The sequence below is a fragment of the Pseudomonas sp. H3_C08 genome (assembly GCF_054669455.1).
Genome location: NZ_CP162803.1, coordinates 3,880,858 through 3,938,528 on the forward strand (window position 1 = coordinate 3,880,858; position 57,671 = coordinate 3,938,528).

At 59.5% G+C, this 57,671-nt stretch carries 42 protein-coding genes and 1 pseudogene (2 of these 43 only partly in view); 26 read left to right on the top strand and 17 right to left on the bottom strand.

Annotation, left to right across the window (positions count from 1 at the left end; translation table 11 throughout):
- On the bottom strand, positions 1–226 hold the start of the coding sequence (locus AB4N74_RS17745; RefSeq protein ID WP_003227723.1) for a peroxiredoxin. 377 nt of this gene lie to the left of the window's left edge; only the first 226 of its 603 coding nucleotides appear in the window; it begins with the start codon at positions 224–226; its stop codon lies off the left edge, out of view.
- Positions 227–540: 314 nt separating this feature from the next.
- Between AB4N74_RS17745 and AB4N74_RS17750 the strand changes: the two genes are divergently transcribed.
- The gene (locus AB4N74_RS17750; protein WP_093430580.1) at positions 541–759 is read left to right on the top strand and encodes a bacterioferritin-associated ferredoxin; all 219 of its coding nucleotides are present in this window, start codon (positions 541–543) and stop codon (positions 757–759) included.
- Between the two features lie 201 nt (positions 760–960).
- Complete coding sequence (gene bfr, locus AB4N74_RS17755) at positions 961–1,434, top strand: bacterioferritin (RefSeq protein ID WP_007916671.1); 474 nt, start codon at positions 961–963, stop codon at positions 1,432–1,434.
- A gap of 187 nt (positions 1,435–1,621) precedes the next feature.
- On the opposite strand, the gene grxD is transcribed toward bfr, so the two are convergent.
- The 3 genes from grxD to AB4N74_RS17770 all read right to left on the bottom strand — a co-directional run bounded on the left by grxD (position 1,622) and on the right by AB4N74_RS17770 (position 4,591).
- Positions 1,622–1,963 carry a Grx4 family monothiol glutaredoxin gene (gene grxD / locus AB4N74_RS17760; protein WP_016773402.1) on the bottom strand — a complete coding sequence of 114 codons (342 nt, stop codon included), beginning with the start codon at positions 1,961–1,963 and terminating at the stop codon, positions 1,622–1,624.
- A gap of 97 nt (positions 1,964–2,060) precedes the next feature.
- The gene (locus AB4N74_RS17765; RefSeq protein ID WP_414927003.1) at positions 2,061–4,166 is read right to left on the bottom strand and encodes a molybdopterin oxidoreductase family protein; all 2,106 of its coding nucleotides are present in this window, start codon (positions 4,164–4,166) and stop codon (positions 2,061–2,063) included.
- A gap of 134 nt (positions 4,167–4,300) precedes the next feature.
- On the bottom strand, positions 4,301–4,591 hold the full coding sequence (locus tag AB4N74_RS17770; protein WP_016986650.1) for a hypothetical protein: 291 nt from the start codon (positions 4,589–4,591) through the stop codon (positions 4,301–4,303).
- Positions 4,592–4,994: 403 nt separating this feature from the next.
- On the opposite strand from AB4N74_RS17770, the gene argF reads away from it, so the two are divergent.
- Positions 4,995–5,915, top strand: a complete 921-nt coding sequence (gene argF / locus AB4N74_RS17775; protein WP_093430582.1) for an ornithine carbamoyltransferase — start codon at positions 4,995–4,997, stop codon at positions 5,913–5,915.
- A complete protein-coding gene (locus AB4N74_RS17780) occupies positions 5,912–7,021 on the top strand; it encodes an ABC transporter ATP-binding protein (RefSeq protein ID WP_460096769.1) in 1,110 nt (369 codons plus the stop codon). The genes argF and AB4N74_RS17780 overlap by 4 nt, the downstream gene beginning before the upstream one ends.
- 117 nt (positions 7,022–7,138) lie before the next feature.
- Here the strand turns inward: AB4N74_RS17780 and AB4N74_RS17785 are convergent, their stop codons facing one another.
- Together AB4N74_RS17785 and ybaK are read right to left on the bottom strand one after the other, a co-directional pair.
- A complete protein-coding gene (locus tag AB4N74_RS17785; protein WP_460096771.1) occupies positions 7,139–7,921 on the bottom strand; it encodes a PhzF family phenazine biosynthesis protein in 783 nt (260 codons plus the stop codon).
- Positions 7,922–8,016: 95 nt separating this feature from the next.
- Positions 8,017–8,487 (bottom strand): Cys-tRNA(Pro) deacylase, encoded by a 471-nt coding sequence (ybaK, locus tag AB4N74_RS17790; RefSeq protein ID WP_090285884.1) that lies wholly within the window; start codon positions 8,485–8,487, stop codon positions 8,017–8,019.
- A 362-nt stretch (positions 8,488–8,849) separates the two neighbouring features.
- On the opposite strand from ybaK, the gene AB4N74_RS17795 reads away from it, so the two are divergent.
- From AB4N74_RS17795 to AB4N74_RS17845, 11 genes are all read left to right on the top strand, one after another.
- On the top strand, positions 8,850–9,701 hold the full coding sequence (locus AB4N74_RS17795; RefSeq protein ID WP_007916695.1) for an MIP/aquaporin family protein: 852 nt from the start codon (positions 8,850–8,852) through the stop codon (positions 9,699–9,701).
- A 77-nt stretch (positions 9,702–9,778) separates the two neighbouring features.
- The gene (glpK, locus tag AB4N74_RS17800) at positions 9,779–11,281 is read left to right on the top strand and encodes a glycerol kinase GlpK (protein ID WP_093430586.1); all 1,503 of its coding nucleotides are present in this window, start codon (positions 9,779–9,781) and stop codon (positions 11,279–11,281) included.
- A 95-nt stretch (positions 11,282–11,376) separates the two neighbouring features.
- Positions 11,377–12,132 (top strand): DeoR/GlpR family transcriptional regulator, encoded by a 756-nt coding sequence (locus AB4N74_RS17805; protein WP_007916700.1) that lies wholly within the window; start codon positions 11,377–11,379, stop codon positions 12,130–12,132.
- A 309-nt stretch (positions 12,133–12,441) separates the two neighbouring features.
- Positions 12,442–13,980 carry a glycerol-3-phosphate dehydrogenase gene (gene glpD, locus AB4N74_RS17810; protein ID WP_093430587.1) on the top strand — a complete coding sequence of 513 codons (1,539 nt, stop codon included), beginning with the start codon at positions 12,442–12,444 and terminating at the stop codon, positions 13,978–13,980.
- Positions 13,981–14,531: 551 nt separating this feature from the next.
- Positions 14,532–15,458 carry a glutamate/aspartate ABC transporter substrate-binding protein gene (locus AB4N74_RS17815; RefSeq protein WP_077574373.1) on the top strand — a complete coding sequence of 309 codons (927 nt, stop codon included), beginning with the start codon at positions 14,532–14,534 and terminating at the stop codon, positions 15,456–15,458.
- Positions 15,459–15,652: 194 nt separating this feature from the next.
- A complete protein-coding gene (locus tag AB4N74_RS17820) occupies positions 15,653–16,399 on the top strand; it encodes an amino acid ABC transporter permease (protein WP_016986630.1) in 747 nt (248 codons plus the stop codon).
- The gene (locus AB4N74_RS17825; protein WP_003227756.1) at positions 16,399–17,070 is read left to right on the top strand and encodes an amino acid ABC transporter permease; all 672 of its coding nucleotides are present in this window, start codon (positions 16,399–16,401) and stop codon (positions 17,068–17,070) included. The genes AB4N74_RS17820 and AB4N74_RS17825 overlap by 1 nt, the downstream gene beginning before the upstream one ends.
- Positions 17,067–17,801, top strand: coding sequence for an amino acid ABC transporter ATP-binding protein (locus AB4N74_RS17830; RefSeq protein ID WP_007963947.1), 735 nt, complete (start codon positions 17,067–17,069; stop codon positions 17,799–17,801). The genes AB4N74_RS17825 and AB4N74_RS17830 overlap by 4 nt, the downstream gene beginning before the upstream one ends.
- 170 nt (positions 17,802–17,971) lie before the next feature.
- Positions 17,972–19,873 carry a two-component sensor histidine kinase AauS gene (aauS, locus tag AB4N74_RS17835; RefSeq protein WP_093430589.1) on the top strand — a complete coding sequence of 634 codons (1,902 nt, stop codon included), beginning with the start codon at positions 17,972–17,974 and terminating at the stop codon, positions 19,871–19,873.
- Positions 19,874–19,917: 44 nt separating this feature from the next.
- Complete coding sequence (gene aauR, locus AB4N74_RS17840; RefSeq protein ID WP_238539501.1) at positions 19,918–21,198, top strand: two-component response regulator AauR; 1,281 nt, start codon at positions 19,918–19,920, stop codon at positions 21,196–21,198.
- Positions 21,199–21,209: 11 nt separating this feature from the next.
- Entirely contained in the window at positions 21,210–21,548 is a 339-nt protein-coding gene (locus AB4N74_RS17845; protein WP_095048299.1) for a GlpM family protein, read from the top strand.
- Between the two features lie 200 nt (positions 21,549–21,748).
- Here AB4N74_RS17845 and AB4N74_RS17850 read toward each other — a convergent pair whose 3' ends face one another.
- Complete coding sequence (locus AB4N74_RS17850; RefSeq protein ID WP_460096775.1) at positions 21,749–22,414, bottom strand: DsbA family oxidoreductase; 666 nt, start codon at positions 22,412–22,414, stop codon at positions 21,749–21,751.
- 169 nt (positions 22,415–22,583) lie between these two features.
- On the bottom strand, positions 22,584–23,618 hold the full coding sequence (locus AB4N74_RS17855; RefSeq protein WP_460101178.1) for an alpha/beta fold hydrolase: 1,035 nt from the start codon (positions 23,616–23,618) through the stop codon (positions 22,584–22,586).
- A gap of 218 nt (positions 23,619–23,836) precedes the next feature.
- Between AB4N74_RS17855 and AB4N74_RS17860 the strand changes: the two genes are divergently transcribed.
- Complete coding sequence (locus tag AB4N74_RS17860; RefSeq protein WP_460096777.1) at positions 23,837–29,383, top strand: dermonecrotic toxin domain-containing protein; 5,547 nt, start codon at positions 23,837–23,839, stop codon at positions 29,381–29,383.
- Between the two features lie 149 nt (positions 29,384–29,532).
- Entirely contained in the window at positions 29,533–30,450 is a 918-nt protein-coding gene (metR, locus tag AB4N74_RS17865; protein WP_007916739.1) for a transcriptional regulator MetR, read from the top strand.
- A 110-nt stretch (positions 30,451–30,560) separates the two neighbouring features.
- Here the strand turns inward: metR and AB4N74_RS17870 are convergent, their stop codons facing one another.
- The 4 genes from AB4N74_RS17870 to AB4N74_RS17885 form a co-directional block, all read right to left on the bottom strand.
- On the bottom strand, positions 30,561–31,058 hold the full coding sequence (locus AB4N74_RS17870) for a GNAT family N-acetyltransferase (RefSeq protein WP_099757062.1): 498 nt from the start codon (positions 31,056–31,058) through the stop codon (positions 30,561–30,563).
- A 2-nt stretch (positions 31,059–31,060) separates the two neighbouring features.
- Positions 31,061–31,699 carry a LysE family translocator gene (locus tag AB4N74_RS17875; protein ID WP_093430595.1) on the bottom strand — a complete coding sequence of 213 codons (639 nt, stop codon included), beginning with the start codon at positions 31,697–31,699 and terminating at the stop codon, positions 31,061–31,063.
- Between the two features lie 23 nt (positions 31,700–31,722).
- Entirely contained in the window at positions 31,723–32,157 is a 435-nt protein-coding gene (locus AB4N74_RS17880; protein WP_460096779.1) for an NUDIX hydrolase, read from the bottom strand.
- Between the two features lie 67 nt (positions 32,158–32,224).
- Entirely contained in the window at positions 32,225–33,586 is a 1,362-nt protein-coding gene (locus tag AB4N74_RS17885) for a response regulator c-di-GMP phosphodiesterase, NosR family (protein WP_095048305.1), read from the bottom strand.
- 252 nt (positions 33,587–33,838) lie between these two features.
- Here AB4N74_RS17885 and AB4N74_RS17890 point away from each other — a divergent pair, with 252 nt between their 5' ends.
- The 5 genes from AB4N74_RS17890 to AB4N74_RS17910 are packed head-to-tail and all read left to right on the top strand — an operon-like array spanning position 33,839 to position 42,173.
- Entirely contained in the window at positions 33,839–36,097 is a 2,259-nt protein-coding gene (locus AB4N74_RS17890; protein ID WP_460096781.1) for a GGDEF/EAL domain-containing response regulator, read from the top strand.
- Complete coding sequence (locus AB4N74_RS17895; protein WP_460096783.1) at positions 36,094–37,968, top strand: putative bifunctional diguanylate cyclase/phosphodiesterase; 1,875 nt, start codon at positions 36,094–36,096, stop codon at positions 37,966–37,968. The genes AB4N74_RS17890 and AB4N74_RS17895 overlap by 4 nt, the downstream gene beginning before the upstream one ends.
- Before the next feature lie 40 nt (positions 37,969–38,008).
- Complete coding sequence (locus AB4N74_RS17900; RefSeq protein WP_257356031.1) at positions 38,009–38,962, top strand: cytochrome-c peroxidase; 954 nt, start codon at positions 38,009–38,011, stop codon at positions 38,960–38,962.
- A complete protein-coding gene (locus tag AB4N74_RS17905) occupies positions 38,959–40,773 on the top strand; it encodes a DAHL domain-containing protein (protein WP_186622921.1) in 1,815 nt (604 codons plus the stop codon). The genes AB4N74_RS17900 and AB4N74_RS17905 overlap by 4 nt, the downstream gene beginning before the upstream one ends.
- Complete coding sequence (locus tag AB4N74_RS17910) at positions 40,770–42,173, top strand: ATP-binding protein (protein WP_116255121.1); 1,404 nt, start codon at positions 40,770–40,772, stop codon at positions 42,171–42,173. Before AB4N74_RS17905 ends, AB4N74_RS17910 begins: the two co-directional genes overlap by 4 nt.
- A gap of 152 nt (positions 42,174–42,325) precedes the next feature.
- Here AB4N74_RS17910 and AB4N74_RS17915 read toward each other — a convergent pair.
- A pseudogene (locus AB4N74_RS17915) lies at positions 42,326–43,030 on the bottom strand (APC family permease); the annotation flags it as partial.
- A gap of 282 nt (positions 43,031–43,312) precedes the next feature.
- Positions 43,313–44,134 (bottom strand): carbon-nitrogen hydrolase family protein, encoded by an 822-nt coding sequence (locus AB4N74_RS17920; protein WP_116255122.1) that lies wholly within the window; start codon positions 44,132–44,134, stop codon positions 43,313–43,315.
- A gap of 125 nt (positions 44,135–44,259) precedes the next feature.
- On the opposite strand from AB4N74_RS17920, the gene AB4N74_RS17925 reads away from it, so the two are divergent.
- Positions 44,260–45,057: a helix-turn-helix transcriptional regulator gene (locus tag AB4N74_RS17925; protein ID WP_460096785.1), complete on the top strand. Its 798-nt coding sequence runs from the start codon at positions 44,260–44,262 to the stop codon at positions 45,055–45,057.
- A 158-nt stretch (positions 45,058–45,215) separates the two neighbouring features.
- Positions 45,216–46,835 (top strand): FMN-binding glutamate synthase family protein, encoded by a 1,620-nt coding sequence (locus AB4N74_RS17930; RefSeq protein WP_460096787.1) that lies wholly within the window; start codon positions 45,216–45,218, stop codon positions 46,833–46,835.
- 36 nt (positions 46,836–46,871) lie between these two features.
- Here the strand turns inward: AB4N74_RS17930 and AB4N74_RS17935 are convergent, their stop codons facing one another.
- The 3 genes from AB4N74_RS17935 to AB4N74_RS17945 form a co-directional block, all read right to left on the bottom strand.
- Positions 46,872–47,234: a GtrA family protein gene (locus tag AB4N74_RS17935; RefSeq protein WP_460101181.1), complete on the bottom strand. Its 363-nt coding sequence runs from the start codon at positions 47,232–47,234 to the stop codon at positions 46,872–46,874.
- A gap of 211 nt (positions 47,235–47,445) precedes the next feature.
- Complete coding sequence (locus tag AB4N74_RS17940) at positions 47,446–48,867, bottom strand: amino acid permease (protein WP_460096789.1); 1,422 nt, start codon at positions 48,865–48,867, stop codon at positions 47,446–47,448.
- A 340-nt stretch (positions 48,868–49,207) separates the two neighbouring features.
- A complete protein-coding gene (locus AB4N74_RS17945; protein WP_460096791.1) occupies positions 49,208–52,333 on the bottom strand; it encodes a dermonecrotic toxin domain-containing protein in 3,126 nt (1,041 codons plus the stop codon).
- Between the two features lie 292 nt (positions 52,334–52,625).
- Between AB4N74_RS17945 and AB4N74_RS17950 the strand changes: the two genes are divergently transcribed.
- Positions 52,626–55,769, top strand: a complete 3,144-nt coding sequence (locus AB4N74_RS17950; protein WP_460096793.1) for a transglycosylase domain-containing protein — start codon at positions 52,626–52,628, stop codon at positions 55,767–55,769.
- Between the two features lie 192 nt (positions 55,770–55,961).
- On the top strand, positions 55,962–57,671 hold the 5' portion of the coding sequence (locus AB4N74_RS17955) for a dermonecrotic toxin domain-containing protein (RefSeq protein WP_460096796.1). 3,417 nt of this gene lie beyond the right edge of the window; only the first 1,710 of its 5,127 coding nucleotides appear in the window; it begins with the start codon at positions 55,962–55,964; its stop codon lies beyond the right edge, outside the window.

The following is a 57,671-nucleotide window of genomic DNA, read 5'->3' on the forward strand; positions in this document are numbered from 1 at the left end:
ACACAGCGATCACTTCAACATTGCGAGCCTTGAAGTCGGCCATGCGGTTGTCCAGAGCGATCAGCTCGGACGGGCAGACGAAGGTGAAGTCCAGTGGGTAGAAGAACACCAGGCCGTATTTGCCTTTGATGGCCGAGGACAGGGTGAAGCTGTCAACGATCTCGCCATTGCCGAGTACGGCCGGGACGGTGAAGTCAGGGGCTTGTTTGCCTACGAGTACGCTCATTGATATCTCCTGGTGTAAAAACTTGAAGTTCAGGGTCCGCGCCAGCCTGCCACCCTCAGGCGACAGCCCTGTGACACGAACCCCCTTCGCAAGGGCCGACCATCATACACTGCGAATTTGGCCTGTCCTTAACGGTTTTTCAAAGCAGGCGCAGAACGGCGCTGCATTTACGGGGCCAGGCAAAACGCCAGCAAATACCGTTCGTCAGTCACGGCTGGGAATCAGCAAAAGCCTTCCGAAAGCACTTTGACAATCATTCTCGTTAACATTAAGATCCATCGCAATTGAGTCACAACCAGCGACGGTTCTCACTTATGTATGTTTGTCTCTGCACTGGCGTCACCGACGGACAGATCCGCGATGCGATCTATGAAGGTTGCTGCAGCTATAAAGAAGTCCGCCAGGCCACCGGCGTCGCCAGCCAATGCGGCAAATGCGCGTGCCTTGCCAAGGAAGTCGTTCGCGAAACCCTGACCAAGCTGCAAACCGCTCAGGCTGCGATCCCCTACCCCGTAGAATTTACCGCCGCTTAATTGCCCCCCATTTCAAAGAACCGGACTTATGTCCGGTTTTTTTATGCCTGTAAATCAACTGCTTAGCACCCAGACGCGGAACACAAACATTCTTATTCCGATTAATTTTCATATATTATTCAATAACTTAGGTTTGACACTTATAAGTACGAAGCTCAAACTCCGCCGTATATACAGCTAATACAGGGCAGGACTCCGATCATGAAAGGCGACATTACAGTCATCCAGCATCTCAACAAGATCCTTGCCAATGAGCTGGTCGCGATCAATCAGTACTTCCTGCATGCACGCATGTATGAAGATTGGGGCCTGAACAAGCTCGGCAAGCACGAATACAAAGAATCCATCGACGAGATGAAACACGCGGACAAGCTGATCAAGCGCATCCTGTTCCTCGAAGGCCTGCCGAACGTGCAGGACCTGGGCAAGCTGCACATCGGCGAGCACACCAAGGAAATGCTGGAGTGCGACCTGCGTATCGAGAAGACCGGCCATGCTGACCTGAAGACCGCAATCGCCCATTGCGAAACCGTTGGCGATTTCGGCAGCCGTGAACTGCTCGAAGACATTCTCGAATCCGAAGAAGAACATATCGACTGGCTGGAAACCCAACTGGGCCTGATCGACAAAGTCGGTCTTGAGAACTATCTGCAATCGCAGATGGGCGAAGAGTAGGAGCTGCCGAAGGCTGCGATCTTTTCAGATTGCACCGGCAACTTGCAGTAACTTTTCGAACGCACTAAAAAGCCCCGCCCTCTTTCGAGTGGCGGGGCTTTTTATTGGCTGAAGATCAAAAGATCGCAGCCTCGTTTCACTCGACAGCTCCTACACAAGCAGCAGCTGTCGCATGAAACCTGGCCGATCAGGCTTCGGACTTGTTCGCCGCTGCCGCTTCAACAGCCGCCTTGATGGTGCTTTGCAGCGAACCGTCTGCAGCCATCTCGGTCATGATGTCGCTACCGCCGACCAGTTCACCGCCGACCCACAGTTGCGGGAAAGTCGGCCAGTTGGCGTACTTCGGCAGGTTGGCGCGGATTTCCGGGTTCTGCAGGATGTCCACGTACGCAAACTTTTCGCCACAAGCCATCACAGCCTGCGCAGCTTTCGCAGAGAAGCCACACTGTGGGGCATTCGGCGAGCCTTTCATGTAAAGCAGAATGGTGTTGTTGGCAATCTGCTCTTTAATCGTTTCGATGATATCCATGGAGCACCTCGGCTGAACTTTCCGACTCATGGGTCGGCACGGTGACGCATTGTAACGGAATCCCGAGCGCCATGCTCGGTCTCCCCGACGGTCACATTCAGGCCGCCGCCACCGTCACCGGCACACCATTAAGTGCGGCGTTACCCGACAGCTCATCTAGCTGGCATTCATCGGTCAGATCGTTTGCGCTCGACCCAGGCTGACTGCTGGCAATCGCCATTTGCACGCCCGGCCGCGCATGCCCCCAACCATGCGGCAGGCTGACCACGCCTTTCATCATGTCCAGACTGCCGAGCACCTCGACCTCGATCTGCCCCACCCGCGAGCTGACGCGAACCAACTGACCATCGTTAAGCCCACGGCTGGCGAGGTCATCCGGATGCATCAGCAGTTGATGGCGCGGCTTGCCCTTCACCAGACGGTGATAGTTGTGCATCCACGAGTTATTGCTGCGCACATGACGACGGCCAATCATCAACAGCTCATCGGCGGCCGGCGCCTGCAATGCGGCAAAGCGTGCGAGGTCAGCAAGGATCTCTGGCGGAGCAGCCTGCACGCGCTGATTCGGCGTTTTCAGGCGCGCAGCCAGGTTCGGCTTCAACGCGCCCAGATCAATCCCGTGGGGATGATCGAACAACGTCGCCAACGAAAGCTTCTGTTCGGACGCGTCACCGTACAGGCCCATGCGCAGGCCCATATCGATCATCTTCGCCGGTGGCATGGTCGGTTTCAGTTCCTTGCCAGTCTTCTCGGCAAAGGCCTTGGCCAGGCCCACGAAGATCTCCCAGTCATGCAAGGCGCCCTCGGGTTTGGCGAGGATCGCGCGGTTGAAGCGGGTGACGTTGCGCACCGCGAACAGGTTGAACGTCGTGTCGTAGTGATCGTTTTCCAGCGCCGAGGTTGACGGCAGAATCAGGTCGGCATAGCGCGTGGTTTCGTTGATGTACAGGTCGACGCTGACCATGAACTCCAGGCCATCCAGCGCCTGCTCCAGTTGCCGCCCGTTCGGCGTCGACAACACCGGGTTGCCAGCGACGGTGATCAGCGCACGAATCTGGCCCTCACCTTCGGTAAGCATCTCTTCGGCCAGGGCCGAGACCGGTAGCTCGCCGCCGTACTCGGGACGCCCGGAAACGCGACTCTGCCATTTGTTGAAATGCCCGCCCGAAGTCGACGCCACCAGATCCACTGCGGGTTCCGTGCACAGTGCACCGCCGACGCGATCAAGATTACCGGTGACCAGGTTGATCAATTGCACCACCCAGTGACACAAGGTGCCGAAGGCCTGCGTCGAAACGCCCATGCGTCCGTAGCACACGGCACTCGGCGCGGCGGCGAAATCCCGGGCCAGTTGGCGGATCTGCTCGGCAGGAACCGCACACAACGGGCTCATGGCTTCAGCGGTAAACGCAGCGACAGCGGCGCGCACGTCATCCAGCCCATCGACCGGCAAATGACTTTCGCTGGTCAAGCCTTCGCTAAACAGGGTGTTCAGCACACCAAACAACAACGCTGCATCGCCCCCCGGACGCACGAACAAATGCTGATCAGCCATGGCCGCCGTCTCGCTGCGCCGTGGATCGACAACCACCACTTTGCCGCCGCGCGCCTGAATCGCTTTCAAACGCTTCTCGACATCCGGCACGGTCATGATGCTGCCGTTGGACGCCAGCGGATTACCGCCGAGAATCAGCATGAAGTCGGTGTGATCGATATCTGGAATCGGCAACAGCAACCCATGGCCGTACATCAGATAACTGCTCAGGTGATGCGGCAACTGATCGACCGAGGTCGCCGAGTAGCGATTGCGCGTCTTCAGCAACCCCAGGAAATAATTGCTGTGGGTCATCAGCCCGTAGTTATGCACGCTCGGGTTGCCTTGATAGACCGCCACGGCGTTCTGGCCATGACGCTCCTGGATGGCCGCCAGCTTCTCGGCCACCAGCGCAAAAGCCTCGTCCCACTCTATTGGTAGCCATTCGCTGCCCACACGGCGCATTGGCTGGCGCAGGCGATCAGGGTCGTTCTGGATATCTTGCAGGGCCACAGCTTTGGGGCAGATGTGTCCACGACTAAACGTGTCGAGCGCGTCACCCTTGATTGATGTGATCGCGACGTTGCCATCGGTTTCGGTGGTTTCGATGGTCAGCCCGCAAATGGCTTCACACAGATGGCAGGCACGGTGATGGAGAGTCTTGGTCATGGCCAGTCTCTGTCTTGTTCTGGGCAGGCATTCACGCCCGCGGGAACAAAACTATGGCCCCGGCGCCGATCCTGCGCCAGCGACGTTCGTCCTGTGAATCGGCGGTTATCAGGCGAGCCGATAAACCGCCATGATCAGTTCGACGGCAGCTGAGGCGGTGCGGCCAGCTGAATCTCCTGAATGGTTTCAATCTGCTCGTGGGCGACATGTACGCCGGTGAGCTCGCCGATCAATCGCCAGTGTTCGTCGAGCCCGGCACTGATGGTCGCCATGCGATCGATCATGTGGCGGCCGGCACTCTTCACCACTTCGTCTTCGCTGCGCAGCAGTTCGAATGACATTGAAGTGACTGAGGCGGTGAGATGGGTCAGTGAGCGAGCCGTGTGGCCCAGCAGTTCCATTAACAGTTTTTCTTTCGATTCCATGCGGAGGCTTCCTGCGTCGCTCGAAACTTATTTATAACCCAGCACTTTGCTTTAGCAAATGTTTCAGCCTGAGCATCCGACCAAGTGATGGCATGGCGCCACGGTCGTAAACCGACCCAAGCGACGCGATCCCCGCCACGCCGCATTGCCAAGCCCTGCAAGGCCAGTGTACAAAGAGGCTCGCTGCTGTCCTGAACCCGGCTTCAAATGCGCGACTGCAACATTCAGTGCGCCCTCCGAATCCCGCAAAAACCGTAGCCTATTGGAAAAACGCGACATTTAGTGTCAATATCGCGCCTTCCCCTATTTCGTCGCCCCGTGCGGCTTACGCCGCAGGTCTCGCCCGTTGTTCCGTTAAACAAGGCTTTGAGCATCTGCGGTTTGTAGCAAAAGGTAGTCAATGATGAGCGCAAGGCACTTTCTCTCCCTGATGGATTGCACGCCCGAAGAGCTGGTCAGCGTGATCCGTCGAGGCGTTGAGCTCAAGGACCTGCGTAACCGCGGCGTACTGTTCGAGCCTCTGAAAAACCGCGTGCTGGGGATGATCTTCGAAAAATCCTCGACCCGCACCCGGATCTCGTTCGAGGCCGGCATGATCCAGCTCGGCGGCCAGGCAATCTTCCTGTCGCCGCGCGATACCCAACTGGGCCGTGGCGAGCCGATCGGCGACTGCGCCATCGTCATGTCGAGCATGCTCGATGCGGTGATGATCCGAACCTTTGCCCACAGCACCCTGACCGAATTCGCCGCCAACTCGCGCGTGCCAGTGATCAACGGCCTGTCCGATGACCTGCACCCGTGCCAGTTGCTGGCCGACATGCAGACGTTCCTTGAACACCGTGGCTCGATCCAGGGCAAAACGGTCGCCTGGATCGGCGACGGCAACAACATGTGCAACAGCTATATAGAAGCGGCGATCCAGTTCGACTTCCAGTTGCGCGTTGCCTGCCCGGAAGGCTACGAGCCAAATCCTGAGTTCGTCGCCAGAGCCGGCGATCGCGTGACCATCGTCCGCGACCCGCAAGACGCCGTGCGCGGCGCGCATCTGGTGAGCACCGACGTCTGGACTTCGATGGGTCAGGAAGAGGAAACTGCCAAGCGCCTCAAGCTGTTCGCGCCGTTTCAGGTCAACCGCGCCCTGCTCGACCTCGCTGCCGAGGACGTGCTGTTCATGCATTGCCTGCCGGCGCACCGTGGCGAAGAAATCAGCCTCGACCTGCTTGATGACCCGCGCTCCGTCGCCTGGGATCAGGCAGAAAACCGTCTCCACGCACAGAAGGCCCTGCTCGAGTTCCTCGTTGAACCGGCATATCACCACGCATGAGTCATGAATTACTGCTGAACCTGCGCAACCTCGCTTGCGGCTATCAAGATCAACGTGTGGTGCAGAACCTCAATCTGCACCTCAACGCCGGTGACATCGGCTGCCTGCTCGGCTCGTCCGGCTGCGGCAAGACCACCACCCTGCGTGCCATTGCCGGATTCGAGCCGGTGCACGAAGGTGAAATCACCCTCGGTGGCGAAACCATTTCCAGCGCCGGCTTCACCCTCGCCCCGGAAAAACGCCGGATCGGCATGGTGTTCCAGGACTACGCACTGTTCCCGCACCTGAGCGTGGCCGACAACATTGCCTTTGGCATTCGCAAGCACCCAAACAAGGAACGCGTCACCGAAGAGCTGCTCGAACTGGTGAACCTGAAAAACCTCGGCAAGCGCTTCCCGCACGAGTTGTCGGGCGGCCAGCAACAGCGCGTCGCACTCGCCCGTGCGTTGGCGCCAGAGCCGCAATTGCTGCTGCTTGATGAGCCGTTTTCCAACCTCGATGGCGAACTGCGGCGCAAGCTCAGCCATGAAGTACGCGACATCCTCAAGGCGCGTGGCACCAGCGCAATTCTGGTGACCCACGACCAGGAAGAGGCTTTTGCCGTCAGCGACCACGTTGGCGTGTTCAAGGAAGGTCGACTGGAGCAGTGGGACACGCCGTACAACCTGTATCACGAACCGGCAACGCCTTATGTGGCCAGCTTCATCGGTCAGGGTTACTTCATTCGTGGTCAGCTCGGCAGCCCGGAATCGGTGCAGACCGAACTGGGTGAACTGCGCGGCAACCGGGCATACACGTGGCCGATTGGCGGCGCGGTGGATGTGCTGCTGCGTCCCGATGACATTGTTTATGCACCGGACAGTGGGTTGAAAGCGCGGATTGTCGGCAAGACGTTCCTTGGCGCTTCGACGCTGTATCGCCTGCAATTGCCAACGGGTGCGCAGCTGGAATCGATTTTCCCGAGCCATGCCGATCATCGGGTGGGGGCGGAGGTGGGGATTCGTGTAGCTGCCGAACACTTGGTACTTTTCCAGGCCTCCGGCAGCACCGCCGCACAAATCCCGGCAGTGGAAAACGGCGTCCGCCGCTACAGCGCCGCACTCTGATCCAACACGATTCTCCTTGTAGGAGTGAGCCTGCTCGCGATAGCGGTGTGTCAATCAACAAATATATTGACTGACACACCGCTATCGCGAGCAGGCTCACTCCTACAGGTTTTTGCATCAACCCAAGATCAGGGTACCGCTCGCAACCAGCGTCGCATTGCCGCCAATCTTCACCCGCTCACCTTCCAACCGGCAGAATAACTCCCCACCCCGCGCCGAGCGCTGGCAGGCGGTCAGGCTCGACTTGCCCAGACGCTTGGACCAATACGGGATCAGGCTGCAATGCGTCGACCCGGTCACCGGATCCTCATTGATGCCAATCGCCGGCGCAAAATAGCGCGAGACGAAGTCGTGCTGATTGCCGCGCGCGGTGACGATCGCGCCCAGCCACGGCAATTTGGCCAGCGCGACCATGTCCGGTTTGCAATCGAGCACCGCCTGCTCCGACTCCAGCACCACAAACAGTTCGTTGGAGCCGAGCACATCCACCGCCTCGACCCCCAGCGCCCGCTCAACGTCGACAGTCACACCAATCTCAGACGGCATGATCGACGGGAAATCCAGCCACAACCGTTCACCTTCCCGCGTGACGCTCAGCGGACCGGATTTACAGGTAAAGTCGATACGCTCGGCGCTTTCCTTGTAGATCTCGAACAGCACATAAGCACTCGCCAACGTGGCGTGCCCGCACAACGGCACTTCAGTGGTCGGGGTAAACCAGCGGATATGCCAGGCCTGACCTTCGCGCACCAGAAATGCGGTTTCCGCCAGATTGTGTTCGGCGGCGATCTTCTGCATCAGCTCATCCGCGAGCCACGTCTCCAGCCGATAAACCATCGCCGGATTACCACTGAGCGGCCGATCACTGAACGCGTCGACCTGATGAAACTCGAGCTGCATAACTTTCTCCCTGAGTCAGTCGGCAGAGGATGCAGCCACGCCGTGATCAGCGCCAGTGACAGAACCCATCATTTTTTTACATACAGCATTAATGACTAAGGACGGCCGATGTCGGCAAATTTGGCCTGGGTGTGTTCGGCGAGCACTGCGGGCGCCAGTTCCACTTCCAGGCCACGCCGGCCGGCGCTGACATAAATAGTCGCAAAACCCTGAGCCGAGTTGTCGATAAAGGTACGCAGGCGCTTCTTCTGTCCCAACGGGCTGATGCCGCCCAACAGATACCCGGTGGAGCGCTGAGCGGCTGCCGGGTCAGCCATCTCGACTTTTTTTACGCCAGCGGCATGGGCTAGACCTTTGAGGTCGAGGCTTCCGACGACCGGCACCACCGCCACCAGCAACTCGCCTTTTTCACTGGCCGCGAGCAGGGTTTTAAACACCTGTGCCGGTTCAAGTGCCAGCTTCTCTGCGGCCTCAAGGCCATAGGACGCGGCCTTCGGGTCATGTTCGTAACTGTGCACGCGATGTTCGGCACGAACTTTTTTCAACAAGTCCAACGCAGGGGTCATGGCAGCTCCAGGCTCGGCAATGGCAAAAAAAACCTCCGCCGGATTCTAGGTGATCAGCCTTCAAAAGGCTCTATCCCAAGCCACGATTCCCGCGGCTCGCAGACATTCAGCGCACGTTGTCGCACCTGGGCCACAAAGGATCATTCACCCAGCGAATAGTTTTATTGTGACCGACGGTTCACTTTCGACCTTTGACAGGTTTGTTTCTTGTCTATATTTTTTCGAATCTGAATAATGTAAGAATTGTCGTCACAGCGACACCCAGCAGTAAACCGGGAACGGAATGGGGATTCCTACTCGGGGAAAATCGCGCCTTGCCCTGTTGGCAAACGCGCCAGACAACAACAAAAACGAGGTTTTCAATGACAACTGCTTTACAGCAACCATCGCTCTCGAGCCAATGCATGGCCGAGTTTCTGGGTACTGCTCTTCTGATCTTTTTCGGCACCGGCTGTGTCGCCGCGCTCAAAGTCGCGGGTGCCAGCTTCGGCCTGTGGGAAATCAGCATCATCTGGGGCGTCGGCGTGAGCATGGCGATCTACCTCACCGCCGGGGTTTCCGGCGCGCACCTGAACCCGGCCGTGAGCATCGCCCTGGCGATCTTCGCCGACTTCGAAAAGCGCAAACTGCCGTTCTATATTCTTGCCCAGATCGCCGGCGCCTTCTGCGGCGCGCTGCTGGTTTACACGCTGTACAGCAATCTCTTCTTCGATTACGAACAAACTCACCAAATGGTCCGTGGCTCAGCCGCCAGCCTTGAGTTGGCCTCGGTGTTCTCGACCTTCCCGAACCCGGTGCTGTCCACCGCCCAGGCATTCCTGGTCGAGATGATCATCACGGCGATCCTGATGGGCGTGATCATGTCCCTGACCGATGACAACAACGGCCTGCCGAAAGGCCCGCTGGCGCCGCTGCTGATCGGCTTGCTGATTGCCGTTATCGGCAGTTCGATGGGGCCGTTGACCGGTTTCGCCATGAACCCGGCGCGTGACTTCGGTCCGAAACTGATGACTTTCTTCGCCGGCTGGGGTGAAATTTCCTTCACTGGCGGCCGTGATATTCCGTATTTCCTGATTCCGATTTTTGCACCGATTGTCGGTGCCTGCCTCGGCGCTGCCGGGTATCGCGGGCTCATCGCCCGTCACCTGACCGGCGCCACACCTGCTACAAAGGATGCAGAACCGGCCATTGACGGCAAACCAAGAACTTCTTGAAACAGTCGGCGCCGGCTCCTGCCCTATAGAGCCTGCGCCACGGCCCACTCTCCCTTATTTCGTCCAAGGCAATCGACATGACCGACATTCAGAATAAGAACTACATCATTGCCCTCGATCAGGGTACGACCAGCTCCCGCGCGATCATTTTCGACCGCGACGCGAACGTGGTCTGCACCGCGCAGCGCGAATTCGCCCAGCATTACCCGCAAGCCGGTTGGGTTGAACACGACCCGATGGAAATCTTCGCCACCCAGAGCGCGGTGATGGTTGAAGCGCTGGCCCAGGCTGGCCTGCATCACGATCAGGTGGCTGCCATCGGCATCACCAACCAGCGTGAAACCACCGTGGTCTGGGACAAGACAACCGGCCGCCCGGTGTACAACGCCATCGTCTGGCAGTGCCGCCGCAGCACCGAGATCTGCCAGCAGCTCAAGCGCGATGGCCACGAAGACTACATCCGCGACAACACCGGTCTGGTCACCGACCCGTACTTCTCCGGCACCAAACTGAAGTGGATCCTCGACAACGTCGAAGGCAGCCGCGAACGAGCGCGCAACGGCGAACTGCTGTTCGGCACCGTCGATAGCTGGCTGATCTGGAAATTCACCGGCGGCAAGGTGCACGTCACCGACTACACCAACGCCTCGCGCACCATGCTCTTCAATATCCATTCGCTGGAATGGGATTCGAAGATGCTGGAAATCCTCGACATCCCGCGCGAGATGCTTCCGGAAGTGAAGGCTTCTTCGGAAATCTACGGCCGCACCAAGAGCGGCATTGCCATCGGCGGTATCGCCGGTGACCAGCAAGCCGCATTGTTCGGGCAGATGTGCGTGGAGCCGGGTCAAGCGAAAAATACCTACGGCACCGGCTGCTTCCTGCTGATGAACACCGGCGACAAAGCGGTGAAATCCCAGCACGGCATGCTCACCACCATCGCTTGCGGCCCGCGTGGCGAAGTGGCTTATGCGCTGGAAGGCGCGGTGTTCAACGGCGGTTCGACCGTGCAGTGGCTGCGCGATGAATTGAAAATCATCAACGACGCCCACGACACCGAATACTTCGCCAATAAAGTGAAGGACAGCAACGGCGTGTACCTGGTGCCGGCCTTCACCGGTCTGGGCGCGCCGTACTGGGACCCATATGCCCGTGGCGCGCTGTTCGGCCTGACTCGCGGCGTGCGCGTGGATCACATCATCCGCGCCGCACTTGAGTCGATCGCTTACCAGACTCGCGACGTGCTCGACGCCATGCAGCAAGACTCCGGCGAACGCCTCAAAGCCCTGCGCGTGGACGGCGGCGCGGTGGCGAACAACTTCCTCATGCAGTTCCAGGCCGACATCCTCGGCACGCAGGTCGAGCGTCCGCAAATGCGCGAAACCACGGCACTTGGCGCCGCGTATCTGGCCGGTCTGGCGTGCGGTTTCTGGGGCAGCCTGGACGAACTGCGTGGTAAAGCGGTGATCGAGCGTGAGTTCGAGCCGAGCCTGGACGAAACCGAGAAAGAGAAGCTGTACAAAGGCTGGAAAAAAGCCGTCAGCCGCACCCGTGACTGGGCGCGTGAAGACGCTGAATAAGCCAACCTTCAGATCCAGATAGGCATCTAACTGGTCGGGAGCGGATTCCTGCGGCATCATGGGCAAATTTTGCACGGCAGCCCAAAGGAAGCCCCATGAATCTGCCTCCCCGTCAGCAGCAAATCCTCGAGCTGGTCCGCGAACGCGGCTATGTGAGCATCGAGGAAATGGCCACGCTGTTCGTTGTTACCCCGCAAACCATCCGCCGCGACATCAATCAGCTCGCGGAAGCCAATCTGTTGCGTCGCTACCATGGCGGCGCAGCCTACGATTCCAGCGTCGAAAACACTGCCTATGCGATGCGCGCCGACCAGATGCGCGATGAAAAACAACGCATCGGTGAAGCCATCGCCGCCCAGATCCCCGATCACGCCTCGCTGTTCATCAACATCGGCACCACCACCGAATCGATTGCCCGCGCCCTGCTCAACCACAATCATCTGAAGATCATCACCAACAACCTGCATGTGGCGTCGATGCTCAGTGCCAAGGATGATTTCGATGTGCTGCTGACCGGCGGCAATGTGCGCCGTGATGGCGGCGTGGTCGGTCAGGCGAGCGTGGATTTCATCAATCAGTTCAAAGTTGATTTCGCCCTGGTCGGGATCAGCGGTATTGATGAAGACGGCAGCTTGCTGGATTTCGATTATCAGGAAGTGCGGGTGTCGCAGGCGATCATTGCCAATGCGCGGCAGGTGATTCTGGCGGCGGACTCCAGCAAGTTCGGGCGTAACGCGATGATTCGGTTGGGGCCGATCAGTCTGATTGATTGCCTTGTAACCGATCAGCAGCCGGTGCCGGCGCTGGCGCAGTTGTTGAGTCAGCACAAGATTCGCCTGGAAGTCGTTTAACTACCCTTCTCTTCATTGTCTGTACTGACGCCTTCGTCGGATCGCCGCCCGGAGCCGGCTCGCTCCCACATTGGAATGCATTTCAAACTGTGGGAGCGAGCCTGCTCGCGAAGGCAATCGAGTAAACAGCACACCTCTAGCGCCCCTTCGCGCATTTAATGTTCGAAAATTTTCTTTTAACTGCCCTTCGATGAGTTTTTTCAATCGAACGTGACTGGCTGCGCGGGTGTTTATGGGCTACCATTTTCGCAAATGAACATTCATGTTCGATTTCCAATATAGAAAATCAAAAGAACCCGAGGCCAGCCGATGTCCACCTCTACCTTGCGTACGCCCCCAATCTCCGAGATCTACGACATCGCCGTCATTGGCGGCGGGATCAATGGCGTGGGGATCGCAGCGGATGCCGCCGGTCGCGGGCTTTCGGTGTTCCTTTGCGAAAAAGACGATCTGGCCAGCCACACCTCGTCGGCCAGCAGCAAGCTGATCCACGGCGGCCTGCGCTACCTCGAACATTACGAATTCCGTCTGGTGCGTGAAGCGCTGGCTGAGCGCGAAGTGTTGCTGGCCAAGGCGCCGCATATCGTCAAACCGATGCGCTTCGTGTTGCCGCACCGTCCACACCTGCGCCCGGCGTGGATGATCCGCGCTGGCCTGTTCCTGTATGACAACCTCGGCAAGCGCGAAAAACTGCCAGGTTCGAAAAGCCTCAAGTTCGGCGCCGACAGCGCACTGAAAAGCGAAATCAAGAAAGGCTTCGAATACTCCGACTGCTGGGTCGATGACGCCCGCCTCGTTGTCTTGAACGCCATGGCCGCCCGCGAAAAAGGCGCTCACGTGCACACCCAGACCCGGTGCGTCAGCGCCCGTCGCACCAAAGGTCTGTGGCACCTGCATCTGGAACGTGCCGACGGCAGTCTGTTTTCGATCACCGCCAAAGCGCTGGTGAACGCCGCCGGCCCGTGGGTTGCCAAGTTCATTCGTGACGACCTGAAGATGGAATCGCCGTACGGCATCCGTTTGATCCAGGGCAGCCACATCATCGTGCCGAAGTTGTATGAAGGCGATCACGCGCACATTCTGCAAAACGAAGATCAGCGCATCGTCTTCACCATTCCGTACTTGAACCACTTCACCCTGATCGGCACCACCGATCGTGAGTACACCGGCGATCCGGCGAAAGTGGCAATCACCGACGCCGAAACCGACTACCTGTTGAAAGTGGTCAACGCCCACTTCAAGCAGCAGATCAGCCGTGACGACATCCAGCACAGCTACTCGGGCGTACGCCCACTGTGCAACGACGAATCCGACAACCCGTCGGCCGTCACCCGTGATTACACCCTGGCCTTGTCGGGCAGCACTGAAGAGGCACCGCTATTGTCGGTGTTCGGCGGCAAGCTGACCACTTACCGCAAACTCGCCGAGTCGGCGATGGCGCAGTTGATGCCGTTCTTCACCCAGATGCGCCCGAGCTGGACCGCCACCGCTACCCTGCCTGGCGGCGAGGACATGACCACCCCGCAAGCCTTGTGCGCGCAGATCCGCGACAAGTTCGACTTCGTGCCGACCGAGATCGCCCGCCGCTGGGCCACCACCTACGGCAGCCGGACCTGGCGCATGCTTGAAGGTGTGGAAAGCCTTGCGGACATGGGCGAACACATCGGCGGCGGGCTCTACACCCGCGAAGTCGATTACCTGTGCAGCGAAGAGTGGGCAACCACGGCGCATGACATTCTGTGGCGTCGTAGCAAGCTGGGGCTGTTTACCACTCCGGCCGAGCAGGAGAAGCTTGCGGCGTATCTGGGTAAGGTTGAGCAGAACCGTAGCAAGATTGAAGCGGCGTGATGTGAACATCGCTTAAACGAAAGCCCCTGAATTGAGAGATTCAGGGGCTTTTTTGTTTTGTGGGCTCTGCAAAATTTGATTGGGTCAGTTAGATCTCTTCCCCCTCACCCCAGCCCTCCCGAAACGTCGGACCGCCCCCAGGGGGTAGAGGGGGAAGGGAGCCGATCTTCATGAGGTTCAAATTCTGAGTTCGACTCGGTATCTCAGGTCGGTGCATCTCGCCCAGTCGCCGCGTTCAGTCCCCTCTCCCTCTGGGCGGTCCGACGTTTCGGAGGGTTAGGGTGAGGGGCTTTTGATCGTTCGGCTTTCCGAACGCGACTTCCCGGTCGATTCGGTAAACCGGATCAGTTACGCCAAAACAAACCATCACAAAACTTTAATAACGTTATAAATCATAAAGTTAAGTACATAACCCTGGTCTGGCACGAGTCATGCTCTACACTCTCTCGACGAATGCTTGTTGTGCCAACACTTCAGGAGCCGTCAGGCATTCGAAGCACAAAAGGGCCGACGAACTGGCTCCATAAAAAAAACAATTCGAGGAAAATTTGATGCGCATCGTTCCCCATATCCTGGGCGCAGCCATTGCGGCCGCTCTGATCAGCACGCCAGTTTTCGCCGCCGAACTCACCGGCACCCTGAAGAAAATCAACGATTCGGGCACCATCACGCTCGCTCACCGCGACAGCTCCATTCCGTTTTCCTACATCGCGGATGCTTCCGGCAAACCAGTGGGCTACTCCCACGACATTCAAGTGGCCATCGTTGAAGCCCTGAAAAAAGACCTGAACAAGCCAGACCTGCAGGTCAAGTACAACCTGGTAACCTCGCAAACCCGTATCCCGCTGATCCAGAACGGCACCGCGGATATCGAGTGCGGTTCCACCACCAACAACGCCGAACGCGCCCAGCAAGTCGACTTCACCGTCAACATCTTCGAAATCGGCACCCGTCTGCTGGTCAAGAAAGACAAGGATGGCAAGCCTTCCTACGCTGACTTTGCCGACCTCAAAGGCAAAAACGTCGTGACCACCGCGGGCACCACGTCCGAGCGCATCATCAAAGCGATGAACGCCGACAAGCAGATGGGCATGAACATCATCTCCGCCAAAGACCACGGCGAATCCTTCAACATGCTGGAAAGCGGCCGCGCCGTAGCCTTCATGATGGACGACGCCCTGCTGGCCGGCGAAGAAGCCAAGGCCAAGAAGCCGGCTGACTGGATCATTACCGGTACTCCGCAGTCCTTCGAAGCCTACGCGTGCATGGTTCGCAAAGACGACCCGGCCTTCAAGAAAGCTGTCGATGACGCCATCGTCGCCCTGTACAAGTCTGGCGAGATCAACAAGATCTACAGCAAGTGGTTCGAAAGCCCGGTTCCACCAAAAGGCCTGAACCTGAACTTCCCGATGAGCGACAAGGTAAAAGATCTGATCGCCAACCCGAGCGACAAGCCGGCGCCTGACGTAAAAATCTGATTCCTGACTAACCTTATTGCCTGAGGGAGGCCACTCTCCCTCAGGCGTCTGTTACTACCTGCGGGCTTCACTGTGGAACACTCGACCTGGCGGTTTCCGAGCCGATCGCGTGTGCCTGACGTTCAGCGTCAGGCGGGAAAGGATCTTCCCCAAGCGGGTGCTTGTACATCGATCGATCTCGAGGGGAGACCCTAATGAATTACAACTGGGACTGGGGCGTGTTCTTCAAGTCCACCGGCGTCGGCAGCGAGACTTATCTCGACTGGTACGTCACCGGTTTGGGCTGGACCATTGCCATCGCCATCGTGGCGTGGATCATCGCCTTGCTGCTGGGCTCCATTCTGGGCGTCATGCGTACGGTGCCGAACCGCATCGTATCGGGCATCGCGACCTGCTACGTCGAGCTGTTCCGTAACGTGCCGCTGCTGGTGCAACTGTTCATCTGGTACTTCCTGGTGCCCGACCTGCTACCGCAAAACCTGCAGGACTGGTACAAACAGGACCTCAACCCGACCACCTCGGCTTATCTGAGCGTTGTCGTGTGCCTGGGCCTGTTCACCGCCGCCCGTGTCTGCGAGCAAGTGCGTACTGGCATTCAGGCGCTGCCACGCGGCCAGGAATCCGCTGCTCGCGCCATGGGCTTCAAACTGCCGCAGATCTACTGGAACGTGCTGCTGCCCCAGGCCTACCGGATCATCATTCCGCCGCTTACCTCGGAATTCCTCAACGTCTTCAAGAACTCCTCCGTGGCGTCCCTGATCGGTTTGATGGAACTGCTGGCGCAAACCAAACAGACCGCTGAGTTCTCGGCCAACCTGTTTGAAGCCTTCACCCTGGCCACGCTGATCTACTTCACCCTGAACATGAGCCTGATGTTGCTGATGCGCATGGTCGAGAAGAAAGTCGCAGTGCCCGGCCTGATCTCCGTGGGGGGTAAATAATGGACTTCGATTTCAGCGGCATCATCCCCGCCATCCCGGGCCTGTGGAACGGCATGGTCATGACCTTGCAGTTGATGGTCATGGGCGTGGTCGGCGGCATCGTGCTGGGGACCATCCTCGCACTGATGCGCCTGTCGTCGAGCAAACTGCTGTCGCGGGTGGCCGGCGCTTATGTGAACTACTTCCGTTCGATCCCGCTCCTGCTGGTGATCACCTGGTTCTACCTGGCGGTGCCGTTCGTGCTGCGCTGGATCACCGGTGAAGACACGCCGATCGGTGCGTTCACCTCCTGCGTCGTGGCCTTCATGATGTTCGAAGCCGCGTACTTCTGCGAGATCGTCCGCGCCGGTGTGCAGTCGATCCCCAAAGGCCAGATGGCCGCCGCGCAAGCGATGGGCATGACCTATGGCCAGACCATGCGTCTGATCATCCTGCCCCAGGCGTTCCGCAAGATGACCCCGTTGCTGCTGCAACAGTCGATCATCCTGTTTCAGGACACCTCGCTGGTCTACACCGTGGGTCTGGTGGACTTCCTCAACTCCGCCCGCTCCAGCGGCGACATCATTGGCCGGTCCAACGAGTTCCTGATCTTCGCCGGTGTCGTCTACTTCATCATCAGCTTTTCCGCCTCGCTGCTGGTCAAGCGTCTGCAAAAAAGGTTCGCCGTATGATCTCTATCAAGAACATCAACAAGTGGTATGGGGACTTCCAGGTGCTGACTGATTGCAGCACCGAGGTCAAAAAAGGCGAAGTGATCGTGGTCTGCGGCCCGTCGGGTTCCGGCAAATCGACCCTGATCAAATGCGTCAATGCGCTGGAGCCGTTCCAGAAAGGCGACATCGTCGTCGACGGCACCTCGATTGCCGACTCGAAGACCAACCTGCCGAAACTGCGCTCGCGCGTGGGCATGGTGTTCCAGCATTTCGAACTGTTCCCGCACCTGACCATCACCGAAAACCTGACCATCGCGCAGATCAAGGTGTTGGGCCGCAGCAAGGAAGAGGCGACCAAGAAAGGTCTGCAATTGCTCGAGCGCGTCGGCTTGTCCGCTCACGCCCACAAACATCCGGGGCAATTGTCCGGTGGTCAGCAACAGCGTGTGGCGATTGCCCGTGCGCTGGCGATGGACCCGATCGTCATGCTGTTCGACGAACCGACCTCGGCGCTCGACCCGGAGATGGTCAACGAAGTGCTCGACGTGATGGTGCAACTGGCCCACGAAGGCATGACCATGATGTGCGTAACCCACGAAATGGGCTTTGCGCGCAAAGTGGCTGACCGGGTGATCTTCATGGACGCCGGCAAGATCATCGAAGACTGCCCGAAAGAGGAATTCTTCGGCGACATCAGCGCCCGCTCCGAACGCGCGCAGCACTTCCTCGAGAAAATCCTGCAGCACTAAAACCGAGTACTTGCGCCATCACACTTATCCCTGTGAGAGCGAGCTTGCTCGCGAAAGCGGACTGACATTCAACATTGATGTTGACTGATCCGGCCTCTTCGCGAGCAAGCTCGCTCCCACAGGGACAGCGGTGAGCCTGCAAGTGTGGTGGTTGACCCAAGGCAACTGTGATGAAATGCGACCCCAATCTCTATCGCGCCGCGCCGCCATCACTTGCCGTGAAGCCTCGTCTGATTCGCCATCTGTTTCTGCCGCCGCTGGTCATCATCCTGATGATCGGGCTGGGTTACGCCGGCTTCTGGACCAGTGAGCATTTTGGCATTCGCAGCCTCAGTGAAAACGGTCAGCGTCAGCTCGAACTGAACGCCCGCGCCGTCGAAAGCGAAATCAGCAAATACACCTACCTGCCCAGCCTGCTGGAACTCGAAACCAGTGTGTCGCAGTTGCTGGCCGATCCGACCCCGGAACACCGGCGAACGGTCAACGATTACCTTGAAGGCCTGAACCGGCGCAGTCGCAGTCGGGCCATCTACGTGATGGACACCACCGGCCGTGTCATGGCCACCAGCAACTGGCGCGATGTCGACAGTTATCTCGGTGAAGACCTGTCCTTCCGCGCCTATTTCCAGAAAGCCGTACGCGGCGAGCCGGGGCGTTTCTACGGCATCGGCAGCACCAACGGCGAGCCCGGCTATTACCTCGCCCACGGCCTCGAAGAGCATGGCAAGATCATCGGCGTCGCCGTGGTCAAAGTGCGCCTGGAAGCCATGGAAGAACGCTGGCAACGCGCACGCCTAGAAGCCTTTGTCAGCGATGAGAACGGCATCATCATTCTCTCCAGCGATCCGGCCCGACGCCTCAAGTCAGTGATCCCGCTCACCGACGAAACCAAAGAAAAACTCGCCCGCAGCCTGCAGTACTACTGGTTCCCGCTCAACGAACTGCAACCGCTGGCCCGGGAAACCCTGTCCGAAGGCGTGGAAAAACTGACCTTCCCCGCCAACAGCGAAGTGCGCTCCGACGATGACGACATCAGCTATCTGGCACAGACCCGGCCACTGAGCGACACACCGTGGAATTTCACCCTGCTCACGCCGTTGCAGGACCTGCGCCGCGAAGCCATCAACCAAGGAATTCTGGTCGCCGTCGCGTTTGCGCTGGTGGCATTCCTGTTGATCGCCTGGAACGAGCGGCGCAAGGTCATCGCCACCCGTCTCGCCGCCCGCGAAGCCTTGCAGGAAGCCAACAATCAACTGGAGCGTCGGATTACCGAACGCACCACTGATCTGCGCGCCAGCAACGAGCGCCTGAAGAGCCAGATCCGCGAACGGCGTCAGGCCGAAGAGACGTTGCGCCGTGCGCAGGATGAACTGGTGCAGGCCGGCAAGCTCGCCGCCATCGGTCAGATGTCGACCAGCATCGCTCACGAATTGAACCAGCCGCTGGCGGCGATGCGTACGCTATCGGGCAACACCGTGCGCTTCCTCGAAAGAGGTCAACTGGATGTCGCCAGCACCAATCTGAAAACCATCAACGAGCTGATCGACCGCATGGGCCGGATCACCGCCAGCCTGCGTTCGTTCGCCCGGCGCGGTGACAACCAGGGCCAGGCCAGCCTCGGCAAAGCCGTGGAGGCTGCGCTGCAATTGCTCGGTGCACGCCTGGAGAGTTCGGCGGTCAACATTCACCGCCAGTTCATCGATGTCCAGGTGCAGATCGACCAGACCCGCCTCGAACAGATTCTGGTCAACCTGATCGGCAATGCCCTCGACGCCATGCAGGCGCAACCCCTGCCCGAGCTGTGGCTGGAGGGTGAAGAATTCAACGCCAAATATCGCCTGCGTGTACGTGACAACGGTCACGGCATCGACGCTGAAGCGCGCAAGCATCTGTTCGAACCGTTCTTCACCACCAAACCCGGCGAACAAGGCCTGGGCCTTGGCCTGACCCTTTCCGCCAGCCTCGCCGCCGCCACCGGCGGGCATCTGGGTGTCGAACACCCGGCCAGCGGTGGCACCACCTTCGTCCTCAGTTTACCGTTGGTAAGCCCTACTCCTGCCGAGCCAATATGAACCACGACCTTAGTGTGCTGATCGTCGAAGACGACCCCCATGTGCTGCTCGGCTGCCAACAGGCGCTGACCCTCGAAGACATTCCCTGTGTCGGCGTCGGCAGTGCGGAAGAAGCGCTGGAGCGCGTCGGCGACAACTTTGCCGGCATCGTCATCAGCGACATTCGCCTGCCGGGCATCGATGGCCTCGAACTGCTGACCCGCCTCAAGCAACGTGATCGCAGCCTGCCGGTGGTGTTGATCACCGGCCACGGCGACATTTCCATGGCCGTCGGCGCGATGCAGAAAGGCGCCTATGACTTCATGGAAAAACCGTTCTCGCCGGAGCGCCTGGTCGACGTCGCACGGCGGGCGCTGGAGCAACGCAGCCTCGCCCGCGAGGTCTCATCGCTGCGCCGGCAACTGGCCGAGCGCGACTCCCTTGAGGGGCGGATCATTGGCCGCTCGCCGGCGATGCAGAACCTGCGCGAACTGATTGCCAACGTCGCCGACACTTCGGCCAACGTGCTGATCGAAGGCGAGACCGGCACCGGTAAGGAACTGGTCGCCCGCTGCCTGCACGATTTCAGTCGTCGCCACAGCAAGCAATTCGTCGCGCTGAACTGCGGCGGGCTGCCGGAAAACCTTTTTGAAAGCGAGATTTTCGGCCACGAGGCCAACGCCTTTACCGGTGCCGGCAAACGCCGTATCGGCAAGATCGAACACGCCGACGGCGGCACGCTGTTCCTCGACGAAGTGGAAAGCATGCCGCTGCCATTGCAGATCAAACTGCTGCGCGTGTTGCAGGAGCGCACCCTCGAACGTCTCGGCTCGAACCAGAGCGTGGCCGTGGATTGCCGGGTGATCGCAGCAACCAAATCCGACCTCGACGAAGCGAGCAAGGCTGGCGAGTTTCGCAGCGACCTGTACTACCGCCTCAACGTCGTGACCCTGGAACTGCCACCGTTGCGCGAGCGCCGCGAAGACATCCTGCAACTGTTCGAACACTTCACCCAGCAATCAGCACTGCGCTTCGACCGCGCACTGCCGGAGCTGGACAACCAGACCCTGTCGAACCTGATGAGCCACGATTGGCCAGGCAATGTGCGCGAACTGCGCAACGTCGCCGAACGTTTTGCCCTCGGCCTGCCGGCGTTCAAAAAGTCCGGCGCCAGCAGTGGCGGACAAGGCCTGGCGTTTGCCGAAGCGGTGGAAGCGTTCGAGCGCAACCTGCTCAGCGACGCCCTGCAACGCAGCGGCGGTAACCTGACTCAGGCCAGCCTGGAATTGGGCATGGCCAAGACCACGCTGTTCGACAAAGTGAAAAAGTACGGGTTGAGCCATTAAGCGAGAACGATGTGGATCTGTTTTTCAAAGCCCTGTTGGGCGCCGCGGTAGTACTGATCATCGCGGCGCTGTCGAAAACCAAAAACTACTACATCGCCGGATTGGTGCCGCTGTTTCCGACGTTTGCGCTGATTGCGCATTACATCGTCGGCAAGGGGCGTTCGATTGAGGATTTGAAGACCACGATTGTGTTCGGCATGTGGTCGATCATTCCGTACTTTGTGTATCTGGCGACGTTGTATGTGATGGTGGATCGGCTGCGGCTGGAGGCTTCGTTGGCGGTGGCGGCGGTGGCCTGGTTGATGGCCGCCACGGTGTTGGTGACTGTGTGGGTGCGCCTGCACGGCTAAGTGCAAAAGCCACCCTCACCCCAGCCCTCTCCCGGAGGGAGAGGGGGCCGACCGAGGTGTCTTGCGTCTGACATTGACCTGAAAGATCCAGTTGATTATGGATTCGGTACAGCACGTTCACGTCGGCGTATCACTCCAGCATCCCCCAATCAGTCCCCTCTCCCTCAGGGAGAGGGCTAGGGTGAGGGGCTTTTAGCTTTTCAGTTGACAGTGCCGCCCTTGGACTCAGCCATGATCTGCCGGATTGCCCCGACAAACGTCTCCACCGGTTGCCCGCCCGTCACCGCATACTGACCGTTGAACACCACGGTCGGCACCGAACTCACCCCGCGCTGCAACCACAACTGCTCCTCCTCACGCACCTCATCGGCGAATTCGTCCGACGCCAGTACAGCCTCGGCCCGCTGGCGACTCAGCCCGACACCTTCAGCAATCTGCACCAGTTGCCGATGATCCGACGAATTGCCGCCCTCACTGAAATACGCCTTGAACAGCGCCTCTTTCAACAGCAGTTGCACACCTTCGAGACCGGCCCAGTGCAGCAAGCGGTGCGCATCAAAAGTGTTGTAGATACGGCTGTTGCCGTCAGTGCGAAACGCAAACCCGAGTTCAGCGCCACGGGCACGAATGGCTTCGCGATTTTTCTGCGATTGCTCCGGGGTCGAGCCGTACTTCTCTTGAATGTGCTCAGCAATGTTCTGCCCGTCTGCGCCCATTTTCGGATTGAGTTCGAACGGCTGAAAACGGATCTCGGCCTGCACTTCGTTGCGCAGGATCTCCAGTGCCTGTAACAGGCCACGCAAACCGACGACACACCAGGGGCAGGAGACGTCGCTGACAAAATCGATTTTCAAGACAGAACTCATCACACACCTCGCGGGGGGGAAATCGTGCGGGAAAATTTGCACGATACACCCCGGCCGGATTTTGTGGTGCCCCCTTCGCGAGCACGCTCGCTCCCACATTTAGATCGCATTCCCCTGTGGGAGCGAGCCTGCTCGCGAAGGGGCCATAACCAACACCGCCCACTTTTGGTTACAGCAGATTCCCGCCCACCACCGGCTCAATCTGCGCCCAATGCGAAGTGTCTTCACGATGCGCCTGCAAATACGGCAGCACCGCCGCCAGCAACGGCTCCTTGAACGCCTCCTGAAAGCGATGCGCCAACCCCGGAATCAGTTTCAACTGGCTGCCGCGAATATGCGCCGCCAGATGAACCCCGTGCATCACCGGCAACAACGGATCCGCCGTGCCATGCACCACCAGCGTCGGTACCCGCAATTGATTGAGCAATGCCACCCGGCTCGGCTCGGCAAGAATCGCCATGATCTGCCGCTTCACGCCTTCGGGATTGAACGCGCGGTCATACGACAGCGCAGCCTGATGCAGCAAGACCTGGCGATCATCGGTGACCGCCGGGCTGCCCAGCGCGGCCAGCAGATCAGCCTGCTGTTCCAGCGCCACCTGTCGATTCGGTGCGCCGCGACGCGACAACAACTGCACCAGCGCCTCGCTGGGTGCCGGCAGACCTTCGGCGCCCGAGGTGGTCATGATCAATGTCAGACTCTCGACCCGCTGCGGTGCCATCGCCGCCATGTGCTGGGCAATCATCCCGCCCATGCTCGCGCCCAGCACGTGGAATTGCTCGACATGCAACGCGTCCATCAAGCCCAGCGCGTCGTCTGCCATGTCGGTCAGGCTGTAAGGCGCTGCCACCGGTAGACCGAGCTTGTAGCGCAGCACTTCGAAGGTCAGATTGGCGTCAGCCGGCGCCTGCCGCCAGGTCGACAGACCGACGTCGCGGTTGTCATAGCGAATCACCCGAAAACCCTGCTGACACAGCGCAACCACTACTTCGTCCGGCCAGTGGATCAACTGTCCACCCAAGCCCATGACCAGCAACAACGCCGGATCCGACGCGCGACCAATGCTCTGGTAAGCCAGGCTCACCTGCTGCAGATCAGCGTGCTCGGTCGGCACATTGACGTCGCAACGCGCCGCCGCCCAAGACGACGATCCGAAAAAAATCGCGACCAGAACAGCCGCGACCGATACAAAACCCTTGACCATGAAAAACACCGAAACGCAGAACCCCAGTAGAGCGCGAGTCTGATGAAGTTTGTTCAAGCGCGCTGCCACACTTCGATGACAGTTTGATGAAGAGTGCCGAGTGGTCATGGGCGGTGGTTGCAAACAATATCTATGTACCGCCATCGCCTTGCGCGATTTCTCTTGAATGACCCGCTCAGGGACGGATTCCCCGCCCCGCCAATGCGAGTCACGCCACCATGCTCGAGCGTCTTATTCTGGATGAGCTCCCCGCACCGTCACCGTTGCCCGAGGCCGTCGAACAGCTACCGAAAACGATTGATGACAGCCTGCTGCTGCAGGCTTGCCAACGCTGGCGCGCCAGCAGCGAGGGTTTGCGCGATTTGTTTGCCGCCAGCCCGGCCCTGCGCGACAGCGTTAATGAATTGCTGCGCCAACAACTGCAACTGGACGGCGAAAAGACCGGCCTGCGCTTTGCGGCCACCGCTGACCAGCCGGAGCACATCGTCAGCCTCACCGACGCCTGTGCCTTTGTCGTTCAACACCCGACACTGGAAACCGATCTGGATCAGCGTTGTGTCCTCACCGGTATCCGCGCGGGCCATCTGTTATCCAACCTGAAGCCCCTGCAGCTCCTGGAAAAACTCAAAGCCCTCGACCCACGCCAAAGCCACGAGATTCGCTGGGCAGAATTCTGGGACGCGCGAGCGCCGCGCACACCGGTGTCACGACGTACCCGCGCCACGCAGCTTTACCGCGAGCATTTCGAAGCCACTGCGCACATGGCTCTCGCCCATCAGACGATTACCCCGGCGCAACTCAAAACGCTGCAACTGATCATTGATTCAGGTGCTGGCGCGCTGACAATCGAGGGTCAACCTGTGCACACGGAAAAGTTGGCCCTGGTGCTGAGCAACGACAGCAAAATCAAACTCCCCGGTGCATGGGCCGTCAGCGTCGGCGATTTGGCCACGGCGGCGCCTTTGCTTTATCTGCCCGGAAACGCCACATCGATCCAGGCCTTCACCACCCGCGCAGACATGCAGACGTGGCTGACCAGCGAGGTACAGATCCCCACCGGACTGCCCAAGGAAATCCTTCGCGTTGACTACAGCGCAGCGCTTGACCCGATGGTCACTGGCGCCAGCGATCTGTTCGCCGACCGTCACCACGCGCAACTCGACGCCTTAAGCAATACCAACAAAGGCCATCCCGGGCTCAGGGCGCATGGCGCGCGCTCACTGGTGCATGTCGACCTGATTGATCATCAGCGCAGCAGCGCGATCATCGTGGCGGCGCCGCCAAAACCGCTCAACTCCGCCAGCGATGTCGAGACCGACGAAACACCGCTGTTCGGCAGCCTGTCCGCCGGGATTCCACTGGCGGTGCGCCACGCGGCGCTCAAACGCCAACGCGAGGCGTTTGAGCGCTTGCAGGCCAATGACAGCGACGGCTCTCGATACCGAGAATGCCAGGACGCCCTCAAAGCGCTGGAAGCCGCCGAACAAACTGGCGCGACCACTGCCACAACCCTGCTTTACCGCGAAACGGCCCTCGACACGAATACCTTCAACACCGCGCTCAGTGCCCTGCGTCAGGCACACCGGGACGGCCTGGATGCCGAAGGCAGACTGCAAGCAACCCTTGGCCAACTAGACAGCGCCGAACACGATCTGCTCAAGGCCATGCTGGACACCCCCGTCGCGGCCGAGCGCGACACGGATATCACGGCGGCCAGCCTGACCTTGTCACTGAGCGAAACCAGGGACGGGATCACAACAACGCAAAGCGAAGTGCTCAAGGGCGCACTCGTCATCGGACGCCAGGCGGCACTCTCGGACACTTCCAGTCTGATGCTCTACTGGCCGGGCAATGGCGGTGGCCTGCAACGCTTTGCCGATCGCCGGACACTGGCGCGCGAGGTGTTCAGGATTCTCGACGACGACAACGACCTGGCCCTGCAACTGAGTCCGATCACCACCGACCCGTTGCTTTATTGCCTCAACGCGCTGGTGAGCGACTTCGAAGCGAAAGCCACACCCCTGCGCGGCAAACCCGAACAGGCTGATGCGCTGGAGGTTCTGCGCCAGGGCTGCCTGGCCAATCTTCAGGTTCCGCTGCACGCCGCCAGACACCTGGCTTTCACTCATCTGCAGGAACAGCAACGCAGCGGCACCCTCGCCGGCAACCTGCCGGGCTGGCTGGTCAAACTCAAGGAAAACGAGCGTAGCGCGCTGAAACAGAACATCGAGGCGTATGTCGCGGCGATGCGTCAAAGCCACGCCCTCATGACCCTTGCGCTGGAACCTCGTGATGACTTCACCCGCCGTCATCTGCACGCCCGATTGCGCAGGGACTTTTCCCTTGAGGGCGACTTTTCCATACAAGTCGAACTGCCCGACTCGACCAAAACCGAACAGGTCCCGGAGTCGGGGCCGGGTGGCGTCAGAAAGATCACGACCATTGTGCCCAGCAAAGCACGCAGCAAAATGTCACTGGAGGACCTGGCCCAGCTCAATATCGATAACGTGCAATCGGTGCTCAATGACTCGCTGTCACAACGCTTGATCTTCTTGCGTCTGGAGATCACCGCGACGCATAAAAAGGATCGGACGCGCCTGCTCAACGGCATCAACCTGACCTATCTGCGCAAGGTTCTGCCGGAGCTGGACCTGCCCAAAGCCTATGAGCAGAAGATCCGTGACGCCTTTCAGGGCGCCGCCAGCGAGTCAGCATTCGTCAAACAACATCGTCGGGAAAGCCTGATCGAGCCGTGGCGCCTGATGCTGAAAATACAGAGCGAAAATGCACGCCTGCAAAAACACCTCAGCGCTGATGAAGCGGCACTGCTGAACATCGCCATCGACGCCGACACCCCACAGGCGTGGCAAGCCAGCGGCAAGCGTCTTGTGCTGTTGCCGGTGTCGCTGAAAGTCGGCGGCAAGGACACCCCCGGCGAAGGCCCGGTGACCCTGTCCGGCGTCAGCTTCATCGAAGAGCAGATCAGCGGCGTCACCCTGCTGTACCTGCCGGACAGCCACGACGGGCAGTTCTTGCGCCGCTACGACACGCTCGAAGCGGCGCGCAAAGGACTGTTCACCTTGTGCGCAAGTGACAAGTGGATCGAGTACCTGGCGCACAGAACGTTGCAAGGTAACGTCAGGGCCCATGTCAACCGAATCGGTCAGGCCGTGGAAAAAAACTTCGATGCGATCATCGAAGTCGGTGTGCGCTGGCCGGCCAGTACCTCGCTGGCCGCACACCTGCTCGATGCGCACATGGGACGCTTGATCGAGGCCCATCGCGGCACGTCGCGCTCCAACGATGAACTGTTCTTCGAGCGCTACGCCCTGAAAGGCCCGCGCGCCTTCAACTACATCAAAATGGCCTTGGGCATGGTGCCCTTCGTTGGCAGTGTGCTGGCCCTCTATCAGGCCTGGACCGCTGCCAATCAGGCAGCCGCCGCGTTCTTGCGTGGTGACGTGGCTGACGGTCTGGTGGAAATCGAGTCAATGCTGCTGTCGCTGATCGACGCCTTCATGGATCTGCTCCCGGGTGAAGCCGCGGCCTCGACGCTCTCCCGGACGACCCGCGCATTGACGCGGGCGCGTCAGCTGCACGCAGTGGTGCGCGATGTGGCGACACTGCAGGTCAAGTCGCAGCGCCACGCCCGACATGTGCTGGCGCGCTTCAAGGATTACGACTATGAAAAACCGATTTCCCTGGGCGGCACAGAACCGGCCAGCCACGGCCTCTACCGCGGGATCTACCGGCTTGCCGACGGCGACTTCATCGAACGTCAGGGCCGCGTCTACCAAGTGGAACTGAGCCGGGATTCGCGCAGCTGGCGTCTGTCCGGCAACTCGCGAAAAACCTACAAGCAGCCGATCGCACTGGATGAAAGCGGGCAATGGGACACCTGGTTTGGCGTCTATGGCACAGCCCTTGAAGGTGGCGTGGTGGGGGGTGGCAATGTCGGTGGGCGCCTGGTCGATACACTCGACCCTTACTGGCCGTCGGTGATTCGGCAACGCCTGCCGCGCTGGCTGGTAGATCGAAACTTCCGCCGCCACCATCAACTGGCCGCCACCGTTAGCAATTTGGGCGACCAATTGCAACTCAGGGGAGCGAAAAGTGACCAGGTGATCAATGCCTACGCCGAAGCCACGGAAGCGCAACGCCTGACCATGTTGCCAACGGCCGAAGCCGCATGCATTGGCGATATCCAACTGGCCAGGCAACGTTATGAGGCGTTGACCGAGTTGACTGCGCTGACCCAAGGCAGAAAACACAGGGCTGTCGCCAAAATGCAAAGCAAGACCGCATGGCTGTTGACTGATCGTTACCAGCGGCGCGCCTTTCATCTGTCGCATAACATTCATGGCATGACACGAGCAATCGACCGATTGAAGCAGCTACACAATGCGCTGCCAGGTGACGCTGTGGCTGAACGTTTGAAACACATTGAAAACATACACAGGTTTCGTGTCGAGATCGTCAACCAGCTCGATCAGTTGGGCGAACTCAGGGACCAGGTCAATCACTGGTTTGAACGCATGCTGGCAAAAGACCGGCCGAAAATGTCGGCGCTGGTCGATAACACTAACAGCCGTCACAGTGAAGCCATCCTGCTGTACCTGAAAACCTCCCAACGTCTGGAAATCGTCAGAAAAGCCGGCAGCCCCTACGATGCCTCGTGGCGCTATTTTGTGACGATGGCAGAGCCCCTGCGCAATAGAATCGATCTGCATCTGTACCGCCAGTACGACCTGCCGAACATGCAGAACACGACCGCCCAACGTAATCGCATTCTTCAGGAATGCGTCGACACTTGCGTCGAGTATCGGCGCGAGATGGCGGTATGGACCGCCAGCTGTCCGCAATTCTTTCATCTGGACGTAGTCGAGCCCTTGCTGGAAGGCGTTGATCGCCTGGCGGATCGAGCGCGTGCCGCTATCAACAGGCCACCCGAACCGAGGGTCGCGGGGCGACCCCTGCAGCGCGTGTTCATCACTGATGACAACCAATTGCGCCATGGCGTGGAGCAATGGGATAACCTGACCAACGCCCGTCAATACAGAAGTACCGGGATTGGAGGCTATGAAGAAATCTGGGAACATGGCGCCGATGGCGTCGTGCGCCTGACCAACCCGCAAAACCTGGCAGTTCCCTCCCCCGCCGAGCTGAGTCTGGCCACCCTGGTAACCGAGGCACAGCAACGTCTGGAGAACGTGGCCACTTACCGCACCACGGTGCAGAGCAACGCCAATCGCGGCATGCTGCCCGTCGACCTGCAGCACATGATGGACAGTCATGCGAGTGAACTCACCACCCGTGCCGACGGTATCGCTGCCAAATCGGCAGAGCAACCGATCATCCAGCAATTGCGCGATCAGGCTGCCGAGCTGATCGTCGAAGGTCGCGCCTTGCGCACCCAACGCTCGATGACCAGTCAAAAGCCCACCGACGGCATGCTTGATGACCTCATCGGACAGAACGCGGTGGAGATCCGCAAACCCCTTGCGATCCGAAAACTGGCTGATCATCAGGGGCGCCCCAACTACCTGCAGGAATATGAGGTCTGGAACCTCACACAGGAGCCCGCGCAATTACTCTGGTACGTGCATTTCCATTACCGTTCAGCGACCCGACCCTTGCGCCAATTCGAAAGAGCCCACCTGAAACTGCCGGCGCATCGCAAGCTGACTCACGCTGACGACCCGACCCTGCTTGATTCCAGAATCACTGCACAGTCCATTGCCCTGCGGCATTTCGAGGGACTCTGAGCATAAGGCACTGTAGTCATAGGAAGAACTGCCGAGCCATCACTCGGCGGTTCTGCCGTAAAAGAACGCGTCGATGTCGACAGCGCTATCATCATGAGACAAACTCACCCTCTTTGCGCTTATCACAAGTTTTCCTCATGGAGCCTTCGGTGCTTGAAATCCGTCACCTGAAAACCCTGCACGCCTTGCGTGAAGCCGACAGCCTGGTCGATGCCGCCGACCGTTTGCACCTGACGCAGTCGGCGCTGTCCCACCAGTTCAAGGAGCTTGAGGAACGCCTGGGCATGGCGTTGTTCGTGCGCAAGACCAAACCGGTACGGTTCACCAGCGCCGGTTTGCGCTTGCTGCAACTGGCTGACGCAACCCTGCCGCTGTTGCGCGCCGCCGAGCGGGATATCGGCCGTCTCGCCGGTGGTACGGCCGGGCGTTTGCACATGGCCATCGAATGCCACAGCTGCTTTCAGTGGCTGATGCCGACCATCGACCAGTTCCGCGATGCCTGGCCGGAAGTCGAACTCGACCTCGCTTCGGGTTTCGCCTTCGCACCGCTGCCGGCGCTGGCGCGTGGCGATCTGGATCTGGTGGTGACTTCCGATCCACTGGAAATCGCCGGCATCACCTATGTACCGCTGTTCACCTACGAAGCCATGCTTGCCGTGGCCAATCAGCATGCGCTGGCGAGCAAGCCGTACATCGTCCCCGAAGACTTGCTGACGGAAACGCTGATCACCTACCCGGTGGAACGCGACCGTCTCGACATCTTCACACGCTTCCTGGAGCCGGCCGACATCGAGCCGGCGCAGGTGCGCACTTCGGAACTGACGGTGATGATGATGCAACTGGTCGCCAGTGGTCGTGGTGTTTGCGGCATGCCGCACTGGGCGCTGCACGAATACAGCTCGCGCGGTTACGTGAAGGGTAAACGGCTGGGGGAAAAAGGTTTGTTCGCAACGTTATACGCGGCGATTCGCACCGACATGCTCGATGCACCGTACATGCGGGATTTTCTCCTGACGGCGAAGGACACGTCGTTCTCGACCCTGGACGGTGTTAGCGCGGTTCGCTGAGTCACTTGTGGGAGCGAGCCTGCTCGCGAAAGCGATGTATCAGACACACAAATAGTGACTGTCAGATTGCCTTCGCGAGCAGGCTCGCTCCCACAGGGATCAGCGCAATATCAGAGTTGACGCCACATGTGGATCTTGTCGAAGTAGTCTTCGCCCACCCGCACCGCCAACGGTTCGAGGCCGAACTGGATAAAGCCGCAGCGCTGGTAGAGATTGAACGCGGCGTCATTGCCGGCGGTAACGGTAAGCTGGAGCAGTTTCAGTGCCGGGTGGTTTTGCGCTTCGGTAATGGCCGCCTGTACCAGTTCATGGCCCAGACCGTGCTGACGAAAATCCGCCGAGACGTACATGCCGAACAACGTGGCCTTGTGGCGAGCCTTCTCGCGCGGTTCGAGGGCCAGGCCGACGATGCCGGCCAGCGCGCCGGCTTCAAACGCGCCAAGCACCACATCGAGCTTGCTGGTCAGACGCCCCTCCCACCAGCTCAATGGCATCACCGCGCGTTCGCGAACGCTGGAGGTGAACGCCTGCGGATGGCGGTCATAGGCTTCGAGCATCAGTTCGCGGTAAGCCAGGGCATGACTGGCGTCCAGCCGTTCGATCCACATGTTCACGCCGTCCTGCGTTGCTCAAGCATCAGCCGCACAGCGAGGCCGCCGAGGACGAAGCCCATGAAATAACGCTGCAGCGCCAGCCACGTCGGGTTACGCACAAACCACGACGCGATGCCCGCCGCGAACAGCGCGATCAGCAAATTGACGCAGAAACTGACGCTGATCTGGGTCAGGCCGAGAATGATGCTTTGGGTGAACACCGAACCGTGTTCAGGGGAGATGAACTGCGGAAACACCGAGAGGTAGAACACGGCGATTTTCGGGTTCAGCGCGCTGGTGAGAAAGCCCATGGTGATCAGCTTTCGCGACGAGTCCGGCGGCAATTGCTGCGCCTCGAACGGTGAGCGCGCACCGGGTTTCACTGCTTGCCAGGCCAGCCACAGCAGGTACAGCGCACCGGCCCACTTCAGCACTTCATAGGCCATCGGCACTGCCAGAAACACCGCAGTCAATCCCGCAGCCGCGGCGAACATATGCACAAAGAACCCACTGACCACACCGAGCAACGACGTGACCCCGGCCTTGCGTCCCTGACAGATCGAACGCGAAATCAGATAGATCATGTTCGGCCCCGGCGTCAGCACCATCAGCAATGCGGCAGCGGCGAAGATCAGCAAGTCTTGAAGCGGGATCATGGCAAAGTCCTTTGCGTGGATGATCAGGCGATTGCGCTCAGCGATTTGCGATAAAACGGCAGGATCACGTCACGTGTCAATGGCGCCAGAACCACAGCAGGATCAGTGGCCGGATCGACCCAGATCACTTCTTCGATTTCCGCCGCCGGTGTGACGTCGGCCTCGATCGTCAGTTGAAAGATCTCGGCCTGCACGACACACCCCGGCTCGTTGGCCGCAGGCGCCGAGAACTGGCCGAGAAAAGCTGCCTGCGCCGAATCGATCTGCAAGCCCAGCTCTTCTTCCAGCTCGCGGGCCAGCGCGTGCACCGGCAACTCATGCACTTCGATCTTGCCGCCCGGTTGCATGAACGCCGTGGTGCCGCGCTTGCGCACCAACAGAGTCTGGCCTGCGGGATTGAGCAACAGCGCGGCGGCTATATGAATGAGGTTTGCAGAGACAACGGATGCAGAAGTCATGGATCAGCCACCGGACTGGAAAAACCGCAAGGATCCCATGCCCGGCCCAATGACGTCACCTCACCGATCATTCCCCCTGCGCCTTGAGCGTGGCTTCAACCTCCTCCGGCACCTTGACGAAAATCGTGTACTTGCCGCCCTCCATGGCTTCAAACGCAATCAGCTTTTCCACCAACAGCGCGCTGAGCACCTTGCCGGCATTGAGCAGCAGCATGCCGTTATCGGCATTGAGGTTGCGCGCCAGAATCATCCCCGCCGCCAGATCCCGAGTGGACAGCACCTTGACCGACGGATCCGCCAGCGTCACGTCGCTGAGGAACGCGGCACACACCTGAATGAAATCCTCGACCAGATCGGGATCGTACAAACGCCCGGCGTACTGGCGCAGGTACAGCAGCGCTTCATCGCTGTTCATCTGCCGCTCAAGGATCAGACCGCGCTGCAACTCGACGAAATCCACCGCCAGTTTCAGCAAGCGTGAGCCGAACGGAATGCCCTCGCCCTTGAGCCGGTCGGGAAAGCCGCTGCCGTCCCAACGCTCCTGATGATGCAGGATCAGACGCGCCGCATCCTTCATCGGGTCCAGGGTCATGAGCAACGATTCGCTCTGCTTCGGATAGCTGCGATAGCGCTCGCGTTCGGTATGGCGCAGCAGATCCGAGGGCGTGGTCATCATCGCGTCGGTCCAGCTCAGTTTGCCAATGTTGTACAGCGCCGCCGCCATGGTCAGATCACGGCTGGTGGCCTCGTCCAGCCCATGCTGTTTGCAGTAGCTGCGCACCAGTTCAATGATCTGCCGGTTGGTCTGTTTGGCAGGTGGCAAGCGCAGATTGGCCAGCAGCGAGAACACTTCGGTACCGGTGACATAGCTGTGTTTGAGCTCTTCGTACGCCAGATCGAGCATGTCGGCGGTCTGCTGCAGTTCGGCGGTGCGCGCTGCGACATGCTTTTCCAAAGTGCTGTTAAGCAGTTTGAGCTGGTCGTTTTGCACCCGGGTCAAGCGCTCCAGCCGTTGGCGCTCCTGCTCGGAATGCTGGTGTTCGAGGGACTGGCGCAGAATCAGCAACAGCTCTTCGTCATTCCACGGTTTGCTGATGTACCGGTGAATCTGCCCGTCATTGATGGCTTTGATGATCGCCGCCGGGTCGGCATAGCCGGTGAGCATGATCCGCGCCGTCGCCGGAAAACGTTCACGGACATGCGCCAGCAACGACGCACCGTCCATGCCCGGCATCCGCGCATCGCTCATCACCAGGTTCACCGGCTGCTGCGCGAGGATCTCCAGCGCCTGAGCGCCGCTGGTGGCCAACAGCAGATCGTAGGGTTGGCCGCGTAACAGGCGGCGCAGGCTGTTGAGGATCGACTCCTCGTCATCGACCAGCAGCACTGTGGGTCGATGCGCCGGCAGCGGCGCGGATGGCTCTTCCATGGCATGGCCTCAAGCAAACAGGGAAATTACGACGCACCGAGCCAACACTTCGCCGGTCCGCGCCTGAGTCCAAGGCTAGATGATTTTGGCCGGCATTCACGCCGATCTTTGTCCGGGGCCGAAAGCGCAGTGCCGGGGAGCCGACTATGCTGAAGACAGCGCAAGACTCCATCGGCGGATACAAACAGGCAAATGGCGAGGGAAAAGGATGCCCCGGATCACCACAGCATGCCTCCCCACGGGTGGCGCGGCATGACAGCGCCAACCGTGCACATCAATCGCCGCGTGCTGATCGTTGACGACAGCCCGGCGATCCATGGCGATTTCGCCAAGATTCTCAGCCCGGTCATCCCCGGTGACGATGGCTTGGGCGAAACCGAGAGCCTGCTGTTCGGCACGCCGTCCGCACCGCAAACCCAACATTTCGAACTGGATTCGGCGTTTCAGGGCCGCGAAGCCCTGGAAAAACTCGAGGCCGCGCTGGCAGAAAACCGCCCCTACGCCATGGCCTTCATCGACATGCGCATGCCACCGGGCTGGGATGGTCTGGAGACCATTGAACGGCTGTGGCAGGTCGACCCCAAGCTGCAAGTTGCGCTGTGCACGGCCTATTCCGATTATTCCTGGGAAGACATCGACCGGCGTCTGACGCTGAACGACCGCTTGCTGATCCTGAAAAAGCCCTTCGACGCCATCGAGATCCGCCAGATGGCCAGCGCCCTCACGGTCAAATGGCAGATGACCGAAGACGCCGAACTGAAGATGAGCCTGCTGGAAGCGGCGGTGCAGGAGCGCACCCGGGAGCTGTCCGACGCCAATGTGATCGTGCAGAACAGCCCGACCATTCTTTACCGTTTGCGCGGCGAACCCTCGTTTGCGCTGATGTACATCTCCCACAACATCACCCGTTACGGCCATGTCGCCGCCGACCTGGTGGGTTCGCCCGACTGGGCACAGGCGCTGATTCATCCGGACGATCAGGCGAACGTCGATGCGGCCATGGCCCGGGTGCTGGATCGGCATGCGTCGGGCGCGTCCATCGAGTTCCGCATGCGCACCGGCCAGGGCACTTGGCGCTGGGTGGAGAACCGCTACATCCCGGTGCGCGATGATGACGGCCGTCTGCTGGAAGTCGAAGGCATCATCCTCGACATCACCGAGCGCCGCCTGGCCGAGGACAAACTGGCCTTGCTCGCCCGCTCCGATGGCCTCACGGGGCTGGCCAATCGCGCCACGCTGATCGAGCGCCTGCATCAAGCGTTCGCCGCCGCACGACGAGGCGCCATGCCGTTCGCGGTGTTCTACCTGGACCTCGACCATTTCAAGCGGATCAATGACACCTTCGGCCACCCGGTGGGCGATCTGCTGTTGCAGGAAGTCGCCCGGCGCATCAAGTCCAGTGTCCGCGAAAGTGACGTAGTGGCGCGCCTGGGCGGCGACGAATTCGCGATCCTGCAACTGGACGTCAGCGACCCGACCCAATCGGCCGCGATGGCCGCCAAGATTCGCGACACGCTGCTGGCGCCCTACCACCTGGCCGGTAATGCGCTGCATATTTCGGTGAGCATCGGCATCAGCAGTTACAGCGACCTCAGCCTCGATGCCGACGCGCTGCTCGGGCAAGCCGACATGGCGCTGTACCGCGCCAAGGAAATGGGCCGCAACCAGTACCACTTCCACTCCGAGGAAATCTCTCGGGAAGTGGCCGAACGCATGACCCTCGTCAGCGAATTGATGACCGCCCTTGAAGGCAATGAGCTGATGCTGCGCTATGCGCCGGAGGTCGATCTGCACAGCGGCAGGATTCTCGGCATGGAGGCACAAGTCCTCTGGCAGCATCCTCGTCGCGGCCTGCTGCAGGCCTGCGACTTCGTGCCGATTGCAGAGAAAACCGGCGCAATCATTCCGCTCGGGCGCTGGGTGCTGGATCACGCCTGCCACCAGATGCATCTGTGGCGTAACGAAGGCGTCGCGCCGCCCGTAATGGCGATCAAACTTTCGCTGGCCCAACTCAAGAGCGGCCCCGAGCTGATCTACAACGTGCTGCGCACCACCGCCCGTTGGGAACTCGCCCCTTGGGACCTGCGTTTCGATGTCACCGAGGCCACACTGGCCCAGACCAAGTGGACGCACAACGACGCGTTGCCGCGCCTGCGTGAGCTGGGCGTGAGCATCGCCATCGATGATTTCGGCACCGAATACTCCTCGTTCGACTACCTGAAAACCTACCGGGTCAATCACCTCAAACTGGCGCAGAGTTTCGTCGACAGTGCCGCCCACGATGTTGCCAGTGCCAACGCCCTGCGCGCGATGGTCAACTTCGCCCGGGATCTGGACATCGACATCATTGCTGAAGGCCAGCCGTCGTCGGATCAACCGTGCACGCCGCCCTCCGCACCCCCGCTGCCCAGCACCCGGGGCATGTATTTCAGCGCAGCGGTCAGCGCCGAACAAGCCGGGCATTTGCTCAAGGACAGTTGCCGGCTGACGCCAAAGGAGGACGAGGCATGAAAACGCCTTTTCCGCAGACCAACCGGCGCATCCTGATCATCGACGACACGCCGGCGATCCACGATGACTTTCGCAAGATCCTCGCCCCGCAGGTGACGGACGCCGTCGATTTGCAGCAACTGGAGCAGACGCTGTTCGGCACCCAGCAGACGCCGCACCTGAGCTTCCAGCTCGACTCCGCCTATCAGGGCCAGGAAGCGCTGGCGCTGGTCAACCGCGCACTGGCCAGTGGCAATCCCTACGCCCTCGCCTTTATCGACATGCGCATGCCGCCCGGCTGGGATGGCCTGGAAACCATCGAGCAACTGTGGCGGGTCGACCCGAACCTGCAAATCGCCTTGTGCACGGCGTACAGCGACTACAGCTGGGAAGCGATGGCCGAACGGCTGGAGTTCGGCGATCAGTTGCTGATCCTGAAAAAGCCGTTCGACAGCCTGGAAATCCGTCAGATGGCCAACGCCCTGACCTGGAAATGGCAACTGGCGCAGGACGCGGCGCTGAAGATGCTCAGCCTTGAGCGGACCATCGAGGCGCGGGTGCACGAACTGCTCAAGGTCTCGCACCTGCTGCAATACGACAGCCTCACGGAGCTGCCCAACAGCACCCTGCTCGGTGATCGCCTGAGTCAGGCCATGGCCGTGTGCCGACGGCATGACAAACAATTGGTGGTGATGTTTCTCGGTCTGGATCGCTTCAAGCGCATCAACAATGCGCTGGGCCATCCGGCGGGTGACGAGATGCTCAAACGGGTCGCCCGGCAACTGTTGTCCTGCGTGCGCGATTCGGACTCGGTGTTTCGCTACGGTTCCGATGAGTTCGTGGTAATCCTCGGCGACATCAACCACCCTCAGCAAACCCACGGCATCGCGGAAAAACTCCTCGCCGCCATTCGCCTGCCGCAGACGATTGCCGGCCACGACGTCAGCGTCACCGCCAGCCTCGGCATCAGCGTCTACCCCGAAGACGGCCTCGAAGCCACCGAGCTGATCAAGAAAGCCGAGACCGCGATGCGCAACGTCAAGGAACAGGGGCCTGACAACATCGGCTTTTTTATCGAGGCCATGAACCAGCACGCCCGGGAACAGCACAGCATCGAGTCGGGCATTCGCCGCGCCCTGCAGGCGCATGAGTTCGTCCTGCACTACCAGCCGAAAATCGACCTGCGCAGTGCCAAAGTGGTGGGTGCCGAAGCATTGCTGCGCTGGCAGAAACCCGGGCATGGCTGGGTCTATCCGTCGGACTTCATCCCGGTGGCCGAAGACAGCGGCCTGATCGTGCCGTTGAGCAAATTGGTACTGGCTGAAGCTTGTCGTCAGACCCGTGCCTGGCAACTGGCCGGACTGCCGCCGATCCGCATGTCGGTCAACACGTCACCCATCGATTTTCGCCAGCGTGACTTCGTTGCCGGCATCGAGCGCGTACTGGAACAGACAGGTCTGGCCCCCGAATGGCTGGAGCTGGAAATCACCGAAGGCGTGCTGATGCAAAACGTCGAGGCGACGATGACGGCGCTCAAGCGCCTGAAAACGCTGGGCACGCGTCTGGCCATCGATGACTTCGGCACCGGCTATTCCAGCCTGAGCTACTTGCGGCGATTTCCCATCGATGTGCTGAAGATCGACCAATCGTTCATTCGTAACCTGTGCAACGACCGCAACGATGCCGCGCTGGTGAGCGCCATCATCAACCTGGGCAAGAGTCTGGAACTGGACGTCATCGCCGAAGGCATCGAAACCGCTGAGCAACTGGCCTTTCTCAAGGCCCATCACTGCGAAGAAGGCCAGGGCTACTTTTTCAGCGAAGCCCTGCCCGCAGACGCATTTGCGCGGTTGCTGGCCGGTACGCAACCCGCGCCCTGGACGATTGAATGATCACTGTGAAACCGGCCTGGAGTCAGGGAGGCAATTGCCGATGAGCCTTTTCCATTACAGCCTCGCGTTGCTGCTGTGCGGAGTCTGTATCGGCGCCAGTGCCGAGCCGCTGGACGAGCCGCTTAAACCGCTGCCCGCGGTGCCGCAGCAGGATCCCCGGCGCGTGGAACTCGGTCGACGGCTATTCCACGAGCCACGTTTGTCGATCAACAACACGCTGTCCTGCGCCAGCTGCCATCAACTCGACAAGAACGGTGCCGACAGCCGCGCCTTGTCGCTGGGCTTCGACGGCAAACCGGTGGCCGTCAACACACCGACAGTGTTCAACGCGGCCCTCAATTTCCGTCAGTTCTGGGATGGCCGCGTCGAAACGCTGGAGGAACAGAGCAACGTCGTCATCACCAGCCCCCATGAAATGGGCAGCGACTGGCGCACCGTGATCGAACGCATCGGCAACGACCCCGACTATCGTCGTGATTTCGCCGCCACCTACCCGGACGGCGTGACCCAGGCCAACGTCCAGCAGGCGCTGGCCAGTTTTGAACGCACCTTGCTGACGCCCAACTCACGCTTCGATCAATACCTGCTCGGCAACACCGACATCCTCACTCTGGAGGAAAAGTACGGTTACCAGCGCTTCAAGGAGTACGGCTGCATTGCCTGCCATCAGGGGGTCAACATCGGCGGCAACATGTTCCAGAAATTCGGCGTGTTCGGCGATTACATTGCCGATCGCGGCAACCCGACCGTGGCCGACCAGGGCCGCTTCAACGTCACCGCCGATGAAGCAGACCGGGCCGTGTTCAAAGTGCCGAGCCTGCGCAATGTCGCGATCACCGCGCCGTACTTTCACGACGGATCGGCCCCTACCCTCGAACGCGCCGTGGATGTGATGTTCCAGTATCAGTTGGGGCGGATGCCGAGCGCTGAGGACAAACGGCTGATCATGCTGTTTCTCACAACCCTGACCGGCCAACGGGAAGTCCAGCCATGATCAACATTTCGCGGCGACGCAGCCTGTTGTTGCTGACCCTGGTAGCCCTGGTGCTGGCCTCGATCCTGCTGTTCCTGTACTTCAAATCCAGCTCTGACCAGAGCATGACGTACACCGAATCGCGGGATCTGATCCGGCAGATCAAACAGCAGAATTCGCAGTGGGAGAACGAGATCCTCAAGGCCAGGGTGGCACTGACCCACAACTACGATCCACTGGTGTCACCGATGAATGAGATGAACCGGCTCTGGGCGCGCTTCGACGCGATCGAGTCCGGGCATGGGCGCAACGACTCGACGCAATGGAACGATGCTCACGAAAGCTTCCTGCAGGCGATGCAGGAAAAGACCCGTCTGGTCGAACAGTTCAAATCGCACAACGCACTGTTACGCAACTCCCTGGCTTTTTTGCCCACCGCTGAAGACGACATCCAACAGCAACTGGCCAGCCTGTCGGACTTCGATAAATTGCAGCTGCAAAACATCACCACCGACACCTACGACCTGCTGCTCAGCGCCCTCGAATTCGCCCAGGTCACCTCCGACGACCGGGCCGCCGACATCGAGGTCGGCCTGAACAAACTGAAGGTCAATGCACAACGCCTGCCGCTCGCGTTTCAGACCCCGATCAGAATCCTGAGCAGCCATATCTCGCTGATTGCACGCGAGCAGCCAGTGGTCAATCAGTTGCTCGAAAGCATCGAAAACATCCCCGTGGCCGAGCGCCTCGACAACATCACCACCATGCTCGATCACGACCAGCAAAGCGCCGATCGGGTCGACCGGCAATACCACTTCTACCTGCTGTTGTTTTCGGTCTTGCTGGTGTTGTCACTGGTGTGGCTGGCCATTCGTTTGATCGGTAGTTTCGCCGAAATCAACCGGGTCAATAACGCCCTGCAAACGGCCAACGATGCACTGGAACAAAGAGTCGAAGAACGCACCCGGGAACTGCGGGACGCCCAGAGCGAACTGCTCGACGCGGCACGTCAGGCCGGCATGGCGGAAATCGCCACCAATGTGCTGCACAACGTCGGCAACGTGCTCAACAGCGTGAACATCTCCAGCGACCTGATTACGCGCAAGCTGCGCAACAGCAAGGCCCAAGGCCTGGGCAAGGCCATGCAACTGATCAACGAACACCCGGATGACCTCGGCGTGTTCCTCAGCGAAGACGCCAAGGGCAAATTGCTCCCCGGCTACCTCAACCAATTGGTGGTCGCCATTACCCAGGAACAGCAGGAAATGCTCGACGAGTTGAACCAGATGAACAAAAGCGTCGACCACATCAAAGACATCGTCGCCACCCAGCAATCCTATGCCGGCGCCAACAGCATGACCGAACCGCTGTTCATCAACGAATTGCTCGAAGACGCGTTGCGCATGAACGCCGGGGCACTCACCCGGCACCACGTCACGGTGGTCCGGGAGTACGCTGACGTGCCGCAGGTGATGGGCGACAAACACCGTTTGCTGCTGATCCTGATCAACCTCATCAGCAACGCCAAATACGCCATGTCCGACCTCAGCAACCGCCCCCGGACCATGACCCTGGCGGTCAAAATTGTCGATGACAACTTCCTTGAAATCAGCGTCAAGGATGACGGCGAAGGCATTTCGCCGGAAAACATGACGCGAATCTTTGCCCACGGTTTCACCACCCGCAAGGAAGGCCACGGTTTCGGTCTGCACAGCTGCGCCCTGGCCGCCATCGAGATGAACGGCCACCTCACCGCGCACAGCGACGGCCCGGGCCAGGGTGCATTGTTCACCTTGCAGATCCCCCTGATCAGCGTCACGGAGAGCGCATGAGCGAGCTGTCGAACCGCCGCATTCTGCTGATCGACGACATGCCGTCGATCCATGAAGACTTTCGCAAGATTCTCGCGCCGCCGGCGGCGCAGTCCGTGGAACTGGACGAGATGGAAGCAGCACTGTTTGGCGCTCAGGTGCGCGCCGAACGTCCGCCGTTCGAGCTGGACTCGGCGTATGGCGGCGAGGAAGGTCTGGGCAAGCTGAACCAGGCCTTGGCGGAACAACGCCCCTATGCGCTGGCCTTTGTCGACATGCGCATGCCCGACGGCTGGGACGGCGCGAAAACCATCGAGCATCTGTGGCAGCAGGATCCACAGTTGCAAGTGGTGGTCTGCACCGCCTACTCGGATTATTCCTGGGATGAACTGCTGGAGCGTCTGCAGGCGCATGACCGCTTGCTGATTCTGAAGAAGCCCTTCGACAACATCGAAGTGCAGCAGATGGCCAACACCCTGCTGACCAAGTGGCAGATGACCGAACGCGCATCATTGCAAATGCATCACCTGGAACATCTGGTCGATCAGCGCACCGCCCAGTTCAAGCAGGCCAGCGAAGACCTGCAGCGGGAAATCGATGAGCGCAAGCAACTGGAAAGTCAACTGGTACAGTCGGAAAAGCTCGCCTCACTGGGGCAAATGGCGGCGGGCGTGGCCCATGAAATCAACAACCCGATCGGCTTCATCTCCTCCAACCTCGGCACGCTAGACGGCTACTTCAAACAATTGCTCAGCGTACTCGATGCCTGGCAGACGCTTGGGCCAACACCAGATCCTGAATCCGTGGCGCGGCTTGAGCAATTGCGCAAAGACGCCGATCTGGATTTTCTCCTCGAAGACATTCCGGTGCTGATCCGCGAATCCAAGGAAGGCATTGGCCGGGTCGGGCAGATCGTCAAGGACCTGAAGGATTTCTCCCGGGTCGATAGCCAGCAGCAATGGCAGTGGGCCAATCTGCAACAAGGCATCGAGTCGACCCTGAACATTGTCGCCAGTGAACTCAAGTACAAGGCCGACCTGATCAAGGAGTACCAGCCCCTGCCGGACATCGAATGCCTGCCGTCGCAAATCAATCAGGTGATCATGAATCTGGTGGTCAATGCGGCGCAGGCCATGGGCCCCGAACGCGGCACCATCACCTTGCGCACCGGGCAACAACAAGACACGGCGTGGGTGGAAGTCGCGGACACCGGCGCGGGGATTGCACCGGACATCCTGCAGAAAATCTTCGATCCGTTCTTCACCACCAAACCCGTCGGCCAGGGCACCGGGCTGGGCCTGTCCCTGTCCTACGGCATTGTGAAAAAGCACGGTGGCGACATTTCGGTACGCAGCGAACCTGGGGTGGGCACGACCTTTCGCATCGAGTTGCCGATGCGCCAGAGCCGACCCGCTGCCTGAAGACGCCTCAGGTCGCTTGCTGAAAGTCCATTTCCGGTGGCTGGCGACGGAAACCACCGGTGAGTACTGCCAGGTAAACCACGCCGATCGCCAGCCAGCTCAAGCCCAGGTACACCGCCAGGTGATCGAGGCTGACCATCAGCCACAAGTCCGCCACCAGCCCGATCAACGGGCAGAGCAGCGCGCGGGATGGTGCGGCGTGGATCGCGGGTTTCTTCGGTCAGCGTGCTGACCGCATCGAAGCCGAGGAACGAGTAGCAGGCGATGGCCGCGCCGCTCATGATCAGCGGCATCTGCATGTCGCCGTTGAAGAACGGCTTGATCGACCACAACGGCGTGCTCGCATCGCCACCGATGTAGTGCACGCACAGCGCGACGAAAGCGATCAGCACGAGGAACTGCACCAGCATCAGCAAGGCGTTGATGCCGTTGGCCAGTTTCAGGCCGATGATGTTGATCGCGCTGGTGATGCCGATAAAGGCCAGCACCCAGATCCATTGCGGGATCGATGGGAATGCCGAGGCCAGATAAGCCGCGCCGATCAGCCAGATCGCCATCGGCAGAAACAGGTAATCGAGCAAAACCGCCCAACCGGCGATGAAGCCGAGTTTCGGGCTGATTGCCTTGCGCACGTAGCTATAGGCGGAACCGGCGACGGGGAATGCAGCGGCCATGCGCCCGTAACTCATGGCGGTGAAGAACATCGCCACCAGCGCCGCCAGATACGCGGCGGGGACCATGCCGGCGGTGGACTGGGCGAGGATGCCGAAGGTGCCGAGGACAATGATCGGCGTCATGTAGGCGATGCCGAACAGCACCACCGCCCCTAATGAAAGGGTGCGTTGCAAACGAGCCATGGGCGACTTACTCCGAATGTTATTGGATTTATGGCAGAGCCGGGTTCGGCGAATGTTTTCGGGTGTGGCTGATCGTTCCCACGCTCTGCGTGGGAATGCCTCAATGGACGCTCTGCGTCCGCTCTTGGGACGCGGAGCGTCCCGGGCTGCATTCCCACGCAGAGCGTGGGAACGATCGGGTAAAACCTGAGTTCGACCCGTTGCTTCAGGTCGGCGTAACTCGAGCAATCAACTCGATCAGTCCCCTCTCCCTCCGGGAGAGGGCTAGGGTGAGGGCAGTGGTCAACGGCGTGGAATCAACAACTCGCGAACACCATCACCGTGCTCCAGCACCTCCCCCGGCAACTTCAAGCGCTGATCATCCAGATAGCGGTAATCCCTGCGCGCAATCTCCAACCGCGCGAAATCCAGTTCAACGCAGAACGTCCCTTCCTCACGCCCGGCCTCGAACAACAACGTCCCCAGCGGATCGACCAGCGCACTGCCACCGGCAAACATCAAACCGTCATCCCCCGCCTCCACGCGATTGACCATCAACGCAAAGGCCTGATTCTCCTGGGCACGGGCCATGATCGCGGTGCGGTGAGTCGGTGCGTACGGGTCCATGTTGCCGTTAGTCACGATCAGCAACTCGGCACCCAGTTGCGCCAAGGCACGGGCCGACTCCGGAAACTCGATGTCGTAGCAGATCAGCAGGCCAATACGCACGCCGTTCCACTCGCAGGTGGCGTAACGGTCGCCGGCCTCGAACACGCCGCGATCCGACGCCCACAGATGAGTCTTGCGGTATTTCAGGGCAATGCCTTCAGGAGTGATCAGCAACGTGGTGTTGTAGAAGCGACCGTTGTCGTTCTCGGCCATGCCGATCACCACGGCGATGTTGTGTTCACGCGCGGCGGCCAGCACCGCGCTGACGGTCGGGCCGTCGAGCGGTTCGGCGGTTTGCGCCACGGTTTCGGCTGTCGGGAAGCCCATCAGGTGGGTCTCCGGGAACACGATCAATTGCGTGTCGGCCGCACACGCGGCAATCGCTGCCAGTGCGCGTTCGAGGTTGTAGGCCGTGGCATTGTCTCGGCCTGCCAATTGCGCGAGTTCGACTTTCATGGGAATTCCTTGTGATAAGCGGCGGGCGCTGAAAGATTGCCCGGTGGCTGTCTGTGGGCCAGTATGCGCAGCAAGCAGCCGGCCAGGGAATTACGCGGCCGGGGTAACCCGATAGGGGTAGATCGATGACACTTTCGTTTGACGACATCACCTGGCACCGCGCCGTCGGGCAACTGATCGATGCGCTGGACAAGCCGAATTTCTGGGCGCAACTGGTGCGACTGCTCGACCAATACGTGCCGTTCGATAGCTGGGTGGTGCTGCTGTTCAGCGCCGATCAACACCCGCAAGTCTTCGCCGAATGCCCGGGCGAAGACGGCAACCCTGACCCGTTGTTTCAGGATTATCTGCGCGGTCTGTACCTGCTCGACCCGTTCTACATCGCCTGTCGCGAGCAAACCCGCACCGGTCTGTATCGCCTCTCGGAAGTGGCGCCGGAGCATTTCGAACTGACCGAGTATTACCAGCGATACTTTCGTCTGAATGTCGTGGCCGATGAAATCCAGTTCAATTGTCAGCTCGAAGGTGATCGCACGTTGTGCCTGTCGCTGGGCAGTGAAAAACGTTTCACTGGCGAACAGATTGCCCTGCTGTCATTGATTCAGCCTTGGGTGCTGGGCCTGTTGCGCCAGCGCCTGCCCTACGAGATCAACGAAACCGTGGCCCTCGCCGCCCCTGCCCGGGCTGACTGGCGGGTGCAACTGGAGGCGTCGGTGCAGCAACTCAAGGGCACGCAGTTGACTGCCCGGGAACTGGATGTCGGGCGTTTGATGCTCAGCGGTTGCTCCAGTAAAGAAATCGCCCGTAAGCTGGAAATCTCCGTAGAAACCGTGAAAGTCCATAAGAAACACATGTACAGCAAGCTGGGAATCAAATCCCAGTCCGAGCTGTTTTCGATTTTTCTTCAGGCGCAAAACGCCTGAAACAGCGCGATTTAAGCTTTTTTGTGGGAGCGAGCTTGCTCGCGAAGGGGCCATCACATCCAACATTCATGTTGGCTGATCCACCGCATTCGCGAGCAAGCTCGCTCCCACAAGGAACTGCGGCGCTGATTATTCCGAGTCCGAACCAAGGAAACCGTATGAGCCTGTCACTCCTGAGCCGCTACGCCTTCTTTGCCGTCTGCGTGATTTTCACCCTCGCCAGCCTGCCTTTCCTCGAACATGACTGGCTGTGGCCGATCACCGCCGTCACCGGCGTGCTGAGCCTGATCGGTCTGTTCGACCTGCTGCAAAGCCCGCACGCGGTACGGCGCAACTACCCGATCCTCGGCAATATCCGCTATCTGGTTGAAGGCATCCGCCCGGAGATCCGCCAGTACCTGCTGGAGTCCGACAGCGATGCCCTGCCCTTCTCCCGCGCCCAGCGCTCGCTGGTCTATTCGCGAGCGAAAAACGAAACCGCCGACAAACCGTTCGGCACGCTGATCGATGTCTATCAATCCGGTTTCGAATTCATCGGCCACTCGATGCGTCCGGCGCCGCTGAGCGACCCGAGCAGTTTCCGCGTCACCGTCGGTGGCCCGCAGTGCAGTCAGCCGTACTCGGCCTCGGTATTCAACATCTCGGCGATGAGCTTCGGTTCGCTCAGCGCCAATGCCATTCGCGCGTTGAACCAAGGCGCGAAACTCGGCAACTTCGCCCACGACACCGGTGAAGGCAGCATCAGCCCGTATCACCGCGAACACGGCGGCGACCTGACCTGGGAGCTGGGCAGTGGCTACTTCGGCTGCCGCACCAGCGACGGCCGTTTCGACCCGGAACGCTTCGCCACCCAGGCACAGAACCCGCAAGTGAGGATGATCGAAATCAAGATGAGCCAAGGCGCGAAACCCGGCCACGGCGGCATCCTGCCCAAACACAAAGTCACCAGGGAAATCGCTGAAACACGCGGCATCCTGATGGGCGAAGATTGCGTCTCGCCGTCACGTCACAGCGCGTTTTCCACGCCGATCGAAATGATGCAGTTCATCCAGCAACTGCGTGAACTGTCCGGTGGCAAACCGGTAGGCTTCAAGTTCTGCCTCGGCCATCCGTGGGAGTTCATGGGCATCGCCAAAGCCATGCTGGAAACCGGCATCCTCCCGGACTTCATCGTCGTCGACGGCAAGGAAGGTGGCACCGGCGCTGCACCGGTCGAGTTCACCGACCACATCGGCGTACCGATGCGCGAGGGCCTGCTGTTTGTCCACAACACCCTGGTCGGCCTGAACCTGCGCGACAAGATCAAACTCGGCGCCAGCGGCAAGATCGTCAGCGCCTTCGACATCGCCAGCGTGCTGGCCATCGGTGCCGACTGGGCCAACTCCGCGCGCGGCTTCATGTTCGCCATCGGCTGCATTCAATCGCAGAGCTGCCACACCAACAAATGTCCGACCGGCGTCGCCACCCAGGACGCCCTGCGCCAGCGCGCCCTCGTCGTCCCGGACAAGGCGCAGCGAGTTTTCAATTTCCACCGCAATACCCTCAAGGCACTGGCGGAAATGTTGGCAGCGGCTGGCCTCGAGCATCCGTCGCAACTGTCGGCCAAGCACCTGGTGCGGCGCATGTCGGCGACCGAGATCAAGTTGTTCTCGCAGTTGCACGTGTTTCTGAAACCGGGGGAATTGCTCACTGGGGAAGTGAATGGCGAGTTTTACTCGCGGATGTGGCAGATGGCACGGGCGGACAGTTTTGAGCCGCAGGAAGTGGTGGCGGCGTAACGGCCAATGCGCCAGTCTGCGCAACGGACTGGCGCGTTACTGCTGATTTTGGCGCAACAAGACAAACCGGAAAAACAGGTAGCCCGACGACAGATTGAACAGTGTGAACGACGCCACTGTGGCCAATCCATGCCAGTGCTGCGCATCGGCAAGCAAACCGATGGCAAAACTCACCCCTCCCATCCCGCCGATAAACAAAAGATAACCAAGCATCGACGTATTGCGGTCAAAGGTATACAGCACATTCACGTAAAACGAGAACGCCGAGGCCACGCAAAACGCGGCGAAATTACTCGCGGCTTGAGTCAGCCCCGCGGCGGTGCACAGCACAAAAAATATTTGCCAGTGAATCAGTCCATCGGCGAGGCCGATCACACTCAATGCAGAGAATCCTTTCATCTCGGTTCCTTGCCAAAGCCGTTTTTGGCGAACAGCCAACCTAGGTCATCACGCGCTGGCGGTCTACTGTCAGAAATTACAGGTCAAGGGTCGATTACGACGAATGGTCAGCACTTCACCCCATGGCGGTTATGTATCGCCGGGCTACGACAGTGCCAACAAAAAAGCCCCGATCTCGCGACCGGGGCTTTGCTTTTTCAGCTTATGTAACTTACGAAGCCGAACGCGCCGCCACTTGCGACACATTGCTCGGTTGCAGCTTGAACACGTAGAACAACACCGTCAGCAGCACCAGGAACGCAGGCCCCACATACAGCGCCACGCGCGTGTCCGGGAAGTACGCCATCAGGCCGACCACCAGCACCAGAAACGCTAGCGCAAAGTACGAGCTGACCGGGTACAGCCACATCTTGTACTTGAGGCCGGCACGTTCGCTGGCGCTCAGGCCTCTGCGGAATTTCAGTTGCGCCAGCAGGATCATCACCCAGGTCCAGATCGCGCCGAAGGTGGCAATCGAGGTCACCCAGACAAAGACTTTTTCCGGCACCAGATAGTTGAGCAGCACGCCCAGCAACAACGCACCGATCGACAGCAACAGCGCACGACGCGGTACACCGTTATTCGAAGTCTTGGCAAAACCGGCCGGTGCCTGGCCGTTCTGCGCCAGGCTGTAGAGCATGCGTCCGGTGCTGAAGATACCGCCGTTGCACGACGACAATGCTGCGGTGATCACCACGAAGTTGATGATGCCGGCGGCGGTCTTGATGCCCAGACGCTCAAAGGTCATCACGAACGGACTGCCCTGCGTGCCGATTTCGTTCCACGGGTAGATCGACAGAATCACGAACAGTGCGCCGACGTAGAACAGCAGAATCCGCCAGAACACCGAGCCGATCGCATCAGGAATGGTCTTCTGCGGGTTCTTTGCTTCACCGGCGGTCAGGCCGATCATCTCCACGCCGAGGTAGGCGAACATGACCATTTGCAGGGACATCAGCACGCCGGTCACGCCGTTGGGCATGAAGCCGCCGTGGGCCCACAGGTTGGAAATCCCCAGTGCCACGCCGTCATTGCCGAACCCGAAGGCGATGATGCCGACGCCGCCGATCACCATCGCAATGATGGTGACGATCTTGATCAGGGCGAACCAGAATTCGAACTCACCGAAGGCCTTTACCGCGATCAGGTTGACCGAACCCATGCTGACCAGCGCCGCGAGGGCCCAGATCCAGCGCGGTACATCGGGAAACCAGATACCCATGTACACGGCCACTGCGGTGATTTCCGCGACGCAGGTCACCAGCCACAGGAACCAGTAATTCCAGCCCGTGAGGAAGCCCGCCAACGGACCGAGGTAGTCTTGCGCGTAACGGCTGAACGAGCCGGCGACCGGGTTGTGCACGGCCATTTCGCCGAGAGCGCGCATGATCACCAGGATCGCCAGACCACCCAGAATGTACGACAGCATGATCGCCGGGCCGGCCATTTCGATGGCCTTGGCGGAACCTAAAAACAGACCGACGCCGATACAGGCACCGAGTGCCATGAGGCGAATATGCCGTTCGCCGAGTTCGCGTTTGAGCGGACCGCCCTGAGCGGTGTCGCCGTGAGGCAGTTGATTGCCGACTGGCATAGGGGTGCAACCTCGTCTTGTTATTGGATATGACCACCGAGTGTCGAAGCGTCGGCCGATAAGCCCTGGCTTGAAATGAAACCGCGCCTGCTTTGTGAGCAGACACGTCTTGCGGGACAGCCTGCAAGATCAGCGGGACGTGCAGTATAAAAAGCCTTTGGTAGGGCATTTCACTCTATAAATCACAAGATTAAGGGGGAGTTACCGCAAAGAAGGCAGTTGATCGAGCAGATCAACTGGTAGCTGTAGGAAAACTCGCCACTAAAAGCGGTGGCGAGTATTGCACAACCTTGGTGCATCGTCTTTTCAACGTGCGTTTTTTATCCAGAGGAATCCGCTATCAGGCCGCGCTGCTTTGCCGCGCTGGGTCGGTCACGGTTTTCACGACTTTGGAACCGGTTCTGATGATCTTGTTCTGAGGAAAGGCTTTCGCCTGTCGGGTTGGCTTGTCAAAAAAACCGGGATCTTTTACGGAATATTGTGCAATGGTCGGGGCACCGTACTGGGCTTGGTAGTGAAGCATCCATTCACCCGTCGTCCGCTCATATTTCATGTAGGCGAACCCCGTCAGAATCATATACGCGTTGCCGCTTTCATCATTACGCAACCCGTAATCCGGAAACTCCATGGCGGTACTCAACCCCCAACCATGTTCGTGGTCGGGTAGATCGTTGTATTGAGCAGCTTCCTTGCCCGCTTCCACGTGTCTGACGCGCAGGACATTTTCCCCCATCTGATCCACGGTAAAAGAGCAGCCGCTGAACCCGGGCGTAAACACATGATCGGGTTCACCCCATCGCGGGTGAACGGGTATGTCCACGTATCCTCCCTGAGGAGCCCAATACCCCAACAACGCATTGCTCTGATGTGGCAGTTCGTTAGGGGTACTCCACACGCTGATGGCATTGAACTCACTGTCCACCGCGCCGGACGTGGTCATCCGTTGCATGGAAAAAATCATCTGCCCTCCTCCTTGGGTATTGGTCATTTGCGGGTCTACGTTGAGGACATCCGACCAGAACTGCGACTTGAAAAGATCAGTGCTGACAGGAAGATGATCAAATTGTGGGGCGGCCAGAGCCTGATGAATATTCGTCGGCCTGCCCGTGAAAGGGACGAATTCAAATGGCCCCCAATCATAGGAAAGATGGCGAACATCGTTGAGCGTCACCACTTCGATCCGCGGCTCCCACAGGCCGTTGGGCAAAAGTTCGCGGCTGAAAGGCGGGCGCAGCCAGACGGGTCTGCCGGAGGTACCTGGCTGCTGTCCGCTGACAACGTCCGTTTCATGCAGATCATCGGTAATATTGCCGCCGAACAGCGACTGCGGTTGCCATTGATCCGGCGCCACTTGCCGGTATCTGCGAGGCGCAAGTTCGTTGAAAGCCGAATCGACGAGGAGGACGTCGACACTTTCCGCGTTCAGGGTGAAATCATTCTTGACCCGGTACACCGCGACCTTGCCACGCTCATCTATATTGCGGATATAACGGCGCAGTCCATCAGCACTTTGCAAGATGCCTTTGCCTGCCGGGCTGAGACGCGCGAGTTCGGATGGTTTGACGGCATAGCGACGAAACTGCCTGTTACTGAACCCGGCTGGTGTCGGTTCGACTGATGTCGAAGGCGGCGGCAAGGCATGCTGCCATTCGCCGGCGCCATCTTGTTCAACAATCGGCTGATAAGCCTGCAGTTTGTTCGGGTGCAGAATTCTCGATTGCCCGGTGGCCGGTTCGATGACTTTCTCGAAGACGCCGTCCTCGACCTTCACATAGTGTCTGGCGCCGACCGCAAACTGATTCTGTGGATCAGGCTCCACGTCTGCCAACGACACATCGCTTCGATAGGGTACAAGGTCAGGCTTCCACAAACGCTTCTGTCCACCGGGCATTTCAATCGGCGTGAATTCCGAATGAACGCCGGCCAGCAACGGCAGCGTCGCCACACCAATGCCGATGTTTTCCAGCACGTCGGTGATGTGTTCCCAACCGGCTTCCCTATCGCCCTTGCTGAGATCTTCAAGCCCCTCCAGCACTTCGTCCATCAGTTGCACGGCGGACACTCCGAGCATGACCAAGCCCAATGGAGGCACGGCAAAAGACAGTACATTCAGCGCGGTCAGGCCAACTTCGAGGAATATCGCGAGCAAGGATTGCTCATCCCGCACATCGGCATCGGCATTGGACACGGCAGCGTCGCGGGCATCGCTGAAAATCCGCTGGTTGAACTCCCGCTGCAATGTTGTCCAGATGTCATAGTGCTGGACCCAGGGATCACCTGAAGGGTCCAGCACCCTGAGCTGCAGAAGAAAATCGGGATCATGCTTTTGCCGACGGGTTTGATGATCCCATAGCCGCGGCTTGCCTGACGCCGTTGGAATCTCTTCGGTAAAGCTGTAGTAGAACGTCGACCGATCCCTGTAACGCAAGAACCGGCTGAAGAAATGCTGATAGGCCGTTGGCGCCTTGGGTGAGTCACTTTCAGCGCGGCGCACGAACTGTTCGGTCAATCGGGCCTTGAGTGCCGTCACTGTGGCGTAGTGCTTTACGGGATGATCGGGGTCGTCGGGAATGTAGGCGATGAAATCGTTATTGGCGAAACCGTCAACGGTCGGCAGCAGGTCATCCAGAATGCTTTCATCGTCCGGATCGGCGATCTCGAAAATGATACAGCTGTGTACGGGCAACTCATTGAAACTCAAGCTGCGATACCACAGCGTCTTACCGTCGACGTGAACAGGTTCCTGCCCTCCTGCACTCGACATCAACGCTGCAAAATGTTCCTGGCGAATATCACCCTTACATAAGGCAATATAACTCGCAGCCCTCAGTGCTGCTTTCTGGTAATTGACGAGCAGCTTATTCAGTTTGTCGCGAGCATTGCCGTCAGCCCAATGAAGTTCATTATGCAAATAGGCCTGATACTGTTTGCCGATATCCAGTTGTCGGCATAACCCGATGAACTCATGAACATCAAGTCCGACGTCGATTGTCTTTCCACCTGAAACTGTCACATAGCAATTCGGTTTAAAAAAGAACATAGCCTTTTTTTCAGGCGAATGGTTATGCAGGGCGGCGTCAAGCAGCGAAGCGGGTGGAACCTGCGAGCTGTGAAAATCACTTTTACCGGACAAATCCACCTGTACCCGATTGACGTCCAGATCCAGCCCGGCGCTTTCTTTGATGGCCTTTGCCAGCAATGGCGCGGCGAATTCATGAGGTGTTTGCACGGAGGCCATGGCGCTATTCAGCAACGTATGCGCCGCGACACTTTCTTCGATCAGGTGTCGCGCTTCTTCGCGTTGTTTCGGCGACGCAATCTTTAACCATTGTGGCGCATCGGCATCAAACGTCTTTAACATCTCAAGGTTTTCTTTTGACATACCCAACAGTGCTGACGGCGTTGCGGCCTTAACAATATCAACATGCTCGGCAATACTGAAAACCTGACCACGAGATTCCAACATGACTTCATCCCAGAGAAATAAAATTGAAGTCCGAGTTAACAACAAAACATTCAACAGGCGAAGCCCATGAGTACTACCAGACTTTAGCAACTTACATTCATATAAATAACCTTCACTAAAAAGTTACATATTTGTTTTCTTGATTCGCGGTCTCTCAAAGCGCCACGTCGCACCGCACTCTCCGTACCGGGGCTGCCAGCCGGCCCCCGATCGCACATTTTTTTCACCAGCCTCAACCACCGTCTAAGCTTCAGACAAGTCCGATCAATCTGCGTGAATGGATCAATCGACTATGGGCGCTTTGTGGCAAACCGATTCGAGTAAAGCCGTGGTTCCGACTGAACGAGTGGATGAAGCGCCTGTCCCTGAAAAACCCCGCCGCAACCGGCATGGGTGGAAGGCTTTCTGGTTGTTGCTGGTGATTATCGCGATCGTCGTGGTGCTGGCTGCGTCCAAGGAAATGCGCACTTCGCGCTTCCAGTCGCGTGAGCTCAGCCAATACGCCGCGTCGCTGACGTACACCCTCGAACCCGGTCCCAGTGAAGCCATTCGCTATCCGGGCAATGGGCCGTTCGATCTGCGCCTGGGTTACAGCTCGCTGGATGAGTTCCTGCCGCGCCTGCTCAAACGCAACTACGTCATCACCGAACAGGCGCGGTTTTCCCCGGCACTGCTCAGCTACACCGACAAAGGCCTGTTCGTGCCGTATTCGGAAAAGATTCAGGCCGGGCTGTCGATCACCGATTGCCGGGCCGCACCGCTGTACAAGTACAACTACCCACAACAGCTGTATTCAAGTTTCGAATCCATCCCGCCGGTGGTGGTCAGCAGCCTGTTATTCATCGAAAACCGCTTCCTGCTCGACCCGAAACAGCCGCTGGCCAACCCGGCGGTGGACTGGCCGCGCTTCGGCATGGCCGCGTGGTCGCAAGTGGCAAAATTGCTGCACCTGCCGGGGCAGTCGGCGGGCGGCAGCACGCTGGCGACGCAATTGGAAAAGTACCGGCATTCCCCGGATGGCCTGACGGTGTCCGGTGCCGAGAAACTGCGGCAGATGATGTCGGCCAGCGTGCGCGCCTATCAGCCCGGCCCGCAAACCCTCGGGGCACGGCAGAACATCGTGCGTGACTACCTCAACAGCGTGCCGCTGTCGGCGGTGCCGGGGCATGGCGAAGTGCATGGCATGGCCGAAGGCCTGCGCGTCTGGTACGGCAGCGACTTCAATCAGGCCAACGAACAACTGAACAACCCGGCCACCGATGCGAAGACCATGGCTGCCAAAGGTTTGGCCCTGCGCGAGATGTTGTCGCTGATGATCGCCCAGCGCCGTCCTTCGCATTACCTGACCAAGGGCCGCGAAGAGCTTGCCGACCTCACCGACAGCCATTTGCGCCTGCTCAAACAGAACGGTGTGATCGACAACGCCCTGGCCGATGCCGCGCTGACCAGCAAAGTCACCTACCGCGACTGGCAGACCCAGCCGACCCTTCAGCCGATCGAAACCAACAAAGGCATCAGCGTCGCCCGCAGTCGTCTGGCGAGCATGCTCAACCGGCCGCTGTACGACCTCGACCGCCTCGACCTCTCGGCCACCAGCACCCTGCAGGGCGACCTGCAAACCCAGGCCACCGCTTACCTGAAAAAACTCGCCGACCCGGCCTACGCCGCCGAAATCGGCTTGCTCGGTGAACGTTTGCTGACCCCGACCAGTACCACCCAAGTGCGCTACAGCTTTACCCTCTTCGAACTGACCCCGGACGGTTCCCGCGTGCGGGTGCAGACCGATAGCACCGACCAGCCGTTCGATATCAACGAAGGCAGCAAACTCGAACTCGGCTCCACCGCGAAAATGCGCGTGCTCACCACTTACCTGCAAATCATCGCCGAACTGCACGACAAGTACGGCGCAATGGGCGTGCCGGAACTGAAGAAAGTCGAAGTCCCCGATCAGGACCGTTTGAGCCAGTGGGTCATCGATTACCTGATCCAGAACAAGGATCACGACCTGTCGAAGATGCTCGGCGCAGCCCTCGACCGCAAATACTCGGCCAGCCCCGGCGAGGCGTTTTTCACCGGCGGCGGCCTGCATGTGTTCCACAACTTCCGCAAGGAAGACAACGGCCGCATACCGACCCTGCGCGATGCCCTGCGTGAATCGATCAACCTGCCGTTCATTCGGCTGATGCGCGATGTGGTGCGTTATGTCACTTATTCAGGGCCCAACAGCAGTGCCGAACTGCTCAAGGACGATCGCGATCCGCGCCGGCAGGAATACCTGGCAAGTTTCGCCGACCGCGAAGGCACGGCGTTCCAGCTCAAGTTCTGGAAAAAATACAGGAACAAAGACACACAGGCGCGTCTCGACACCTTCCTCGACAGCATGCGCCCGACACCGATCCGCATGGCCGCCGTGCATCGCTACCTGCTGCCCGATGCCAGCCAGGAAGACTTCAACACGTTCGTCCGCTCGCACCTCAAAGGCACCAAGCTCACCGAAAAACTCACCGATGATCGCCTGATCCGCCTCTACGATTCCTATGGTCCCGGCAGTTACGATTTGCCCGATCAAGGCTTCATCGCCAAGGTGCATCCGCTGGACCTGTGGATGATGGGCTACTTGTTGAACCACCCGGACGCGACCTTCAGCGAGATCGTCAAGGCCAGCCACTTCGAACGTCAGGAAGTCTACAGCTGGCTGTTCAAGAGCAAGCACAAGGGCGCCCGCGACAGCCGTATTCGCACCATGCTCGAGATTGAAGCGTTCCTCGAAATTCACCAGCGCTGGCAGAAAGTCGGCTACCCGTTCGACCATCTGGTGCCGTCGCTGGCCACCGCGATTGGCAGCTCCGGTGACCGCCCTGCCGCACTGGCCGAGTTGATCGGCACCATCCTCAATGACGGCGTGCGCATGCCGACGCTGCGCATCGACAGCCTGCATTTCGCCGCCGCCACGCCGTACGAAACGGCACTGGTCAATGACCCGCATGTCGGCAAACGGGTGATGCCTTCGGAGGTCGCCACGGCCATGCGCGAAGCGCTGTCGCAAGTGGTCGACGCCGGTACGGCAAAACGTGTTTCCGGCAGTTTCAAACTGGCTGATGGCAGCCCACTGGCCATGGGTGGCAAAACCGGGACCGGTGACAACCGCATCGAAGCCATCGGTTCTGGCGGACGCATCCTCAGTTCGAAGTCGATCAACCGCACGGCGACGTTCGTTTTCTACATCGGCGATCACCACTTCGGCACCCTCACCGCGTTCGTTCCGGGGCGTTCGGCAGAGAACTTCAAGTTCACCTCGGCCCTGCCAGTGCAGGTGCTCAAGGGCATGGCGCCGATTCTGACGCCGTATCTGCAACCGGGCAGCGACTCACAGTGCAACCCGACGCAGACCGCCAGCGTGGCGATGCTCGAAGCGCCGCGCCCTACAGCGAGGTAACAAATCGTGTCGGCTTTTTCTGCATCAGGGTGACGAATTTTCGCTTCAGCGGGTGGTATTTATATATTTTTCAGATTCGAATTTTCGTCGAATTGGCGCTGCGCAAAGCCGTTTGCCTCCCGATCTTTGAACTTTTGTTTTGCCCTGCCCTGAGTAGGCTGATCACTCCTCAACAATCAAGGATGATTGGCCATGTCTCTCTCTCCCCTGCCTGCGGAAAACGCGGACAAAGGACGGCACTACGAATTCATCAAGTCCGCCGTCAACGACAACTTCAAAAGCGCCACCGTCACCCGGAGCCTCGCCTTGGCAGTTTCGCCACTGAAGAACGAAGCCTGGTACACCAAAGCACCTTCCGCGTATCTGAACAAACTCGCTGCGGCCAACCTCAAGGCCTGGGGATCGCAGAACCAGGTTGATCATCTCTTGGCGAAAATCGATCTCCATGCCTTCGCCGAGCCGCTGCTCAAGGCAAAAATCAAGGAGCGGCACGGCATCGAGCCGGACGTCAAAAGCACCTTTCTGCGCCTGTACCTGCCCAAGGACAAACCGTGGTACGCCATCGACCTTTCCGCAGGCGTTGTGACCCGCACCGTCTCGCTGCTGGATGCCGCCCTGCACAATTTCGCCAGCAGTGAAACGGTCGACCATGGCTCGGACTACATCAGCGAGCCCGATGAGCGCGGTCTGTTCGATGTCGTACCGATCAAAAGCGCCATGCCCATCAGCCAGTTTCAGGCGCTGTGCCGCGATCTGGATATCGGCGCGCAGTATAAAAAACACCTGGAAAGTTACCTGCTGCCCGGCGAACCGCTGGCCGAGAGCGTGCTGCAGTACAAGGTCAACCAGAGTCAGAAGGACGCCCTCGCCGTCGCCGCACATTTGGCCCTGATCAAGGACGATATCCAGTACGACGTCTACAAAATGCTCTTGAGCCTGACCGAGGAAAAACCGCAACTGCTGCTCAATGGCCGCGCGATGCAGTGCGCTGACCTGTCGCTTCTCGGCACCCGGCTGACCGGGATTCTGCTGCTGACGCACGCGGCGTCGGACAGCCGCGGTGTTCGACGCCTGATCGTCTACATTCCCCACGACCCGGATCACCCGGTCAAGGAGTACAACTCTCTGAAAGCCTTCAGGGAGGAGTTGGTGCGCCAGCTTCGTGAAGACCGATTCAGCGAGTGGACCGAACAGACCTACCGTCAGTTCTTCAGCCAGTTTGTCGACCATCAGCAGCGCGGGCATTTCTTTGCCGAGCTTGAGCAACGCCTGTTCATTGTCAGGTATCACCCGCGTCAGGATCCCACCGATCAGCAACCACCGTGGCGCAAGGACCCGCTGGACAATCCCGACCTGCAGTTCGGTCGGGTGAAACTGCAGGGCGATTACTGGCGCCACGCCTATCAGCAAAAGCTCAACAAGATCCTCAACGACGCCCGGGAGATCGCCGTCTCCACCGCCGACACCGACAGCAAGGCGCGCTGGGCGTGGTGGGACAACTTCAAGAAAATCCTTTCGGACATTTTCAACGTGGCGCTGTTGATCGCCACACCATTCGTGCCGGGGCTGGGCGAATTGATGATGGCCTACACGGCCTACCAGCTGACCAGCGATGTGATCGAAGGCATCGTTGATCTGGCCGAAGGGCTTTGGCAGGACGCTGCCGGGCATGTCATCAGTGTGGTCACCGACATCATTCAGTTTGCCGCCTTCGCCGCCGGCGCGCAGATCGGCAAAACCTTTCGCGTCAAACTGTCGTCGCTGGTAGACGGCATGAAACCGGTCAGGCTGCCCAATGGCAAAAACAGCTTATGGCACCCGGACCTGAGTCCCTACGAGCGCAATGAACTGATGCTCTCGCCCGGCGCCAAACCCGATCGCCATGGCCTGCATCAGTACCGC

Coding starts and splice junctions, on each gene's coding strand:
- AB4N74_RS17750 (WP_093430580.1), top strand. CDS start 541: ATGTATGTTTGTCTCTGCACTGGCGTCACCGACGGACAGATCCGCGAT.
- bfr (WP_007916671.1), top strand. CDS start 961: ATGAAAGGCGACATTACAGTCATCCAGCATCTCAACAAGATCCTTGCC.
- grxD (WP_016773402.1), bottom strand. CDS start 1,963: ATGGATATCATCGAAACGATTAAAGAGCAGATTGCCAACAACACCATT.
- AB4N74_RS17765 (WP_414927003.1), bottom strand. CDS start 4,166: ATGACCAAGACTCTCCATCACCGTGCCTGCCATCTGTGTGAAGCCATT.
- AB4N74_RS17770 (WP_016986650.1), bottom strand. CDS start 4,591: ATGGAATCGAAAGAAAAACTGTTAATGGAACTGCTGGGCCACACGGCT.
- argF (WP_093430582.1), top strand. CDS start 4,995: ATGAGCGCAAGGCACTTTCTCTCCCTGATGGATTGCACGCCCGAAGAG.
- AB4N74_RS17780 (WP_460096769.1), top strand. CDS start 5,912: ATGAGTCATGAATTACTGCTGAACCTGCGCAACCTCGCTTGCGGCTAT.
- AB4N74_RS17785 (WP_460096771.1), bottom strand. CDS start 7,921: ATGCAGCTCGAGTTTCATCAGGTCGACGCGTTCAGTGATCGGCCGCTC.
- ybaK (WP_090285884.1), bottom strand. CDS start 8,487: ATGACCCCTGCGTTGGACTTGTTGAAAAAAGTTCGTGCCGAACATCGC.
- AB4N74_RS17795 (WP_007916695.1), top strand. CDS start 8,850: ATGACAACTGCTTTACAGCAACCATCGCTCTCGAGCCAATGCATGGCC.
- glpK (WP_093430586.1), top strand. CDS start 9,779: ATGACCGACATTCAGAATAAGAACTACATCATTGCCCTCGATCAGGGT.
- AB4N74_RS17805 (WP_007916700.1), top strand. CDS start 11,377: ATGAATCTGCCTCCCCGTCAGCAGCAAATCCTCGAGCTGGTCCGCGAA.
- glpD (WP_093430587.1), top strand. CDS start 12,442: ATGTCCACCTCTACCTTGCGTACGCCCCCAATCTCCGAGATCTACGAC.
- AB4N74_RS17815 (WP_077574373.1), top strand. CDS start 14,532: ATGCGCATCGTTCCCCATATCCTGGGCGCAGCCATTGCGGCCGCTCTG.
- AB4N74_RS17820 (WP_016986630.1), top strand. CDS start 15,653: ATGAATTACAACTGGGACTGGGGCGTGTTCTTCAAGTCCACCGGCGTC.
- AB4N74_RS17825 (WP_003227756.1), top strand. CDS start 16,399: ATGGACTTCGATTTCAGCGGCATCATCCCCGCCATCCCGGGCCTGTGG.
- AB4N74_RS17830 (WP_007963947.1), top strand. CDS start 17,067: ATGATCTCTATCAAGAACATCAACAAGTGGTATGGGGACTTCCAGGTG.
- aauS (WP_093430589.1), top strand. CDS start 17,972: ATGAAATGCGACCCCAATCTCTATCGCGCCGCGCCGCCATCACTTGCC.
- AB4N74_RS17850 (WP_460096775.1), bottom strand. CDS start 22,414: ATGAGTTCTGTCTTGAAAATCGATTTTGTCAGCGACGTCTCCTGCCCC.
- AB4N74_RS17855 (WP_460101178.1), bottom strand. CDS start 23,618: ATGGTCAAGGGTTTTGTATCGGTCGCGGCTGTTCTGGTCGCGATTTTT.
- AB4N74_RS17860 (WP_460096777.1), top strand. CDS start 23,837: ATGCTCGAGCGTCTTATTCTGGATGAGCTCCCCGCACCGTCACCGTTG.
- AB4N74_RS17870 (WP_099757062.1), bottom strand. CDS start 31,058: ATGTGGATCGAACGGCTGGACGCCAGTCATGCCCTGGCTTACCGCGAA.
- AB4N74_RS17875 (WP_093430595.1), bottom strand. CDS start 31,699: ATGATCCCGCTTCAAGACTTGCTGATCTTCGCCGCTGCCGCATTGCTG.
- AB4N74_RS17880 (WP_460096779.1), bottom strand. CDS start 32,157: ATGACTTCTGCATCCGTTGTCTCTGCAAACCTCATTCATATAGCCGCC.
- AB4N74_RS17885 (WP_095048305.1), bottom strand. CDS start 33,586: ATGGAAGAGCCATCCGCGCCGCTGCCGGCGCATCGACCCACAGTGCTG.
- AB4N74_RS17890 (WP_460096781.1), top strand. CDS start 33,839: ATGACAGCGCCAACCGTGCACATCAATCGCCGCGTGCTGATCGTTGAC.
- AB4N74_RS17895 (WP_460096783.1), top strand. CDS start 36,094: ATGAAAACGCCTTTTCCGCAGACCAACCGGCGCATCCTGATCATCGAC.
- AB4N74_RS17900 (WP_257356031.1), top strand. CDS start 38,009: ATGAGCCTTTTCCATTACAGCCTCGCGTTGCTGCTGTGCGGAGTCTGT.
- AB4N74_RS17905 (WP_186622921.1), top strand. CDS start 38,959: ATGATCAACATTTCGCGGCGACGCAGCCTGTTGTTGCTGACCCTGGTA.
- AB4N74_RS17910 (WP_116255121.1), top strand. CDS start 40,770: ATGAGCGAGCTGTCGAACCGCCGCATTCTGCTGATCGACGACATGCCG.
- AB4N74_RS17920 (WP_116255122.1), bottom strand. CDS start 44,134: ATGAAAGTCGAACTCGCGCAATTGGCAGGCCGAGACAATGCCACGGCC.
- AB4N74_RS17925 (WP_460096785.1), top strand. CDS start 44,260: ATGACACTTTCGTTTGACGACATCACCTGGCACCGCGCCGTCGGGCAA.
- AB4N74_RS17930 (WP_460096787.1), top strand. CDS start 45,216: ATGAGCCTGTCACTCCTGAGCCGCTACGCCTTCTTTGCCGTCTGCGTG.
- AB4N74_RS17935 (WP_460101181.1), bottom strand. CDS start 47,234: ATGAAAGGATTCTCTGCATTGAGTGTGATCGGCCTCGCCGATGGACTG.
- AB4N74_RS17940 (WP_460096789.1), bottom strand. CDS start 48,867: ATGCCAGTCGGCAATCAACTGCCTCACGGCGACACCGCTCAGGGCGGT.
- AB4N74_RS17945 (WP_460096791.1), bottom strand. CDS start 52,333: ATGTTGGAATCTCGTGGTCAGGTTTTCAGTATTGCCGAGCATGTTGAT.
- AB4N74_RS17950 (WP_460096793.1), top strand. CDS start 52,626: ATGGGCGCTTTGTGGCAAACCGATTCGAGTAAAGCCGTGGTTCCGACT.